This window comes from Nitratiruptor sp. YY09-18 (assembly GCF_016593235.1).
Taxonomy (GTDB): domain Bacteria; phylum Campylobacterota; class Campylobacteria; order Campylobacterales; family Nitratiruptoraceae; genus Nitratiruptor.
Genome location: NZ_AP023065.1, coordinates 1,380,398 through 1,437,303 on the forward strand (window position 1 = coordinate 1,380,398; position 56,906 = coordinate 1,437,303).

Here is a 56,906-nt window from a genome sequence, read left to right on the forward strand (position 1 = left end):
AAAATCAGGTAAGCAAAGGCGGCTATATCCTCTTTACAGGGATTTTGGAGATAACTCCTGAGGGGTATGGATTTTTGCGTGCCATCAATGAAAACTTCTCAAACAGCGCCAACGATGCATATGTAAGTGCTACGCAGATTCGCCGCTTTGCTCTGAGAACAGGTGATATTGTCACAGGACAAGTGCGTCCTCCAAAGGACCAAGAGCGCTACTACGCACTTCTTAAAATCGAAGCTATTAACTACCTCCCACCAGAAGAGTCCAAAAAGCGCCCTCTCTTTGATAACCTTACCCCGCTCTATCCCACAGAAAAGCTCAAACTCGAATATGATCCTATGCACCTCACAGGTCGTGTGCTTGATCTTTTCACACCTATTGGGAAAGGACAGCGTGCACTTATCGTCGCACCTCCACGAAGCGGAAAAACTGAGCTGATGAAAGAGCTTGCACATGGCATCGCTCACAACCATCCAGAAGTAGAACTTATAGTACTTCTTGTCGATGAGCGACCCGAAGAGGTTACAGATATGGAAAGAAGTGTTAAAGGTGAAGTTTACAGCTCTACTTTTGATATGCCAGCAAAAAATCATGTCCGTGTCGCAGAACTTGTCATAGAAAAAGCAAAAAGACGTGTAGAGATGGGCAAAGATGTAGTCATTTTACTTGACTCCATTACTCGTCTTGCCCGTGCTTACAACACTGTCACCCCTTCTAGTGGGAAGGTTCTCAGTGGTGGTGTAGATGCAAATGCTCTTCATAAACCAAAACGTTTCTTTGGTGCAGCGCGTAATATCGAAGAGGGAGGCAGCCTCACAATCATAGCTACTGCACTTATTGATACCGGTTCACGCATGGATGAAGTAATTTTTGAGGAGTTCAAAGGAACAGGAAACAGTGAGATAGTCCTCGATCGCCGCATAGCAGACCGCCGTATCTACCCGGCAATCGATATTCTCAAATCTGGTACAAGAAAAGAGGAGCTCCTTGTCGATCCAAATACACTCCAAAAAGTATGGGCTCTGCGCAATGCGATGCAGTCTATGGATGAAGTGGAGGCATTAAAATTCTTATACTCCAAAATGCTCAAAACCAAAAACAATGAAGAGTTTCTCTCCATTATGAATGAAGGTGCCTAATATTTGCGTGCAGCGGTATTTGATAGTGGTATAGGTGGTCTCACAGTTGTTAAGAGCCTTGTAGAGCATAAGCTCTTTGATGAGATCATCTATTATGGCGATACTGCCCGCGTCCCCTATGGACCCAAGGATAAAAATACAATTATCCGCTACTCTCTTGAAGCACTGGAATTTTTCAAAAACTTCGATGTAGATATGTTGATAACCGCGTGCAACTCTGTCAGTGCTCACGCCATTGAAGAGCTAAGAGAAGTTGCTCCTTTTCCTGTTGTTGGAGTCATAGAGCCAGGTGTTTTGGCACTTGAGAAAAAGCTACTCGATAAAAAGAGCAATATCCTCATCATAGGTACAAAAGCAACAATTGAGAGCCAAAAATATCAAACACTCTTGCATCAGCGGGGATACACAAACCTCATTGCCAAAGCCACACCCCTTTTTGTACCAATAGTTGAAGAAGAAATCTTTGATGGTGAAATATTAGAAGCCACAATGCACCACTATTTTAGAGATCTTAGCCCTCATGCAGTTATATTAGGATGCACTCACTTTCCTCTCATCGCCAATCAGATCAGTAACTATTTTAACAGCAAGGCTCTTTTGATTCACTCTGGAGAAGCAATTGTTGATCATTTAGAAAATAACTATCAAATCAAAAGTTCTCAAAAAGAGCCAATCCTCAAACTCTTTGCTTCAGAAAATCCAGAAAAACTCAAAAGAGTAGCTGCCAAATGGCTCTCAGTTTAATTGTAAAATAATCCTTTTTCCGTTTGAGAGAACTAGTTTCACCCTCTGCCCCGGTTTTCCCTCGATACGTATTGCAATAGTGTTGATACCTTTCATATATCCTTTGATATTGACATTTTTTGGACAATAGTAGCGATAGGTTGTGATTTTATCGGTAGGGCTACAGGGCTGCCAATAAAGTTCATACCACCTATTTGGCTTGATTTTTATAACTTTCTTCTTTAATACGATGAAATTTTTAGTAGGCTTTTTGGTTGAAAAACTCCATGTGAGGCTACGTATTTGACCTCTATAGCTATAGATTAGCGAAGCTCTATACATCTTGCCCCATTCCAAAGCTTCTGGTATATAGGCAAAATCGTAACTTGAAAAGATATGCATCCTATCATTTGTCCTGTCAATTTGCTGCAAAAGTCGGATTTTTTTGCCATTGTGATCTTTTAATTGAAAAACGATAATCTTTGGTCGCTGCGAAAAATAAAATGGATTAAAGCGAATAGTTATCGGATAGCCCTCAAGCAAATAGCGATAAGGATTTGGTGACTCTGGATAAGCATAGGGAACTACTGATATTTGCTTCGTAGGCCAGTAGATAATTGGTGGATTTAATTTTTGATTCATTGCTATAGCTCTTTGGTAGCGAGAAACTGCTAGAGGTTTTTTACAAATATTCGTATAGACTTTCCCTATTCGCGCATATGCACTCTCACACGCCTGCCTGACTAAGCTCCTTCCCATGTCTACTACTGTTATCCCTTTGCTATCATATCCGATTCCAACCTCATCAATACTCCAATCCATAAAGCCCAATCTATGATACAGAGTTGCAAAAAGCATATCGATTGATGTAGAGACATCTTTGCCATAAGCGATATTTTCTATCACATCATATGTGCTATAGCCAAATCGCACTGCCCTATCACCAGCGTGCAATCCACTAAAACCACTTTTGCTTCGAGATTCAGTATGACCTGTAGTGTGGTGAAATGCCAAATAGTGTGCATGAGCGGTAGCTGCTTTTTCTAAAGTTAAGTTTTTGTGCAAAGGAATCATTCCTAAAGCTTGGCGATAGTGATTGAGGTAGTTATACCCGTGCTCTAGCCTCAAATCTCTTTGGATATACTCTTTTTGCGCACAGCCAAAAAAGAGCAAGAGGATAATAAATGTAATAAGCAAGGATATTCTCATATATTTTTGCCTATAAGTCCTTCAGTTATAATAAGTTTGATATCCCATTTGGGCTTTATGATTTTTGGTATTTTCACTTGGCTCCAATCTGGCTCTTTGCAGCTCTTTATTGCATTAGCCATCATGCTATCAAGTGGATACAAAAGAGTTAGATCGTTTTTAGATTTATAAAAAACGGCGACATAAAAGTCTCCCTCATATATTACCACTCCACTCTTTTCCCAATACTCTTTGACATGCATCCTAAAAATATTTTCTATCAACTCATTGTAAGGCATTTTGATCGCGTGCTGTTGGTTTGTGAGATTGATGCGCTCTACAACTATCTCTTGCTTGTTTGGAAGCTCAAGATACTCTCTATCAATCATCAATTCATCTATTAGATCACTCTCGTATTTGAGAGATTTGACCCGAATTTGTAGATTGCAGCTTTTATCATAAATCTTTAGCTTACCATCTTGCAGTGAAATTTTTCTCGCATCACTTTTATAAAAGAAAAAGAGCAAGAGAAGTAAAAGAACAAAAATCAATCCTACTTTCATAACAAACCTTTAAAGATGATAAAGTATAATTATACTATTACTACAAAGGATCGGTTTTGGCTCTGGCTCTTAAGTATCGCCCGAAACGTTTTGAGGATCTTATCGGACAAGAGGCGATTTCACAGACACTGCAGCGTGCACTCGATACCAGGCAACTAGGTCATGCTTATCTTTTCAGTGGCCTTCGAGGTAGTGGAAAGACAAGTACTGCACGTATCTTTAGTAAAGCCCTCATCTGTGATGAAGGCCCTACAAGCACACCATGCGAGAAGTGTGAAAACTGCCTTGCTGCCAATGAAAACCGTCACATCGACATTATCGAGATGGATGCAGCAAGCAATCGTAAAATCGATGATATTCGCGAGCTCATAGAACATACCAAATATAAACCTGCACAAGCTAGATACAAAATCTTCATTATCGATGAAGTACATATGCTTACCAAAGAGGCCTTCAATGCACTACTTAAAACCTTGGAAGAGCCGCCAGAATTTGTGAAATTTATCTTAGCAACCACAGATCCACTTAAACTCCCAGCTACAATCCTCAGCCGAACACAACATTTTCGCTTCAAAAAGATTGCACAAAGTGATATTTTAAAACATTTGGAGTTCATTCTCAATAATGAAGGTGTTGATTTTGAGTATGAAGCACTTAAAATTTTAGCAAGAAGTGGAAGTGGAAGTTTACGAGACACTCTCACTCTTCTTGATCAAGCAATAACATACAGCCAAGACAAAATAACTGTAGAGAGTGTTACAAGAATGCTTGGGCTTGTCGATCCACAAATTATAGCCTCAATCTTTGATACTATTTTGCAAGGGAACAGAGAAAAACTTATACAAATTGCAAAAGAAATTGGTGACTATCAGGCTGAAATGCTTCTTGATGAGATGATAATATATCTCAAAGAGCAGCTCTTTGCCAAAAATCCGAAATTTTCTACAATGCTTTACGAGCGCTTTTTTAAAATTCTCAGTGATGCAAAGAGCCTCCTCTTTTATGGGAGTGATGATGAGTTCGTCATAACGTTGACTTTTCTAAAACTTGCTGAAGCAACCAAAATAAAAGAAATAGAAGAACTGATAAACGAACTCGAAAACAATACCCAAACAACACCATCTGCGCAACACACTAACATGCAAGATACTCTGCAAATCTCTCCAGCTACAGCCAAAGAGACAAAGAAGAACCAGTTTGAACAACTTATAGAAAAACTTTATGAGAGAAATTATGAACTTGGTGAATGTTTTGAAAAGAGTATAAAATTTGTTAGTTTTAATGACGGAGTACTCACCTGGCAAAGCAATCCGCCACAAGAGTGTAAAGAGAAGCTCAAGAACTCCTACCCTACTATCCGTCACTTTGTCCAAGAGATCTTTGGTGTGAACACAAAGATCAAAAAGGTTGATCCGCCAAAGGAGGAGCGTGAAGCCTGCTCTTCGATGATCGAGCAGGCAGAATTTGGAGGAAGCTGCATCCAAAAAGAGGCAGGTCTTGCAGCTAAAGAACTTGAAGCGGAGGATCTACTCAATACCCCGGTCGTGCAAAAAGCAAAAGAGCTCTTTAAAGCCAAACGAGTAACAATCAAACCAAAGGTCTAAAATTCACCCAACAAAGCCTTCACTCTTTGCTCTTGCTCTTTTCCTTTGCAATACTCTTTGCAAAACTCTACAATTTTGCCATGGAATCTTGCATAAATTTGTGAGAGTGGCAATTCCTTCCCGTAAAGATCATAGATTTTGCCCAAATTTTGGATGATAGCATCACTTAAAAACTCCTGCAACACATCATAACTTTCAAACTCATACCCAAAAAAGCGTAAAAGTTTGGCTGTATAAGCATCCACTACCAAGAAATCTTTGTAGCAAGCGTAGTTGAGGATGCTATCTGCAGTCTCAAGACCTATACCTTTTTGATGTAACAACCAGCTTCGCGATGGTTTTATTTTAAAGGCAGTAAAACTCCCAAACTCATCAAGCATGTTTTGTGTCAGTTTTTGGATACGAAAGGATTTTGTATTATAAAAACCTGCCGGTTTGATGAGTGATGCGAGCTCTTTTTGAGGAAGCTTGAGAATCTTTTCTTCTTCTATTGTGCCAAGGGCACTTCTGAGATTATTGAGCGCTTTTTCTACATTTTCCCATTTTGTATTCTGCGTTAAAATAGCTCCAACGACAACTTCAAAACTTCCACTATTTGGCCACCAATATGGGTCGCGACTCCCTGCATCGATGCCAAGCTCTTTGAGCCTTTTGAGGAGCTCATAGCCAAGCATTACTCTACCCTTGCCTTATGAACTATTTGCCACCCTTCATCGTCATAGGCCTTTATCTTCGATGCATCCACACATCTTCCCTCTCTATCAAACTCAAAGACAATCATTTGCAAAATCGCCTTGCACTTATCTGGCACATCAAAGTGTCCAGGAAGTCCTGTAAGAAATCTTTTGATAGGTACATCTTCTTTCATACCGATCACATTGTCCCTGCAGCCTGTCAGTCCTACATCTGTTACATACCCAGCTCCCCCATCAATACATAAATCATCAGTACCTATATGTGTATGTGTCCCAGCAAGTGCGCTTATACGATCTTTGAGCATCAAAAACATTGCTCTCTTTTCGCTTGTAGCCTCTGCATGGAAATCGATGAAGATATTTTTTATACCCTCCCCACGCAGCACTTCTACAATCTTATTGGCTGCGATGAAGGGATTTTCTACCATAGGCATAGTAAAATATCCCATGATATTGATAACTGCAAGATTGAGTTCATCGATTATTTTAAAACCTCTTCCTGGAACTCCCTCAGGATAATTGATGGGTCGAAGAAGTGGCAACTCTTCCAAAAGCGGGATGATCTCCTTTTTATCCCAGGTGTGATTGCCACCGGTCATGAGATCGATTCTTGCATCAAAGAGCTCCTTGGCATTTTTGGCAGTGAGGCCAAAACCGTGACTAGCATTTTCATAGTTTGCTACAATGAAATCGAGCTCAAGCTCTTTTTTGATTTGTGGCAAATAACGCTTGATCATCTTTCTTCCAGGTTTCCCTACCACATCACCAATAAATCCTAGCTTCATCTAGTTCCTTTTAGCTTTTTACATAGCGCAAAACTGTGCGCAAAATATCCTCATCATCTTTGCTTGGAGCTTTGAGCTGCTCTTTTTTATCGCCATAATCGATAGTAATATTTTGATTATAGTTACTAATACGTTTGATACCTCGCTCTTTTGCACGCAATTTTATCTCAATGAGATCGAGAAAATTTCTTGTCACCTCATCTATTTTGCCATAGCGATCTTTGATCTCCTCCTCAATATCGCTAATCTCTTCAACATTTGTGACATGAGAGAGTCTGCGATAGAGCTCGAGCTTGAGCCTGTCCTCAGCCACTACATCACTGCTTATATATGCATTGACACTGAGTTTGAGCTCCACTTCACTCTCTTCTTCTAGTTCGCCTTTTGTAAGTTTTGTGATAGCATCTTCAAGCATCTTCAGATAGAGGCTATAGCCGATGTTTTTGATATGCCCGCTTTGCTGCGCTCCTATGATATTGCCACCACCACGAATTTCAAGATCATAGTAAGCCAAAGCTGCACCACTACCAAGATAGGAATTGGACTCAAGCGCAATGAGTCTTATCTTCGCATCATCAGTGAGTGCCTCTTTATCCTCTACAATATAGTAGCAGTACCCCTCTTTGGTTGATCTTCCCACGCGTCCTCGCAACTGATGCAGATCTGCAATACCAAAGCGATCGGCACCCTCTACAATAATAGTATTGACATTTGGCATGTGGATACCACTCTCAACAATAGAGGTAGAGAGCAAAATATCATATTCCCCTTTTGCAAATTTGATGAGTTCTTTTTCTGTAGTAGTACTTGATATTTTAGAATGAAGCACTAATATCTTCTTACCAGGTAAAAAACTCTCAAGCTCTTTACGTTTCTCTTCTATACCTGCTATAGAGTTATAAATGTAAAAAACTTGCCCCCCACGGCGCAGTTCTCGCAATATTATCTCTTTGATAAGCTTCTGGTCATACTCTTTTACATAAGTACGTACAGGTTTTCTCTCTTCTGGTGGAGTGCGAATTTCTGCTAAATCTTTGATTTGACTAAGTGCCATATTGAGACTGCGGGGTATTGGTGTAGCACTCATGGAAAGAATATGCACATCTTTGCTAAACTCTTTAAGTTTCTCTTTTTGCTTCACTCCAAACTTATGCTCTTCATCGATTACTACAAGCCCCAAATTTTTGAAATTTGTACCAAAGAGAGCATGTGTTCCGACAACAACATCAATTTTGCCCTCAGTAATGGCCGCCAAACGCTCTTTTTTCTCTTTTGCACTTACAAAACGGTCAATTTTTGTCACACTTATACCATATTTTTCCAAACGCTCTTTGAGGGTTTGATAGTGCTGGTTTGATAGGAGCGTAGTTGGTACAACTACAGCAGCCTGATAACCATTTTTGACCACTGCATAAATCGCATTCATAGCTACTTCAGTCTTACCAAACCCTACATCTCCACTAAGAAGCATATCCATTACTTTGCCACTACTAAGCCTCTGTAAAATTGCATCAATAGATTTTTCCTGATCCTCAGTATAAACAAATCCAGCCTCTCTTTGAAAAAGCTTTAAGTCCGGAGGAATAACTATCTTTTTGCCAGGGCTAAGTGCTCTTTTTGCAGAAAGCTTCACTATATCTGCAGCTATCTCAAAAAGGCGCTCTTTGACTTTTGCTTTGAGACGACTAAAAGATTGACTTCCTAGCTTGTCAACGATAGCCATACTCCCACTATCAGCTACATAACGACTCAAAATTTCGAGGTTTTCTACAGGTACCAAAAGCTTATCTTCACCAGCATAGGCAATCTCAACAAAATCTCGCTTAGCACCTAATATCTCAATTTGGCGCAGTCCTTGAAAGATTCCGATACCGTGTTGTTCATGAACCACATATTCACCGATCTTAAGTTCGTCCAAAACAACGCCGGCTCGCTTTGTGCGGCGTTTTTTTGGTTTATTAAGAGAGATTATTATCTCCTTGGGACCTTCGATATTGAGATATGCATCTTTATAGATAAATTTCACTCTATCAATTTGCTTGATGGAACTGCGCCGTGCGATTTCAGGAGATTTGACTACGACTTTAATGTGCTTCTCTTTGTGGGTTATGAGAGCATCAATGTCAATTACTTCAATATCTCTATACTCTTTTGCCATAGGAATTTCACTGCTGCGTACCACACCCTCTTCTTGAAAGATGTCGTTACGTTTGGCTACCCACAAACCCACACTTCTTAAATCCTTTTCAAATACATCAAAATCACTTGCTTCAATTGCACTCTCAAGCTCTTCATCCATGATAAGATGAGCCGGATATAGAGTTACCTCCTCAAGTTCATCTTGGCTACTACGCTGCGTAGATGGATCAAAGTAGCGGATAGATTCTATCTCATCATCAAAGAGGCTGATACGTATAGGTTTCTCTAAATTTGGAGGGAATATATCGATAACATCCCCACGAAAACTTGCCTCCCCTTTTGCTTCAATAATATCGACAAAACTATATCCCCATGAGAGAAGTTTATCTTTTAGATTCTCTAGATTGATACTTTGACCAAACTCAAGCTGCATACGATCAAAATATTTGCGCTCAGGAACTTTGAGTGCTGCGGTGGCTTGCGGAACAATGAGCATCTTTGGATTATGATAAAAATCATTGAGCGCCGTAAGATATATATCCAACTCTTCTTTAAATACGCGTAAGTCATCACCTTCTTGCGCTCTTATATCAGGAAGCACGATATGATCTATATCTAAAATTTTAGCCACACTGCTTATGTATTGCGCCTCTTTTTCATTCTCTGTAATAATAATTTGGGGTTTGGAAGATTTTAGATATTCATAATATTTTGCCCACATCGCTTCATAAACTCCTCAACCACGCTAAATGATCCATACACTAGATATTTTTTGTCCCTCTTTATACCATCAAAATAGCTATATTGCAAGCCAAGTCTTTGTAAAGTTTTAATAAGTGTATTCTCATCTACAATGCGTTCATTTGCTACCGGTAAAATCTCTACTTTTGCAATTTTGGGCGCTAAAGTTTGCAAAATTTTCTCATACTCTTTATCAGCATATGTATTGTAGACCAAGATAGTCCCGGGCTCAATGAGATTACTTATAGCTTTTGCAGAGAGGAGATTGTGCCCTACATCGAGAGTAACATTGCCAATTTTTTGCATACGACCTGGCAAGCGGTAATTGATAACTTTGCTAGGATGAGCCACTATACCCAACGCTTTTGCTCCCTCGAGGGCTAGAGCTAAATTTGAAGTAAAAAATGGAGCCAAACCTTGTGTCTCAACAATCCTTTCTAGCTCTTTAGAAGGAGTTGCAACCTTATAAGAGATTTGCAGTTTTTGAGCAACTTCATACACCTCAACATGGAGCTGAGGAGCCATGATAGCCCCTTTTTGTACAGCTTTGAGTTTTGTGCGTGCAATCTCTTCGATATTCTCACCCAAAAAGTCGCTATGATCATAATCAATGGGAGTAACAAGAGTCAAAATATTTGGAAAGACTGATGTAGCATCATACTCTCCACCAAGTCCCGCCTCCATCACCACATAATCACACTGCTCAAATGCCAATATTGCGAGAAAAGTAGTATACTCAAAGTAGCTGAGTTCATCTGCTTGATCGTCTAAGAGCTTTTGTGCTTTACTATGCACCTCATCCAACCTCTCATCACTTATCTCTTTGCCATCTATCCAGATACGCTCATTGAAGCGAAAAATATGTGGCGAGGTGTAATGCCCAACCTTGTAACCAGCCTCTTTGATGGCTCCTGCCAAAAAGCGTCCGGTAGATCCCTTGCCATTGGTACCAACAATGTGAATGATTGGTGGGATACGCAGCTTTGGTGCTATCTCGCTATAGGCTCGCTGCATCCTTGCTGGATCAAACTTTTTGTAATAGAGGGGCTTGGTATCGAGATACTCTTTTACTCGCAACTATCTGCTCTTTGCCATTTGTGCTATGAATTTATCGATAGCCTTCTGGGAGGCTCTGCGTATAGCATCAAAGCGCATAGTATCGGTGATGATGGAGTTTGGCTCAATTGCAAAATCGTAATACCCGTCAGTTGTTATGCGCCGTTTGCCTTTTTGATCTCGCACATCAAAATCGAGTACAATTTTTGCCCGGTACTGATCTACATAGCCATAGGTATTACGCTCAAGTGGAGCAAAGGAGAGGGAGCGAACACGTACATTAATCTTGGTTTGGGCCTGATCATATGAAACAAGATGGTTGCCAAACCGGTATAGTAGAGCTCTATTAACTGCATCTTTGATAATCAACGCATCTTCCGGATCGTTGAGTAGGACATTAACATGAATGTAAATTTTTTCTTTGATATTTTCTTGCAGGTAGCGGCTTGATGGTTTATACCCACAACCAGTCAAAGCAAAAACCAACAAAGCCACTACCAAAAACCGCATTCCTACCCTTTTACGACAATATTGACGAGTCGTCCTGGAACTACAATCTCTTTGATAATCTCTTTGCCTTCGATCCACTTAGCTCCAGCCTCTTTTGCCATAGCCAAGACCTCCTCTTTGGATGCACTCTTTGGCACCTCGATCTCAGCCCTTCTTTTGCCATTAACGGTCACTGCTATCTTGATAGTATCCTCTTCTAAAGCAGTTTCATCAACTCTAATAGCACCAAAGTTCTTCCGTTCAAAGAGTCGCTGTGCTATCTCCCAACTTATATGCGGAATAATAGGCTCGAGAATATTTGTAAGTATCCAGTATCCTTCACTCCATATGAGTGCATTATCTTGGGCACTTAATGCATTGAGCGCTTCCATTGCTGCTGCTATGAGTGTATTAAAATTGAAATTTTTCTCATAAACATCATGCGATTTTTGCAAAGCCTCATAGACCTTTTTGCGTGCGGTTTTTTGCTCTTTTGTAAGAGATTTTGGATCAAACTGCGGTAGCTCTGCAATCGGCTTGGCATTGAAACTTCTCTCATAAAAACGCTTGATAAATCTATAAGCTCCTTCCACTCCAGCATCACTCCACTCCAGCTCTTTTGCTGGAGGAGCTGCAAAAAGAATGAAGAGTCTCGCTGTATCAGCTCCATATTTTTCTACAATTTCATCTGGATCAACTGTATTGCCTTTGGATTTACTCATTTTAGCACCGTCTTTGAGTACCATTCCTTGTGTGAGGAGTCTCTTAAATGGCTCATCTAGATTCACATAGCCAAGATCTCGCAACACTTTTGTGAAAAATCTCGCATAAAGAAGGTGCAAAATAGCATGCTCGATCCCACCGATATACTGATCTACCGGCATCCAGTAGTCTGTATCAGTTTTGCGAAAAGGCACCTCTTCCCAAAATCTTCGAGGAGTAGTGTAGCGCAAAAAATACCAACTAGACTCTACAAATGTATCGAGAGTATCGGTCTCTCTCTGGGCATCTGCACCACACTGCGGACATTTGGTATGCTTCCATGTAGGATGAAGCTCTAGTGGATTCCCTTCACCTGTTATTGTTACATCTTCTGGCAAAGTCACAGGGAGATTCTCTTTTTTTTCTGGTACTATGCCACACTTTGGACACTTTATGAGTGGGATCGGCGTACCCCAGTAGCGCTGACGCGATACAAGCCAATCTTTGAGACGGTAGTTGATTGTACGTTTACCTAATCCCTTCTCTTCAAAATATACGATTATTTTTTCTTTTGCCTCTTCACTCGGAAGTCCACTAAACTCTCCACTATCAAAAAGTATACCTGGCTCAGTATATGGCTTAGTAGTATCAAGTTCCCCATCTTTTGGTTTGATAACATATTTGATAGGGAGATTATACTTTTTGGCAAACTCAAAATCTCTCTCGTCATGGGCAGGAACTGCCATCACTGCACCACTCCCATACTCTGTAAGCACAAAGTTTGCTACCCAGACAGGGATCTTTTGTCCAGTTAACGGATGGATGGCATAGATATCTAAAAAGACTCCCTCTTTCTCAGCCTGCTGGCGTGTCCTTGCATTTTGGTTTTGCATAACGCAGATCTTTTGCTCACTCTGGCTATCAAGGAGTCCCTTATTGATCAATTCTTTGACGATCGGGTGTTCAGGTGCGAGAGCTGCATACGTAACACCATATATTGTATCTGGACGGGTTGTAAAGACCTCAAAACCTTCAAAGCCACTTTTTTGTTGGCTCTCTTCATCAAGCTTCATAGTAAAACCCAAGCCCTGGCTTTTGCCTATCCAGTTACGCTGCATTGCAATAACCTGGCTCGGCCAATTGCCTTCAAGTTTTTGCAGGTCTTGCAAAAGCTCTTCAGCATAATCGGTAATTTTGAGAAAATACTGCTCAATATCTTTTTGGACTACCTCTGTATCACAACGCCAACAGCGCCCTTCAATTACCTGTTCATTTGCCAAAACTGTCTTATCGTGTGGACACCAGTTGACAGCAGCTTTCTTGCGATACATCAATCCTTTGTTCCACATATCGATAATGAAGCTTTGCTCCCATTTGCTATAGAGTTCATCACATGTGGCAAACTCACGCTCATATGAAAAGCTCAGCCCCAGACTATCGAGCTCTTTGCGCATATATGCTATATTTTCATATGTCCATTTTTTCGGATGGACTCCATGCTTGATAGCGGCATTTTCGGCCGGCATACCAAAGGCATCCCAACCGATTGGATGCAACACATTCCGTCCCGCTTTTCTGTGATAGCGCGCTAGTGCATCACCGATGGTGTAGTTGCGCACATGACCCATATGAATGCGGCCACTTGGATAAGGAAACATAGAGAGCACATACATTTTTGGCTTATTATACTCTTCGCTTGGCTCAAAACTCCCCTGGTCTTTCCAAAAATCTTGCCATTTTTTCTCTATACTTTTTGGATCATATTTGCTCATTAAACCATTCCTTGTTCATACATTGCTCGCATCTTCTCTTTTTCTTGCTGCCGTTTGCGTTTCTCTGCCAATTTTTTGCGATATTTTTCAAGATCAAATCCCAAAATAGTTAGCAGTGGAGAAGCGATGAAGATAGAACTGTATGTACCAACAATAATACCAATTAATAGCGTAAAACTAAAGCCTCGAATTATCTCTCCTCCAAAGAGGTAGAGTGTGAGAACCACAAAAAATGTCGTCAATGAGGTAAGTACCGTACGTGAGAGGGTCTTTGTCACTGCTTCGTTGATAACTTCATTGAGGCTGCGCAGTTTTGTCGACTCGATTATTCCTTCACGAATACGGTCAAATACAATAATGGTATCGTTAAGAGAATATCCTAGGAGTGTAAGAATAGCGGCAAGGATATCGAGATTGACCGGAATTGAAAAGAGACTTATAGCTCCCATTGCGATACTCACATCATGTACAAGAGCCAAGACACTCGCGAGGGCAAATCTCCACTCAAAGCGTATGGAGACATAGATCAAGATGGCTAAAATCGCAATCACAGTAGCCATTAACCCTTTTTCTCTGAGCTCTCCACCAACCTTTGGTCCAACCATATCTACGCGGCGTATCTCATAGTTTCCTGTCCCAGCAAGTGCTTTGCGTGCTAAATCTCCGATATCTTGCTTGAGATTTTTGGTAGAGGTTTTGAGGCGTATAACGATCTCGTTGTCACTTCCAAAATATGTAACACTTGCATCTTTGAATATTGCACTCTTTTTGAGAACCTGGCGAATCTTGGAGATCTCTACCGGTTTATCATAGCGCACCTGTACTATTGTCCCCCCGGCAAAGTCGATACCAAAATTGAGCCCCTTTATAAATAGAAGTGCCCAAGAGCCTATTACCAAAAGGGCAGAAACTGCCATGAAATATTTAGCTTTGCCCATAAAGTCATAAATTTTATCTGCTTTAAAAAACTCCATATCAGACCTTTATCCCAAACCAAAGGTTATAGTTTTTGCTACGCTCAATCTTATCCATGAGTGCTTCATAGATCCCGTGTGTACCAACAATGGCTGTAAGCATAGATGCCAAAATACCTATACTCATTGTGATTGCAAACCCTTTGATTGGTCCCGTTCCATAAGCATAGAGTACAATTGCAGCGATGAGAGTAGTGATATTTGCATCCAAAATTGCGCTCATCGCATTTTTGTAGCCTTGTTCTATCGCTTTGCGCACCGAAACGCCAGAGCGCAGAAGCTCACGGATCCGCTCGTTGATAATAACGTTTGCATCCACAGCCATACCTACTGTCAGCACGATACCAGCCATCCCAGGAAGTGTGAGTGTAGCACCAAAGAGTGCCATGATTCCAATGATCAAAAAGAGGTTTGCAATGAGTGCGATATCTGCTATAACTCCAGCGATACCGTAGTAGAGAATCATAAAGAGTACTACAAGCACAAAACCACTCATGAGAGCGATCATACTTGCACGCACGCTATCAGCTCCAAGGCTTGGTCCGATGCTGCGCTTCTCTTCCATATAAACTGGAGCCAAAAGTGCCCCACTTCGCAGAGCGATCGCTACATCGTGCGCTTCTTGGACACTAAATCCACCACTTATCTGCCCGCTTCCTCCACCAATACGCTCACGAATTACAGGAGCTGAATAGACAACATTATCAAGCACAATCGCCAGGCGTTTACCGACATTTTTGGCAGTGAAGTCTGCGAAAATTTTGGCTCCTTGGGAGTTGAGTGTGAAGTCTATAACTGGTTGGTTGTTTTGGTCAAATGCAACTCTTGCATCCGTAATCATGCTTCCATCGAGGATGGGAATCTCTTTGACGAGATATTTGCGACCATTACGGTCTTTGAGGATGATATCTCCATACTCAGCTGCCTCCTCGGGGCTCATCTGATCAGCTCTTGCCTGTCTTGCTTCATCCACAGCCATAAGTTGGAGGTGAGCTGCTTTTGCTATGAGCTTGCGCACGCGCTGCTCTTGCTCAGGCGTTTTGATACCAGGAAGCTCGACTAAAATTTTATCTTTTCCCTGCTTCGCAACTGTAGGTTCTGCTAGACCAAACTGATCGAGTCGATTGCGGATGGTATCGACTGCTTGCTTGATAGCATACTCTTTTATCGATTTTACCTCTTGCGGTGTGAGAGCAATTGTATATTTGAGACCATCTTTTTTGACCACGAGTCCCTTTTGCTGCTGCAAAAACTCTTCAATCTTAGGGGCATCGTCACTATCTAAGAGCTTAAAAGAGATGCCATTGTCGTTGACGCGCAATTCATCCATGAGAATATCGTTGTCTTCTGCGTAGTATTTGATCGCTGCCGCAATCGATTTGATCTTAGAAGCAACTGCCTTTTTTGTATCGACTCCCAGAAGCATATGCAAACCGCCCTGGAGATCTAACCCTAAGGTAATCTTAGGACCAAAGGAGAGATTGAGGAGTGATGGCACACTGAGTGCAACACCAGCGATAAAAACCAGAACAAAAATTACGAATCTATAGTTGAGCCATTTCATCTCTTAACTTTCAAGTTTTTTTGCGATGTAGCTCTTTTCGATTTTTACTTCAGTGTTATCTGCAATTTTTGCTTTGATAAAATTCTCCTCATTTTTGACAACTTCTGCTATGATACCACCAGTAGTGACGATTTTATCGCCTTTTTTGAGATTTTCTACCATCTCTTTATGTTTTTTTGCCTGTTGCTGTTGCGGTCTAATTATGAGAAAATAGAAGATCGCAAAAATGATAATAAGCGGAAGGAGTGATCCAAGAATGCCTGCGCTTTGTCCCTGCATGAATATTCCTTTGTTTCAAAATTTTAGTGGATATTCTACCATTAAATTACTAATAAAATCCTTTCTCATAGCTCTGCTTTTAAGTGCCTTTTTATTTCTCGAATATTTTGGGATAAAGAGTAGATTGTTACTCTCTCTCTTTGGAATTTTTGGGTTTTATCTCCTCATCAACTGCAAGCGACTCTTTTGGGTTGGATTTTTTATAGGGCTTTTTTGGTTTTGGTGGATAGGTATGAGCTTTCGCTACTATGATCTCAAAGTCTTCGTACCAATTGCTATCATTTTCATAGCTCTTTTTTATGGAGTTCTTTTCAAGATTATTGAAAGCATTGCAAGAATTGCTGCAAAAATAGCACCTTTTCTCTATCACGTTATACTTGCTCTTGCGCTGTTAGTTCTAAGCTATATCCACCCTTTTGGATTTAACTGGTTCATCCCAGAGATCGTCTTTGTAGATAGCTATTTTGGCTATGATAAGCTTCACTTTGCATTCATTCTTACAGGATTGGTGCTGCTCTCAATGAAAAAAATCTTACCAGCACTCCTTGGTATCACTCTTTTACTCTTTGCGCTCCACTCCTATCCAGCCTCGCCGCTAGCACCACTGCGCATCAAACTTGTCACTACCCATATTCCCCAAGATAAGAAATGGAAAATTGAATATTTACCTACTATCATCAAGCAAAACTTTGCCGCGATCGATGAGGCAATTAATGAACACTACGATGTCGTAGTCTTGCCTGAGAGTGCATATCCCACATTTTTGCAGCGCAATACTGCACTGCTACTTGAGCTTTTAGAGAGAAGCAAAAAAATTACAATCATCACCGGTGCTTTACATCTGCAAAACTCCCGCGTCTACAATGCTACATACCTCTTTGCAAAAGGCAACTACACTATCATGCACAAAGTAGTACTCGTTCCATTTGGGGAGTATGTGCCGTTGCCAAAACCACTAGGAAAATTCGTCAACCACTACTTTTTCAATGATGCTACAGATTTTACTCCTGCAAAAAATCTACAAATCTATTCTGTCGATGGCGTAGAGTTTACCAATGCGATCTGCTATGAAGCCACAGCTGATGTTATCTATACAACACCTACACAATACATCATAGCCATCAGTAATAACGCCTGGTTTTTGCCATCATATGAACCACAACTGCAAAATCGTATAATTAAATATTATGCTACAATACACCATAAAACAGTCTACCATGCAACAAATATCGCCCAGACAAAGGTTATTCGATGATCGCACACAAAGTTACTGATCTTATTGGCAAAACACCACTTTTGCAGCTTGAAGAAAATATCTATGCAAAATGTGAATTTAAAAACCCCGGCGGTAGTGTGAAAGACCGTATCGCCTACAATATGATTAAAGAGGCCCTCGATCAAGGAGTCATCGATAAATCGACTCCCCTAGTAGAACCAACAAGCGGCAATACCGGTATAGCGATGGCTATGATCGCAGCAGCTCTTGGAATGCAAGCAATTATCATCATGCCTGAATCGATGAGTATTGAGCGCAGACGCATCTTAGAGTTTCTTGGAGCCAAACTCATCCTTACACCAGCAAGTGAAGGGATGAAGGGAGCTATCCAAAAAGCGCTAGAACTTACCGAGGAGGGAGCATATATGCTCAACCAATTTGAAAACCCTGCAAACCCAGCTATGCATGAAAAAACCACTGCGCAAGAGATTTTGGAAGATCTGCCTGATATTGATATCTTTGTTGCTGGTGTAGGGACAGGTGGAACCATCACGGGAGTTGGAAGAGTTCTAGCTCCTAAGGGAGTAAAAATAGTAGCAGTAGAGCCCAAAAAATCTCCAGTGCTCAGTGGGGGCAAACCAGGACCTCACAAGATTCAAGGAATTGGTGCAGGATTTATTCCTCGCATTGTTGATACCTCTTTGTTTGCTGAGATTATTACTATCGAAGATGAAGAGGCAATTGCAACAAGCAAAGAGCTAGCACGCACAAAAGGGGTAATGGTAGGTATAAGTAGTGGCGCAAATGTGGCTGCAGCAAAAAAATTAGCAAGCAGATACCCAGATAAAAAAATTGTCACGGTTTTATGTGATACAGCTGAACGCTATCTCTCTACCGATCTTTTTGCATGAAAAAACTCTTCTTTGAAACTATTCGCATAGAAAATGGAGAGATTAAAAACATCTCCTACCACAACAGGCGCTGTAACGAAACGCGCCATCAACACTTTCAAACTTCTCATGAAATAGATTTAGAAGAGTTTATCAATCCTCCAAAAAAGGGGCTTTTTCGCTGTAAAATAATCTATGCCAAAAATATCGAGAGTACCAACTACTATCCCTATACTCCAAAAATTCCCCACTCCTTTTCTCTGCAGTATGCAAATATCGAGTATAGCTACAAGTATCTAGATAGAAGCAAAATTGATGCTCTCAAGCAGCAATCCCCAACTGATGATATAATCATCGTCAAAGAAGGGCTCCTCACAGATACCTCTATCGCCAATATCGCCTTTTGGTACAAAGGAGAGTGGCTTACACCCGCAAGTCCTCTCCTCCCAGGCACAACAAGAGCAAGACTCTTGGAGCAAAGAAGAATCAAAGAGGCACCTCTCACACCAAAAGAGTGCAAAAAATTTGATAAAATGGCTATTATGAATGCAATGATCGATTTTTGTATACTTGATAGTTTCATTATAAAAGGACTATGATGCTCTACGATCTTTTACAAGATGAAGAGTTTGCCATACTTCTCAAAAACCATGCAACAGATGTGATGCTCTACCTTTTTGAAAAAAATGAGGAGTTTGGCGTACTTGTCAATACCCAAATGGTCTCATTTGATCCCATGCTTCCAGATGAGCTCTATCAAAAACTTCCAGAGTTTACCCTCTTTTTGCTTGCTAATTACACTTATGAGAGTGCTCACATAGAAAATGGAAACCTCATCTTTGAAGCAGGCTTTGGACCGGAGAATTTTGGTTCGGTAGTAACTGTACCAATAGAAGCAATCTTGCAAATTATAGTAGACGAGACACCGATATTTGTCAATCTCAGTGCTTCACTCAAAAAGAAAGCGCAGCCAAAGAACTCTATGGAAGCGCTTCTTTCTAATCCAGAAAATAGAAAGTTTTTGAAAAAAGAGGAGTAATTACTTTTTGAATTTGAGCAAGAGATCCACGATTTTCATCAAAAATGGATCATTTTTACGCTCTTTGAGATAGCAGATATAAAATTTCCTCTTGATCTTTTCGCCCTTGATCTTTGCTTCAAAGAGTCTTCCACTCTCTAACTCATCCTCTATTGCGTAGCGTGAGATGATTGATACTGTTGGATGCTCCTTGTCTACAGGAGCACGCAAAACAGAATTGACCACAGCAGTTGAAGAGCTTACTTCACTGATTACATTAAATTTTTTACAGCTGACTCCAAGATTTTCGAAAGTTTCTGCTACAAGTTTACGCGTGTGACTTCCCTCTTCCCTGCATATCCAGTTAAATCTATAGAGATCTTCTGTACGTACATAGCGTGGCAGCTTGGTATTACTAAAGAGCACAAGCTCATCCTCCATCCACTCACGATAAATGAGTCCATCTTTAAATATCGGAGACTCAATGAGCCCTAGATCATATTTTTTGTCTAAAACATTATCGACGATCTTCTCACTTACATCCACTTTGATGAGAATATCATTTTCTATAACTTTTCTAATCTCTCCAATGATTTGTGGCAGGATATAGTTACCAATTGTAAAAGAGGCTCCAAGAATAAATGTCATCTCCTTATTAATTACTTTGAGAAGTTCCTGTTCAGCATTTTGGATACATTTGGCAATCTTTTGCGCAATTTTATAAACCTCTTCACCCTCTTTTGTAAGTCTCACGCCATTCTTTTTACGCTCAATCAGTTTTGCATCAAGTTGTTCTTCTAAAAATTTTATCTGTTGTGTCACGGCTGGCTGCGAGATGCCAAGTTTAGCACTTGCTTTTGAAAAACTCTTCTCTTTTATAACTACCAAAAATGTCTCTAATTTTGTAAAATCTTTAATCATTCATCATCCTTTTAGCTCTTTGTTATGAAAATTATAACTCAATTTAATAAAAATTTACAAATTATAACTTTATCAAATAAACCTTTGAAAAGATCTTCATAATTGTTTTGATATAATATTTAATAAAACTATTAAGAAGATGTTGATGGAGAAGATTTTACAAGAGCTTAATGAAGAACAGCGCAAAGCAGCAACGACTATAGATGGACCTATTTTAGTCCTTGCAGGGGCCGGAAGTGGCAAAACGAAGACTATAACTACAAGATTAGCTTATCTTATTAGTATTGGTATAGATCCAGCCTCAATTTTGACTCTCACATTTACCAATAAAGCTGCCAAGGAGATGCGAGAACGTGCACTCTCAATGCTTGATAGCACTATCTATCCTCCCCTTTTGTGCACCTTTCACAAGTTTGGCCTGCTCTTTTTGAAATTTCACATACAAAGACTAGGTAGAGATAACAACTTCGTCATTATTGACACAGATGATAAAAAGCGTATTCTCAAATCGTTCAAACCAGATATTGCAATCCCCCTTATTGCTAGTGAGATATCCAAATACAAAAATACGCTTATCGATCCAGAAACAGCCATAGCAAATGCGAAACTTCCCAATTACAAAAAAATAGCAAACTATTACCAAAAGTATCAGGAGTATTTGGAAAAGAATAATCTTGTAGATTTTGATGATCTTTTGGTTCTTACATACAAAATTCTTGACCAAGATGAGGCACTTTGTCAAGAAATTAGTCAAAAGTATCAGTTTATTATGATTGATGAGTATCAAGACACCAATGAGTTGCAAAATCTATTGGTTAAGAAGCTTTGCACTGCACACAACAATATCTGCGTAGTGGGCGATGATGATCAAAGTATCTATGGATGGCGTGGTGCAAATGTGAAAAATATTTTGGAATTTCCCAATGAGTTTGCCAATACAAAAGTGATCAAGCTAGAAAAGAATTACCGCTCTACCCAAAAGATACTTGAAGCTGCCAATAATCTCATAGCCCATAATCGCAATCGTCTTGGCAAAACTCTTGTAGCTACGCTTGGAGAGGGTGATGATATCGATATTAAAAGCTATACAGATGAGCAGCAAGAGGCCTCAGAAATTGGCAAAAAGATTCTCTCCCTTATAGATAAAGGAGTCTCACCCAAAGAGATTGCCGTGCTCTTTCGCATCAATGCACTCAGCCGCTCTATTGAAGAGGCTTTTAATAAGCTCTCATTGCCCTTTAAACTTGTAGGAGCAATTCGCTTTTACGAAAGAGCCGAAATCAAAGATATCATCAGCTATCTTCGTATCATTACCAATCCACTCGATGACTTTTCACTCAAGCGTATCATCAATAAACCAAAAAGAGGTATTGGAAAAGCTACTGTTGAAAAGCTTGAGAGAGAAGCAAAAAAGAGTAGAGTATCAATTTTGGAATACCTCAACAATACTGATGCAGATACTCTCGCAGCTTTGGTTGGTAAGAAAAACGCAAAAACATTAAATGCATTTATAACTACAATCAAACAACTCCAAGAGTTTGCTCAAAATCAGGGTCTTTACAACTTCATAGAAGAGTTTGAAAACAAAATTGGCCTCAAAAAATACTACGCATCGATGCCAGACGGATTTGAGCGTATCGCAAATATTGATGAATTTTATGGGCTTTTTCGTGATTATGTCAAACAAAACCCAGAAAATTCACTAGAAGATTTTATCAATGACCTCTCCCTCCAAAGCGACCAGGATCAAATTGGAGGAGACGCAATCTCTATCATGAGTGTACATGCAAGTAAGGGGTTGGAGTTTGGCCATGTGTTTATTATAGGGCTTGAAGAGGGATTTTTCCCACTCACAGGAGATGGATGTGATATAGAAGAAGAGAGACGCTTAGGATATGTAGCAATGACAAGAGCCAAGGAGCGTCTCTACCTCAGCCATGTCCAAAGCCGCTTCTATAAAGGACGCAGAGCTACGCTTGATAAGAGTCGCTTCATTGGTGAAGCGGGACTTTGCAAAGCAAGTGTCAAGATTGAAAAACGTGCAGGATTTAAAAAGGGTGATCTTGTCAGACATAAAATCTTTGGTATTGGTCGCGTCATTGGAGTGAGTCGTGCGGGACGTGAATATAAACTCACTATCAATTTCGGAGGGCAGCAGCGCGATATTCTCTCTAGTTTTGTGGAGAGGGTATGAATCGACTCTTTGTGGGATACAAACCGCAATTTCTCTCCTCCAATGCCTATCTTAGCCAGATTAAGCGCAAATACCACGTCAAAAAAGCTGGGTTTTCCGGTACACTCGACCCTTTTGCTTGTGGAACACTCATCATTGCTTTTGGAGCCTATACGAAACTCTTTCGCTTTTTGAAAAAATACCCCAAAGAGTATATCGCTACCCTTTGGCTAGGAGCCCATAGCCCAAGTCTTGATATAGAAAAGATTGATCGTATTGATGAGGTCAAAAAGCGCTCAGTCCAAGAGATTGAAGCTGTTTTAGACTCATTTGTAGGCCAATTTACCTATACTCCTCCAAAGTATAGCGCCAAGAAAGTTGGCGGCACAAGAGCATATAAAATGATCGACAAAGATATAGCCCTCCCGCAGGTCGCATCTACAATCTATGAAATTGAACTTTTAAACTACTCCCACCCTTTTATCACTTTTAGAAGTGTGGTAAGCGAGGGGACATATATCCGTAGTCTTGGAGAGCACATCGCGCAAAAACTTAGGACAACTGGAGCTTTGAGTTATCTTGAGCGTACACGTGAAGGTGCATTTGTCTATGAAGATGAAAAGCCCCTTGATCCTCTCCAATTTCTTATCACTAAGCCAAACAGTACTACTCTTAGTGCCCAGCAGATTCTCCATGGCAAAAAGCTTAAATGCAGAGATCTTGCAGTTTGTGAAAATGGGATCTACCATCTTGTCTTTGATACATTTTTTACTATCATAGAGATTGAAAATTACAAAATCAAATATCTTCTCAACAATCTCCCAAGGAGCTAGGAATGGAGCGCAAAGCCTATGCCAAACTCAACATTTTTCTCAAAATAGTAGGCTTGCGGGATAACTACCATGAACTAGTATCGCGCTTTATTCTTTATAAAGAGATCTATGACATCATAACATTTGAGGAGGGAGAGTTTGAGAGGTTTGAGATTGTAGGCACGCCTGAAATTAGGCGGGAAGAAAATATCATCTACAAGGCCTTCTGCGCGCTCAATTCCTATACTCACAATCCCAAAATTATAGATTTTTTTTTCTCTCACCGTGTTAAAATCACAAAAAATATCCCATCAGGTGCAGGGCTTGGAGGTGGCAGCAGCGATGCTGCAATATTTATGCATATGGTCAATGATGCGCTTGGACTTGGACTATCAAAAGATGAGCTTGCAAAAATAGGTGCGAACATCGGAGCTGATGTACCTTTTTTTGTCTATGGATATGAGGCTGCAAATGTGAGAGGTATCGGAGAAAAAATTGAGCCTTTTGAAGACACTATTCCAAAACTTACTCTTAAAATCAGCAATAGCCATTGTAATACAGCTAAAGTCTACCAAACATATCGCAGTGAGTGTATGGAGAGTTTCGCGATAGGTCTTGCAAACCGCCTCGCCTCCATGACAGCTGAAAAGATTTTAGATACAATAGAGCCTATTAAAGCCAATGATCTTTATTGTGCAGCGATGAGGCTCTGCCCTGAGCTTGCACAATACAGCGATACGTGGTATCTTAGCGGAAGTGGGAGTACCCTTTTTAGGAGAGCAGATGAGAGTTGTAGCAACAAATAAGAAAGCTTATCACGATTTTGAGATTTTAGAAAAGTATGAAGCTGGCCTGGCACTGCAGGGAAGTGAAGTCAAAGCGATTCGTGCAGGGCGAGTTAATCTCAAAGATAGTTTTGTCAAATTTGTCAAGGGTGAGCCCTATGTATTTGGCATGCATATTAGCCACCTAGATAGCGCAAATCCCCACTTCAAACCGGATGAGAAGCGCCCAAGAAAACTGCTCCTGCACAAAAAAGAGATCAACAAACTCCTTGGTAAAACATCTGAGAAAGGTTACACGGTAGTGCCTTTACGCCTCTATTTTAATAACAAAAATCTTGCGAAGCTCGAAATTGCACTAGCAAAAGGGAAAACTTTGCACGATAAACGTGAGAGCTTAAAGAAAAAGATCATGGATCGCGAAGCCAAGATAGCTATGAAAAATTATAGCTAAAGCCCGATAATAGCAACAACCTCGAAAAGGATGAAGCACGTGGAAGAGATCTACTGCAAACTGAAGCAAAAACTAGAATCAAAAGAGAAGCTCACACAAGATGATGTTAAAAAGATCATGCAAATAGTGCGCAAACAGATGAATTTCATGATCAAAAATAGCATCATCATAACTCCCAAAAATTACGAACGGTGGTTTTATGTCTTCTGTAATATTGTAGAGAACAATAAAGAGCTCAATGATCTAGAGATCTTGGGTCTTTTTAAAGAGATGTTCAATGAACCCTATGATGAGATCAAAGATAAAAGTGATGAAGCGCTACAGGGCAAGCAAAAGGGAATGGTCAAAAAGCTTGTGCGCATCGCTGATACTATTGAACAAAAGCTTGTTGAAGTAATTAACACTATCGACTCTCACAATGAATCCCTCCAAAATCATCAAGAGGAGATTAAAAACGAAGAGCTCGAACTCCAAGATGAAAATATCAAACCTGTTCTCAAAAAGATTCTCGATGAAGTGGAGATGCTTCGAAGAGAAAATGAGCTGTTGACATATGAGCTGCGCAAATATCATGCAGATGTGGTTAAACTCCAAGGAGAGCTCCTCACTGCACGCACTGAGGCAGAGATTGACTTCCTCACAGGTTTAGTAAATAGGCGCAGATTTGAGCGAGCACTTCTTGAGATGATCAACGACTACCAAACACGAGACTACCCTTTTGCTCTCATTCTTCTAGATATCGATAACTTCAAGCAGATCAATGATAAATATGGCCACCCTGCAGGTGACCAGGTGCTCAAAGAGATCGCACTCATTCTCAAGACATTTTTGCGTGCAAACAATATCGCTGCAAGAGTGGGAGGTGAGGAGTTTGCTATCCTCGTACCTGGAGCAACTGCAAAAGAGGGAGCTGCTGTAGCAAACAGGCTCCGCGCTACTATTGAAAACCGTACTTTCAATACTACAGAAGAGGATATCAAGGTAACAGCAAGCTTTGGTGTCTCAGGTGTGCGTAAAGATGATACTCTCGATACTATCTTTGCTCGCGTAGACAAAGCACTCTATGAAGCCAAAAATAGTGGAAAAAATCGCGTGGTGGTTATAGAATGAAAAAGCTCCATATTGTCTCGCTTGGCTGTACCAAAAATCTTGTAGATACGGAAGTGATGCTAGGGCGTCTCCAGCACCAATACAGCCTCACTAACTCACCAGAAGAGGCTGATGTCATCATTGTCAATACATGTGGTTTTATTGGTCCAGCAAAAGAGGAGAGCCTCCAGACGATCTTTGATCTGCACTCTAGACGCAAGGAAGATTCTCTTCTTGTAATGGCAGGATGTCTGAGTGAGCGTTACAAAGAGGAACTCCAAAAGGAGCTGCGTGAAGTTGATATCTTTACAGGTGTAGGAGATTATGCAAAAATTGATGAGCTCATAGCCAAAAAGAGGAGCGCATTTAATGAGCAGGTCTACTTGATCAAAAATGAGGAGAGACTCATTACAGGTTCGTCCTTTCATGCATATATAAAACTAAGCGAAGGATGCAACCAGCGCTGTAGCTTTTGTGCTATTCCCTCATTCAAGGGCAAGCTCCAATCGCGCCCTTTGGAAAATATCGTTGAAGAGATCAAGAGACTTTCTGACCAGGGTTTTAAAGACTTTACTTTTGTCTCTCAAGATAACAGCTCCTATTTAAGAGACTTCAATATCAAAGATGGCTTGATACGTCTCATCGAAGAGATAGAAAAAATTGACGGAGTCAAGAGCGCACGGATACTCTACCTCTATCCATCTACAACCTCTCATGCTCTCATCGATACAATTGCTGCAAGCAAAAAGTTTGTCAACTACTTTGAAATGCCAATTCAGCATACAAGCGATAGCATGCTCAAAATTATGAAAAGAGGCATAGGAGCCGGCCCAACTATCGAGCTGTTAGAGCATATGCGCTCAATTCCTGAGAGTTTTTTGCGCACGACACTCATCGTAGGACATCCTGGTGAGAGTGGGGAGGATTTTGAAGAGCTTGCTTCTTTTGTACATGATTTTGACTTTGATAGGGTCAATCTCTTTGCTTATAGCGATGAAGAGGGTACGAGTGCCTATGGGCTTCCAGATAAAATCCCACAAGAAATTGTTGAAGCAAGACTTGAAAAACTTGATGCAATAGTGCAAGAAAAGGTACAAAAGAGCTTGCAAAAAGATCTTGGCAAAGAGGTAGAGGCATACCTTGAAGGAAGTAACGAAGAGAGTGAACTGCTGCTGAGTGCTCGCAAAAAGATCTGGGCGCCAGAGGTTGATGGAGAGATTCTCATCATTGATAGCGACATTGAAGGACTGAAGGTAGGAGAGCTCTACCGAATTGAAATTAACGAGATTGTAGGTGACAAACTCCTTGGAACTATTAGAGCTTGAGAGGCTACAAAAAGGTAAGAATCTTCTAGCATTCTCTGGCGGAGTAGACTCTACTGCTCTCTTTTTTTTGCTTATAGAGAAAAATATCTCTTTTGATATTGCAATTGTCAACTACAAACTACGTCCCCAAAGTGATGAAGAGGTAGCATATGCCAAAGAGCTAGCAACCAGATACAATAAACGTATCTTTATCAAAGAGGTACCACTCTCTCCTCCATCTATCGAAGAGAAAGCCCGTAAAATCCGCTATAGATTTTTTGAAGAGATCATACAAAAGTATGGCTATGAGAATCTCCTCACCGCCCACCAGCTCAATGACCAACTAGAGTGGTTTTTAATGCAACTAGCAAAGGGAGCAGGTGTTGTTGAAGCGATTGGGCTTGAACCTGCTAGCCAAAGAGAGGGATATGTAGTTGTGCGTCCACTTCTGCATACTTCTAAAGAGGAGATCTTGCGATTCCTTGAGAAAAAAGATATTCTCTACTATATCGATAACTCCAACTATGATACATCCTTTGTGCGTAACTTCATTCGCAAAAACTTCAGCGACCCCCTCATGCAAAAGTTTGCTCCAGGAATAAAGCGCTCAATGGACTATCTTCTCCATGACAAAAAGCTCTTGGAGCCAAAGATTGCTAGCATTAAAAAGCTCTTTATCGCCAAAAATCCCCACGAAAAGATGCAGACACAAAGAGCATTTTTGATGATGGCCAAGAGAGCCGGCTATTTGCCAAGTACAAAACAGCTTGCAATAATGAGCGAGCAAAAGAGCGGTGTAATTGGTGGGAAGATAGCCTTTGGCCAGAATGAACGAAATCTCTTTGTAGCGCCATTTATGAAGCAAAGCATCCCCAAAAAAATGCGTGAGGCAATGCGTCGCAAGAAAATCCCTCCTACAATTAGAGGGTATATTTATAGCGAAAATCTCATTGATACTCTTGATAGAGTTCTAGAAAAAAACTTGTCTTGATTTGATTGCCTATACGCTCAAATTTGAGTGGAAAATCAAGAGCAATAGGATAGCCCTTTTTGTGGATAGTATCAAGAAGTTTATAGAATTTAACAGGTGTATCAATATAGCCTTCGGCATAGAAGCGATGAATTGCAAATTTTCCATCTTTTTTCTTGCCTATATCTTTGATACTTACATTTTGCATAAAATTGGCTAAAAGAGAAAAGAGTATCTCTTTGTTCATATATTTTAGTTGCGAACTTTTACTATTTTTCGCATCGGCCTCGAGACTCTGTTTTGTTTTTTGGATATATGATGTTATACTCTTTTGGAATGCAAGTTTGCTTGATACTGCAACATTTTCATTTACATCTTTATCCACTATAAATAAATAGAGGATAAAGACTATGAGTACAAAAAAGAGCATCAGCGCCATAGAAAGAAGTCTCTTTTTATCAATTTTTCCTATCATTGGGTTGCCTCTTCAAATACTGCTTCAAAAACATACCCCTCTTTTGTTTTGCGGATATCGATATGTTTTTTTGTAAAAATTTTTGCTAAATTTATCTGTAACAGTTTCTGTACCGATTTTTTACTAATTCCAACACCTTTTATGATTATTGCACCCTTATTAAATTCTGCAAATGTGAGATAGACATCTTCGGGAACAAGATTAAAAATATATTTGATTTTTTCAGTTATAAGACTATTTTTTTCATCAATGCTTTGGAGTATCGGATCGATCTTTTGTTGCTTGAGTTTTGTTGCTGTATAGGCGTTGTTCTGATTTGCAAGGGTAATCTGCCTATTGCGAAGCTGTGCTATCTGCTCTTTTTTCATTTTTGTATCATATTTGATATAAAAGTCATAGCCTATAAGCACGATGATAGCTGCAGTACCAACAACCAAAGAGAGTATATTGCGCTTCCAAAAACTCTCCTCTTCATGCATAAGTGGCTGAATAAGATATTTTGTAAACTCCTCTTCATGACAAAAATCTCTCTCATGATCTATATCGACAATGCGCAGTACCACACCTAAATTTTGCTCCAACTCCTCTTCAAATATCACCAAAAGATTGTAAAAGCGATAGTAAATAACCTCTTCTATGAAGTAGCTATTCTCTTGTGCATAAAACTCCTTGAGAAACTGCTCTACAATGTGAAAGAACTCTTTATTCTCTTTTATAGAGAGGATTTTATAGTAAGCAGGCCTATCCTCATAAAACGTTGTAAGATAAATATACTCTTCAGTAGCGAGGCTATAGAGGCGGTTTGGCCTTGGATCCTTTTGATACTGCAAAAATAAAAAAGAAAATGGAGAAATAAAGTCTTTTGTAGCACCTGCTGCAACTGCTTTATTAATCTCTTTGTATGGAATTGCGATATACCATCCACTATGATCTATATAATAATACTCTTGAGGATTCTCTTTGGAGTCTGTTACATACTGCAAAGAGGTATCAAGAAAAAGACACTCCCTCTTAGCCACTCAAATCCTTTTAAAATTGTAACATTTTCTCTTGTATGAAAGCTTTAGCTTTATTATCGTCAAAAGAGTTGATTTTGAAAGGCTTTTTGACAAAAAAGGTAATTTTGCTAAAAGGTTTTGGAATAATGAATCTATCCCAGCTTTTAAGTTGCCAGCACTTTGAAGCCTCATAGTGAAAGATTACTATGGGAGCGTTGCTCTTTTTTGCTAGAGCCACGATACCTGGAGCCACTGAGTGTCTAGGACCTCTTGGTCCGTCAGGAGTTATAGCGATGTCATACCCCTCTTTGATTTTGCGAAAAGCTGCAATGAGTGCTTTTGCCCCACCCTTTCGTGAGGAGCCTCGAATAGCATCAAAGCCAAAATATGCAATTGTACGCGCTATGAGCTCTCCATCAAAGTGCTCACTAATCATTGCAGCTATTTTATGATTTGGTCGCAACTTTTGATATAAAAATGGATGCATGAGCAGTTCACCATGCCAAAAGGCAATGATACATGGCTCTTGGGGAATTCCACCTTCTATTTTGAACTCTTTTTTGCAGGTAGCATACAATAGGCGCATCAAGAATGCACCTATTGGCGGAAGGATTGCGAGAAGGACTCGCCGCTTAAAGCTCATTAGCCTACTACTTCACCCTCTAAAGCAAGGCGCCCAGGTTTTGTGATCTTCACATCTACAAACTTTCCCAATAACTCTTCACTTCCTTTGACTTTGACGATCCAGTTGTTATCTGTTCGCCCAGACACATAACCATTTGGCTTGAGCTCTTCAAAGTAGACTTCATAGACCTTGCCCTGCTCTTTTTGGCTTATAGCATCTAGCATTTGTAAATGGAGGTTTTGCAGATACTGCAATCTTTTACTTGCTATTTCATCTGGTACTTGATCAGGATACTCTTTTGCTGGGGTGTGCGGTCTAGGAGAGTATTTGAAGCTAAAGATCTGCTCAAATTTCACCTTCTCTACTACATCGATAGTATCTGCAAAATCCTCATCACTTTCCCCTGGAAATCCCACGATTACGTCAGTAGAGATATGTACATCAGGCACCATTTGGCGTAGTTTCATAGCTCTATCCAAAAACCACTCTTTGCTATAGCCCCTCTTCATTGCACGAAGAATCTTCGTGCTTCCGCTTTGCAGAGGCATATGCATAGATTTACAGATTTTTGGATTGCTTGCAAACTCTTGCAAAAATTTATCATCCATATGGAGTGGATGGGGCGAAGTGAATCTGATGCGCTTGACCTCTTCTATCTCACTTACCATCTTCAACAGATCGGTAAAGTCGATCTTGCGATCTTTATCGCTAAAGCGTCTGCCATAATTGTTGACATTTTGCCCGAGTAAAAATATCTCTTTGGCTCCGTTTTGTGCTGCACGTCTTGCCTCTTGGACAATGAGTTCTGGAGGGATGGATATCTCCTCACCCCTTGTGGCTGGAACGATACAGAATGTACACTTTTTATCACATCCTATAGAGATATTTATCAATGCTTTATATGGCGATGAGCGAAAATCACTAAATGCATAGGTACTCTCATCATGATTGATATCTACTTCGACCGCCTTATTTTTTTTGAGCACATCGCGAATCTTTGAGACATTTCTTGCTCCTAGTACGAAGTTTACATAAGGAGCTTTTTTGATAATCTCTTCACCAAGATGGCTAGCGGTACAACCGCATACACCAATTTTTGCACCCTCTTTTTTGACTTTATTAAAATACCCTATCTCACTAAATAACTTATGTACCGGTTTTTCACGCACTGAGCAGGTATTGATAAGGATTAGATCAGCTTCATCAATTTTCTGAGTTACTTCAAAATCCTCTTTTTGCGTAAGTTCAGCGATAATGTGCTCACTATCTCGCACATTCATCGCGCAACCGAGCGTCTCTATATAAAGTTTTTTCATGCTAGTATATGCACCTCATAGATATAATCATTCTCATCAAGTCCATATTTTACTTCACGAAAATAGACACTATACCCCTTCTCTTCAAAATACTCTACCATTTCCATAAGATCTTTGTGCGAATTTTCTCTATCAAAATAAAATATCTTATTTCCCTCTTTTTCTACAGCCTCTTCGATTTTTTTGATATCAATGCTTTTTGGTTTTGCACTCAGTGATTCGCGCGCTAATTTTAGTTCCATTCACAACACCCTTTATACTTTCTTTTGTAATGTGTAATTATAGCAAAACTCCCTCTTTGTTATAAGATAAGATTAAACTTAATTGAAGAGTTTTTTGTATATAATTGCTCAACTGCAAATCTTCTGCACCAAAAAATCATAAGAATTTAAAGGATGTTAAAACTATGGAAAAAATTGTAGATATTATTGACTCTATTGCACACGAAAAAGGGCTTGATGTCGCAGCAGTTACTGAAGCAATCAAACGCGCCTTTATCAATACTGCTAAAAAAGTTATAGGTGAAGATCTAGAATTTGAAGCTGAAATCGATCCAAAAAGCAAAAAGATGCAGCTTTTTCAAAAGATCATGGTAGTTGCAGATGATGATGAAAGGGCCAAAGAGGATCCAGAGCGCTACGTGACAATCAGTGAGGCAAAAGAGATCGATCCTGATGTGGAAATTGGTGATGAGCTGCGCTTTCCGATTGAACTTGAAAAATATGGCCGCACAGCTGCAATGCGTCTGCACAATGAGATAGAGTATCATATCCAAAGACTTCTTGAAGATCAACTCTTCCAAAAATATAAAAATCGCGTAGGTACAATCATAAGTGGTCCTGTCACACGGGTCGATGAAGAGGAGAATACCTGGGTAGAGATCGATGAAGTCAAAGGCGTGCTTCCAAGACGCTACCGCATCAAGGGTGAAGTTTTCAAACCAGGTGATACTTTGCGTGCAATTTTGCGCCGCGTTGTGGTAGACAAAGTGTATGGCATTTACCTTGAGCTCTCCCGCACCACTCCAAAATTTCTCGAAGAGCTTCTCAAACTTGAAGTCCCTGAGATCAAAGATGGGCTTATAACTATCGAAAAGGTTGCAAGGATTCCTGGTGAGAGAGCAAAAGTAGCAGTCACTTCCCACAGTCCAAAAATTGATCCAGTAGGAGCATGTGTAGGTGTCAAGGGTGTGCGTATCAATGCAGTAAGTAAAGAGCTCAATGGCGAAAATATCGACTGCATTGAATATTCACCAATCCCAGAGATTTTTGTAGCAAGGAGTCTCAGTCCTGCTATCATTACCAGTGTGAAGATCGAAGGGGAGAAAGCGATAGTCACTCTCCCACCAGATCAAAAATCAAAAGCTATCGGCAAAAGTGGCATTAACATCCGCCTGGCTAGCATGCTCACTGGATACGAGATAGAACTCGTAGAAAAAGGAGCTGCAGTTGAGGAGCAAAAAGAGGAGGAAGAGCCAAAAATCACACTCCAGGACCTCTTCAAAGATTAACTATTTGCTGCAAACGGATTGAGGCGCATGAGGACAATGTCTGCAAGAACATTGCCTAGTAGCGTCAAAAAAGCTGTGATTATCAAAATACCAAGTATGACGGGATAGTCTCTTGCCATCGCTGCTTGATAGAAGAGTAGTCCCATACCATTAATTGAAAAGATCGATTCAAGTATAACACTTCCTCCAATAATTCCTGGCAATGAGAGTCCTAACATCGTCACAATTGGTGGCTTTAGATTTGGGATGATGTAGTACTGTACAAGTCTTCTTCCCTCAATGCCTCGTGCTTTTGCAAAAAATATATAGTCACTTTTTAAAATTTCTAACGTTAAAGATCGAATATACTGCACAAGTGATCCAAATCCCACAAAGACAACAACAAAAAGTGGCAAAGCCAAATGCCATAAAAGATCAAGGTAATACCAGATACCATGCTTTGGCTCAAGTGAATGAAGTCCACTAATGGGAAAGAGACCAAGATCAACACTCAAAAATATTATGAGCAGCAGCGCCAGATAGAACGAAGGCATTGAAAAAGAGACTAAAGAGAGGCTTTTAATAGCTCTATCAAAGAGTGAGCCTTCATCGATTGCAGATTTGATACCAAGATAGAAGGAGAGGAGAAATATTATAACCATAGCACTAAGATTAATACCCAGCGTTATACCAATGCGGCTTGCAATCTCATCTATGACAGGTTTTCCACTAGCAAAGGATATACCAAAATCGAGATGCAACAGAGCCTGCAGCCATGCAAGATACTGCTGCCATAGCGGTTTATCTAATCCATAGATGGCTTTGAGATGCTCAAGAGTATCTGGAGTAATGTTTGGATTGAGTTCACCTGCAGCCAAGAACGAATTGGGAGCTAGGTGAATAGCAAAAAAGCTAATAAGAGATATCAAAAAAAGCATCCCTACAATATAGAGAAACTTTTTTATGATTATTGTCTTCATTTGACTCTATGGAGAGTATAGACTTTACCGTTATACATATCAGTAATATCTTCGATAGTATTATTATCTACTACTCTTATTTTTCTCAGTTCTCCTCCGAAAGTAATAAATCCAAGTTTTGCACCCTGTGCGATATCAAGACTTATAATCTTTTTCTTTGGATCTACATTATCAACCATCCATTTACCAGTGAGGGTACGTATATGGTGACCATCTTTTTGTTTGAAAGTTACTTTGTCAATTGTAAATGTATAAGAGATTTCATCCCCTTGCCATTTACCTAGGAGAGTTTTAACTAAAGGCGAATCTTTATATTTCTTATCTACTGCAGTCACTAACTTATTGGCAGCTTCTACTTTAGTAGCCTCTACCTTCTCCCATGTACCATCTGGCTTGATTGCAAGAGTTTCATTACCTTTTTTGACTACTTTTACCTCTTGCCAAGTTCCATCAGGTTTGAGCTCAATAACTTTGCCATTATCAAGAGTGATGTAATTGCCTGCAAAAAGAAGTGCACCTAAAATTGAAGAGATAATAACTTTTCTCATTACGTTACCTTTGTAGTTTTGAAAAATTGTAACGCAAAGGAGATTAAAGAAGAGTTAATATGTTTCGGGCAAGAGCCCGAAAGCAAAATTAGAAGTTGTAAGTGAGGTAAACTTGAATAGTGTTGTAGCTATCTGCATTGTTTTGATCATCTGCATCTGTATAGATGTATGCAAGAGTAGCATCAAGGTTACCGAAAGATTTGCTAGCAGTAAGAGCAAATTCTGTCATATCAGTATCTGTTTTGTCTTGGCTTGAAGAGGTATATTGTGCCATAAAGTCAGCAACATCTTCCATGTTGTAAGCAGCACGAAGCATGAATGCATCAGTATCTGGGTCACCTACATATCCATAGTTCCACCATGCTTCAGTATAGAGTTTTGTTTGAGAACCTTTTTTTGCACCTGTAGCAGTGTTGGCAATTGTCACAATTCCATCTTCATCAGTTGAAGAGTAAGCTGCACAAAGTTTGAGGTTGTCCATAGCATAACCAAGTTTTATAGCCCATGCACTTGATTCATCAAGACTATCAATTTGTCCTTGCGGATCAAGATATGCATACTGTGCACCAAACTTAAGTCCAGGTACAACTTCATTGAGATCTACATCTGCTTGCAACCACCAAGCGTTTGCAATATCAGTTACATTGTAGAACCATACTTGTGCAGTAGTCATAGGAATAAGTTTTGTAACAGCAGCGACAGCATATGCACCGCCATCAACTTTAGCAGGATTCAATCCGTATGCTTGTACAATAGCAGTTCCGTAAGTTTCAAAAGGATCAGTTCCGTTTACAACGCCTCTTACAACACCACCATTAACACCGTTTCCTCTACCAACCCATGCAGCAACAAGTGTAGTTTGAGGAAGGTCATTGTTAAGAAGTACTGCAGCATCGAAGCTGTTTGCAACAATGTTCCACTTTTCACTAAATGCTAGTGGAGTATCAAGTTCTTGGCGACCAATTTTTACAGTTGTATTTCCAAAAGTCTTAGCAAGCCACGCTTCATTTACCCACCATTGTGCATCAACGCCACCAGCGTATCCTGCCCATGTTGCGCTTACGAGGTTATTTTCTAGACCAAGTGTAGAAAGACCAACAGCGCTAAGCTTTCCTGCGACACCATTTGCAAGATCTGCAGTTACAGCTACAGTAGCTGCTGCTTGACCATAAGAATTTTTCTGATCAAAAAGATCATTTGGATCCATATCATTAGTGCCATAATAAAGTTTTGCATTTCCACTGAATTTTACATTTTGTACATCAGCAAATGCGCTAACACCTAGAGCTACTATTGCAGCAAGGCTAAGTTTTGCCAGTTTCATTCTTACTCCTTTGTTGTGATTAAGTTAATTCACCCTCTCATTATAGGTGATTTTTCCTTAAATTTTAGTTACTTTAGTAGCACAATTTAGTTTAGTCTTTAATCCTGTCCCAAACTAACACAGTCTTGCCATCTACCTCTTCTACCTCGGCAAGTCCCATAATGTGGTAACCAGCATCTACATAGTGCACCTCGCCTGTCACACCTGATGCTAAATCACTCAAAAGATACATCGCACTGTTGCCAACCTCATCGATTGTTACATTTCTGCGCAAAGGTGAGTTTGCTTCGTTCCACTTAAGAATCGTACGAAAATCTCCAATACCACTAGCTGCAAGAGTCTTAATAGGACCTGCACTAATTGCATTAACGCGAATTCCTTGGGGACCAAGGTCTGCAGCAAGATAGCGCACACTTGCTTCAAGGGCTGCTTTTGCAACACCCATGACATTATAGTGAGGAATGTAACGCACAGATCCTAAGTAGCTTAGTGTCAAAATACTTCCACCTTCATTCATCAAAGGCAATATTGTACGTGTAAGCTCAAGCAGAGAATAAACCGAGATATTCATAGCTATCTCAAATGCATCTTTGGAAGTGTTGACAAATCTTCCATCAAGAGCCTCTCTTGGAGCAAATGCAACTGAGTGTACCAAGAAATCTATCTTGCCAAAATCTTGCTCAAGATTTTGGCGCAGAGCTTCGAAGTGTTCAGGTTTGCTTACATCAAGTTCATAGATCTTGTCACTCCCCATTTCTGCTGCAATTGGCTCTACTCTTTTTTTGATTGCATCATTGAGGTATGTAAAGGCAAGCTCTGCTCCTTGCTCTTTGCACGCCTTTGCGATGCCATATGCAATAGATTTATTGTTTGCTACTCCTACGATAAGCCCCTTTTTGCCTTCCATAAGTCCCATTATATCTCCTTTGCTAAATCGATCATCTCTTGCATTGTTGTAATATCCCAGCTAGCTGTACCGATAAGTGCTCCATCACACTGTTCAATATGCAAGATCTCTTGGATATTTGCCGGCTTTACACTCCCACCATAAAGAAGTGGCGCGCTTGTTTTACTGCGCAAAAACGCCAAGACTTCAGTTATATCTTCGGGTGTTGCACTCTTGCCTGTCCCTATCGCCCATACCGGCTCATAAGCAACGATGAGCTTTTCATACTCTAAATCAACTCCTACAAGTTGTGCTTCAATGGCTCTGTGTATCGCTTCGCTCCCTTTATCTCTCTCTTTGCTCGTCTCTCCTACACAGTAAAAGATCCTAAAGCCTTGCTCTTTATAAAAGGCAAACTTCTTGGCTATGAGCTCTTGGCTCTCACCAAAGATATGGCGTCTCTCACTATGGCCTAGGATAAGAGTATTGATCCCAAACTCTTGGAGCTGCTGCAAGCCAATCTCTCCTGTGAAGGACCCATGTACAGCAGCGTAAGCGTTTTGGGCTCCAACTCTGACCTTCCCACTGTGGGCTTGCAAAGCAGTTGCAGGTGGAAAGACATAGAGCTCTACTCCTCCACTCTCATGCTCTTCTAACTTTTCAAGATACTCTCTTGTGGAAGCTCTGGTGTGATTCATTTTAAAATTGGCAGCAAGTATCATCTAGTCCTCCACCATAAGTGCTTTAATACCTGGAAGCTCTTTTCCCTCAAGGAGTTCCAGGCTAGCTCCACCACCAGTGGAGATAAATGTCATCTCATCATCTACCCCAGCCTTACTGATGAGACTTGCAGTATCACCACCGCCGATGATTTTGGTTGCATAGCTCTCTGCTACGTAGTTCGCGAGCTTGATAGAGCCTCTTGCAAATTTATCTATTTCAAAGACACCCATAGGTCCATTCCACAAAATTGTCTGCACATCGTTGAGAGCTTCGCGGAAGAGTCTTGTAGATGCTAGACCAATATCCAAACCCATCCAATCTTTTGGAATCTCTTTGAAAGTGACAAACTTCACAGGGGCATCCTCTTTGAGCTCTGGCGCAACCACAAAATCCACAGGAAGATAGAGCTTTACTCCAAGTCTCTTGGCCTCTTCCATGATCTTCTTCGCTTCTGGTACGAGATCATCCTCTACCAAACTCTTCCCTACCTCTTCTCCAAGTGCTTTGAGGAATGTAAAAGACATTCCACCACCAATAATGAGCTTATCTACTTTTGGCAAAAGATTGATGAGGGCTCCCAGTTTGCTCGATACCTTACTTCCTCCAACTATTGCAAGGAATGGACGGGTTGGATTTTGTAAAAGTTTATAGAGGTATTTGATCTCTTTGAGAAGCAAAAAGCCAGCAGCTTTGTGATCTTTGTCATAAAAGTGGGTGATCGCTTCTACTGAAGCGTGGGCTCTGTGACTCACACCAAAAGCGTCATTGATATAAAACTCTCCAAATTGACTGAGCTGCTTTGCAAACTCAGGATCGTTTTTTGTCTCCCCTGGCTCAAAGCGAAGATTTTCTAGCAAAAGAATCTGCCCTGGCTCTAGGCTGGCTGCTTTTTGTTTCGCATCCTCACCTACTACATCCTCAGCCATGATGATATCTTGTTTGAGGAGAGTATGGAGTCTTTTTGCAACCGGTTTGAGAGAGTATTTTGCATCTCTTCCTTTTGGCCTTCCCAAATGGCTACCTAGGACAATTCTACATTCATGATCAAGACAGTAGCGAATAGTTGGAAGCGCAGCGCGAATTCTTCTATCATCAGTAATATTGTCATACTCATCTAGCGGTACATTAAAGTCGCATCGAATAAAAACTGTGGCACCTGGATATAAATCAAGCTCTTTTATAGATTTTATATGCATACTACTCCTTTGTTATAAATTTTGCCATATCTAATAGTCTATTTGCATAGCCCCACTCATTGTCATACCAGCTCATGATCTTGACCATATTATCGATTGTCTGTATGAGATCGAGAGCCACGATTGAGCTCTCTTTTGCACCTACAAAATCTTGTGAGACACCATACTCTTCATCTACTCCCAAAATGCCTGCAAGCTCACCCTTGGCATAGGTGCGAAAAAGCTCTTGTAGCTCAGATTTCGTGACATTTTTGGCTAATACGAGATCGAGATCCATAAGGGATACATCTGCTACAGGCACCCTCACACTGCGACCATCAAGCTTGCCTTGCAGATTTGGTAAGACTTTAAAAATGGCACGCGCCGCACCAGTTGTAGTAGGAACGAGATTGATAGCAGCTGCGCGGGAGCGGCGGATTTCTCGCTTGTGATCGCTATCGAGGAGGTTTTGATCAATTGTATAGCTGTGCACTGTCGTCATGAGACCCTTTTGAATGCCATAGTGCTCATCAAGGATTTTGACGATGGGAGCGAGGCAGTTTGTTGTACAACTAGCATTTGAGATGATGTGCTCTCTATCATAGTTTTGGTGATTGATTCCATAGACAAATGTTGGCGTATCATCTACTGCTGGAGCAGAGATGATCACCTTCTTTGCATAGCGCAAGTGTCCCTTTGCGAGATCTTGTGAGAGAAATTTGCCAGTCGATTCTATAACAACATCCACTTCATCAAAATCGATTTGCTCTGGAGAAGTTGCATGAGCTGTTGCAATTTTTTTGCCCTCTATGTAGAGATTCTTCTCATCAGCTTCGATTGCATAATCACAGCGGCCATGGACTGAATCGTGCTTGAGAAGATAGGCCATCATGGAAGTTTGCATGAGGTCATTGATAGCTACGAGCTCAAATTCCTTACGTTCAAGTAAATTTCTCGCAACCGCCCTTCCTATACGGCCAAAACCGTTAATCGCTACCTTTAGCTTCATCAACTTCCCTCAAAAATTTTGATAAATTTTATCTAAATCAATCTATAATTTTGGTTAAAAAGGGTACAGATGCATATAGCAATTTTTGGGGGAAGTTTTGATCCCCCACACACAGGACATGTAGCGATAGTCAAAAAGGCTTTGGAGGATCTTGATATCGATCTACTCGTAATCGTACCCACCTATCTCAACCCATTTAAGCAAAGCTTCAAAGCCCCACCAAAGAAGCGACTGCAGTGGCTCAAGAAGATTTTTATGTATCAAAGTAGAGTCAAAATCTGTGATTTTGAGATACGTAACAATCGTCCAACATACGCAATAGAGACAGTTGCGTATCTGCGCAAACGCTACAAACCTCAAAAAATCTACTACATTATTGGAAGTGATAATGTGAGCTCACTGCATAAGTGGCATCAATATAGAAAACTTTCCCACTTAGTGGAGTTTGTGATTGCAACAAGAAGAGGCTATGAGGCGCCTTACAAATTTAAAAGATTAGAAGTTGATGTGCCTGTAAGCTCGACAATGCTGCGAAAACACCCGCAAAAGCGCTATCTCCCCAAGCAGGTAGCCTGGGAGATTATACGTTTTTATCGCGCATGAGCTCTGCTAAAAACTCTTCTATCTGGTATTTATTGCGGTAGGCTTCAGTCATGAGATGTACGAGGATATCTCCAAGATCGATCACAATCCATTCATCACCCTCTTGCACTTTGATAAACTCTTCTCCTTGGGGCTTTAGCTTCTCTTTGAGATAGTCTAGAAGAGCAGTGGTGTGCTTGTCACTAAGAGTTGTTGCAATAATTACTCTATCTACAAAATAGTCACTCTTGGATGTATCGATGATGTCGACATTTTCACCCTTTTTCTCTTCAAGCAGATCTTTAATACGTTGGGCTCTTTTTTGAATCATCTACATCCTTTCTTTTGCTTCAATTCCTAGCAATCTCAAACCAACACGCAAAGAGAGTGCCACAGTGAGCAAGAGTTTGAGATAGCGATCCTCATACTCTGTACCTATGACTTTGTGTTTATTGTAGAAGCTATGCAGGTGAGCTGCAAGGGCTTTAAGATAATCGGTCATGCGCTGCACTTCTCTTTTTACAAAAGCATCTTCAATGATCTCTGGCAAGATGAGCGCTTGGAAGAGTAGATCTTTTGCATCTTCATTAAGGCCTACTAGTTTCACATGTACAACATCTTCAAAGCTCTTCCCAGCTTTCTCCAAAACTGAATGGATACGTGCATGGGCGTAGTTGATATAGTAAACAGGGTTTGAGCTATCCTCTTTTTTGAGCATATCCACATCAAATTCAAGATGTGTATCGCTCTTTTTGCTCAAAAACATAAATTTCAAAGCATCTGCCCCAATCTCTTCCACAACGTCACTCATCAAGATAAAGTTGCCCGCACGTTTGCTCATCTTATACGGCTCTCCACCTTTGAGCAAAGAGACCATCTGTGCTAAGATGATCTCTAATCTTTCTGAATCAAATCCTAAAAATTTGATAGCAGCCTTGACACGCGCTATGTAGCCGTGATGGTCAGCTCCCCATATATTGATATAGCGATCAAACCCGCGCAAAAATTTATCGTAATGATAGATGATATCACCAGCAAGATAGGTAGGGCGGCCATCTTCACGCACGACTACCCTATCTTTTTCATCTCCATATTCTGTTGAGCGAAGCCACACTTTGCCATCTTTTTCATAGATGGCTCCATTTTTGCGCAAAATTTCAAGCACCTCATCCCAGCGCTCATAGAGACTCTTTTCACTGACGAAATTGTCAAACTCAATCCCCACACTCGCAAGATTTGCGCGAATGAGCTCCATCATCTTATCTTTTCCCCACTCGCTGAGGCGCTCGATATTTGCCTCATCTTCAAAAAACTGCTCTCCAAACTCTTCGATCGCCTCTTGTGCCAAATCTTTAATATACTCGCCTCTATAATATTCGTCCGGCCATTGGATATCTTTGCCAAGAGCCTCTCGTGCAGCCAAAAAGATCGAAAGCCCCAAAAGATATATCTGATTTCCAGCGTCATTGATGTAGTACTCTTTGAGTATATCGTTGCCAAGGTACCTTCCCATACGTGCAAGAGCCTCGCCTATGACTGCACCTCTTGCATGACCTATATGGAGGGGTCCAGTTGGATTGGCGCTCACAAATTCTAGATGAATTTTTTGGCCTTGGCTATCTGCTCCAAACTGCTCCTCGTTTTGCAGTGCCCATGTTGCATAAGAGTCCATGAAATCTTCGCTGAGCTTAAAATTGAGATAGCCTCGAATTGGCTCGACTTTTTCAAAAATCGGGTTCTCTTCGAAACTTTTTGCCAACTCATCGGCTATTTGCATGGGGCTTTTACGCAACTCTTTTGCTAACGCAAAAGCGATGGGAGTAGCATAATGACCAAACTTTTTCTCTTTTGGTTTTTCTAGGACAACATCTTTTTGGATAACTTCTTGGAGTAACGATTTGACACGTTTTTTCAAACAGTATCCTTTGACAAAGAGGAGAACTCCTCTTTATGCATTTGTAGTTTCAGAAGATTTTGTTGTAGAAGCTGTAGACTCTTTTTGTTCTATCTCTTTTTTCTCTCCGTTTGCAGCGATCTCTTCTTCGTCTTCTCTCATCGCTTTTTTGAAGTTTTTAATACCGCTTCCAAGCCCTTTTGCAAGCTCTGGAATCTTCTTAGCACCAAAGAGCAATACAACAATTGCTAATATTATTAAAAGTTCTGGCATACTTGGCATTCCCATAGAGACTCCTTCGGTTTTATTAAGTAAAATAATACTCTTTAGTTTCTTAATGTGTGTTTAGGATTAGCTCTTGCACCAGTTCTTAATGAATGATTCGATCTCATCTTGCGCATGTTTAAGCCGTGCAACAGTCGCTAGTGCACGCATCTGCTGCTTTGAAATCTCAAGATCGCTGTTTATGATGATATAGTCATACTCTCCCATGTGTACTATCTCTTTTTGTGCATTCTCTAAGCGCTTTTGAATTACTTCCCTAGAATCTGTACCTCTTTGCTCTAATCGCTCTTTAAGTTCGCTCATAGAAGGAGTTGTGACAAAAACTGAAGTCATGAGTGGGGCAAGATCACTTGTTTTGATAGAGAAAAATCCCTGCACATCGATATCAAAAAGTACCAATTTGCCCTCATTAAGCGCTTGCAAAACTGGACGGAGTGAGGTGCCGTAGTAGTTGCCATGGACATTGGCCCACTCCAAAAACATACCCTCTTCTATATCTTTTTCAAACTCCTCTTTTGTTACAAAATAGTAATCTTTTCCGTCTACTTCACCAGGGCGCATAGGACGGGTTGTTGTGGAGATACTAAAATAGATATCTTTTTGCTCTTGTAAAATAGTCTTGATGAGGGTGCTTTTGCCAGCACCGCTGGGACCTGAAACGACAAGCAGTGCACCTTTGTCAAACATCTCCACTGTCCGGATAGCTAATTTTTATGGAGATATCTATTTGCATACCATCAAGCACTTTGCGCAAAGCACGTATATCAACTTTTTCGTAGATATCCTTGAGGCTTTGGATTGGCTCTTGTGGTTGAGATGGAGTATTAGGAGGAGTCTCTTCCACTATTGGAGCTTGTGGCTCCTCAATTGGCTGCGGTTGGCTCTCTTGAATTGGCTCTTGCGAAATCGCCTCCTCCTTGCTCTCTTTGGGCGCAGAGAGGCTATGTGGCTGTGGAGCAATATCCTCTTCTTTTACTAAAGAGATCTTCTCATCTATCGGCTCTTCTTCATACTGTAAGATATCTTCGACACTTGCGTGCTCTTCATCATTCAAAAGTTTTGTAACCTCTGCAAGTTCACTTTGATCGAGAATATTGCCTTGCTCTTTGATCTCATCTTTGACAAACGGAGACTCTTCAAAACTCTCTTCTACCTCTACAATACTCTCAATCTGTGCGCTATTCATTGGTGATCTGTCTCGATCCAAGAGGCTATCAAATGGTTCTGCTTCACTTCTTTCCTGTTGTGGCTGCGGAGTTTCACTCTCACCTGGTGCTACAGAAGCCTGTTCTTTTATCTCTTCCACTGAACTTTTGACTTTGCGCAAAACTTCGATGAGATCCGTTGGCAAAAATGGTTTAGTAAGTACAAAATCAAACTCATCACTTTGAGTATTTTTGCTGCCACTGATAAGCCCTAACTGCTTATAGTTAATATGCTGTTTAATATCGTGCAAAAAGTTCTCATCATACATCTCATCATCTATGACAACCACTTCATAATTGCCTGTAGGAAGATCATACACATTGTCACACTCTTCTATATCAAATCCCGCTTTTGGTACACTCATATGCATCATACGCGAAACTACGGGGTTTTTATTAATAAGCAGCAGTCTCATTACTAAACTCCAATCAATTTTTTTTATTGTATTATTTTTTACTTAAAACTTATCTATAATTTAAAGGATTGGTATGAAAAAGTTTTTTCTATTATCGTTTTTGGTGCTGCATTTATTAAGTGCCCAGCTCTACTTCCTCCCATTTGAGTCTCGTGATGCCATGCACCAACTTCTTCGCTGGATAGATCAAGCCCACTACAAAATCGATATAGCGATGTATAGTTTTACAAACAAAAAGATTGCAAAAAGATTGGTCAACGCAGCCAAGAGAGGTGTCAAGATTCGCCTCATTTTAGATGAAGAGCAAAATCTCAAGGATCGCTACTCCCAAATTGGTTATCTTGCAAAGTATCCTAATATTGCAGTTTTTACAATCAAAGGAAAATATGCAAAGCGGGGAGAATATTATGGCAAGATGCATATGAAGCTAGCGATAATTGATAACAAGAGACTTATATTTGGCTCAGCTAATTGGTCCAATTCAGCTTTTAAGCGAAACTATGAACTGCTCTACTTTTTAGATGATTTGCAAAAAGCTAAAAAGAGTGAGAGGTTTTTTGAAAGAATTTTAAGGAAGGCAAAGGAGTATTAGAAAGCTTATTTTTTAAGCTCTCTAATTCTCGCAGCTTTACCTTTTCTATCACGGAGATAGTAGAGTTTTGCTCTTCTTACACGACCTTTACGGAGCACTTTGATATCTTTGATACTGTCACTATAGAGTGGAAATATTCTCTCTACACCTATATTGTTTGCACCGATTTTTCTTACAGTGAAAGTTTTCCCTGTGCCTTCACCTCTAATAGCGATACAAACACCCTCGAAATTCTGGATTCTTGTTTTGTCACCCTCTTTGATCTCTACAGCCACTCTCACTGTATCTCCAGCCTTGAACTCTGGAACCTGCTTTGCTTCTACCTGCGCTTTTTCGAAGTGCTCAATATATTTATTTCTCATCTGTAATCCTTTTATCAGGTCTATAATATTGTGTCCTCATTACAGCCATATCATATTTTAAGGCGCTAATTTTACTATGATTACCCTTTAAAAACTCTAAAACTATTTTCTTACCTGCAAACTCATCTGGCTTCGTAAATGCTGGAGCCTCCAGCAGATCATTCTCAAAGCTCTCCTCTTCAAGGGATGCTTCATTGCCGAGAACTCCGGGAATATTGCGCACTATTGCATCACTCATCACAAGACTTGCTAACTCTCCCCCAGTGAGAATAAAGTCACCGATACTAAGCACCTCATCGGCATAGATCTCTATGAGACGCTCATCAAACCCCTCATAGCGACCATTTACAAAAATGAGATGCTCTTTTTGTGCTAGTCGCTTCGCATCTTTTTGATTAAATCTCTTTGCTACCGGGGTAACAAAGATCACCCAAGAATTTTTAGTTTTAATCGCTTCAAGAGCCCTAGCAATGGGAGAGGGTTCTAGGAGCATCCCGGCTCCCCCGCCAACTTTTGGTCTATCTACTTTTTTGTGTTTATCTTCGCTAAATTTTCTAAAATCGATAAACTCTATAGCAAAAAGCTCTTTTTCGATAGCCCTTTTTAAAATCGAATCACTAAAATAGCACTCCATAAGATGGGGGAAAAGTGTAAGGTATGATATTTTCATGATGCTTGGAGTATATCTTTGGCTCCACTCGCCTCAATTTTTTTGCTCTTTATATCTACATCTTTGATATATTCATCAATAAAAGGCACCATGAAACTTTTTGGCAAGCCCTCTTCTATCAAGGCTTTATCTGTGTCGATGATGAGATAGTCAGCTGCTGGGAGACGTTGAATATCTTTGATACTTCCTAGCAACTCTCCATTTTCATAAAGATTGCATCCAAGAATATCAAACCAGAAATACTCATCATCTGCTAGATCGATACTCGCTTTTGTAGACTCTTCGTCGCTATATAGATATGCATTTGTATAACGTTTTGCCTCTTCTGGAGTATTGACTCCCACAAGCTTCACAGTTCCTCGCTGTGGGTTAATCTTCTCAATTGTTACAGTCCCCCTGTCACTCTCAAAGCTGCTACCCTCTTGAAACTGCTCAGGAAAGTCAGAGAGATCGAAAAAACGCATCTCTCCCTTGAGACCCACGCTACGTCCAATTCTTGCGATAGCAAGCTTCTTCATGTGCTACTCCACAGGCTGGACATTGACTTTGTAACTCACTCCATCTTTTGCTTTGCAGCCAGAGATTACTGTCTTGATAGCTCCTATCATTTTGCCCTCTTTTCCGATGATTTTACCTGCATCGGCTCTATTGGCATAGATAGTGATCTCGCTATAGCTCTCATTGACCTGGTTGAGTTCGACACGCACATCTTCTGGGTAGTTTGCAAGAAGTTTTGCAAACTTCTCCACAAAATCTCTTACCATTACTTATCTTCCGCCCACTCGCTGATTTTTTTCACACGATCGCTCATCTTCGCACCAACACCTAGCCAGTAGTTGAGTCTTTCACGATCTATTTTTGCAGTTGAAGGATCTGTAAGAGGATTGTAGTATCCGATCACTTCTATCCAACCACTATCTCTTCTTTTTCTACTATCTGTAACTACAATTCTATAGAAAGGTTTCTTCTTTCTACCAAATCTTGCAAGTCTGATAACTGTCATTGTGTTTTTCTCCTTTGTTGATTAATAATATTTTAACCACTTTGCACCATTATGCAAAGTAGTCAAAATATCTCAGCGAATCGGTGGCATTCCTCCACCACCCATCTGCTTCATGAGATTTTGCATATCCTGCATTCCCTTTTTACCAGCAAATTTTTTGGCAAATTTGGCTGCATTGTTAAACTGCTTAAGGATTTTGTTGACCTCCTGCTGGCTCAGACCTGCACCTTGTGCTATACGGCGCTTGCGAGAATTGTTTTTGAGAATGAGATCTGGATCTTTGCGCTCTTTTGGAGTCATGGAATTGATCATAGCTTTGATTTTTTTGATCTCTTGTGAGTTTTCAAGATCGAGATCTTTTATGGCCTTTGCCATATTTCCCATACCTGGGATCATAGAGATGAGGCTTTTGAGACTCCCCATTTTCTTAATTGACTCAAGCTGATCGAGAAAGTCTTCGAAATTAAACTTCCCTTTTGCGATCTTTTTGCTAATCTGCTTCGCTTTCTTCTCATCAATGACTGCTGCAGTCTTTTCAGCTAAAGACTCGATGTCACCCGCACCCATCAAGCGGTTTGTGATTCTTTCAGGTATAAAGACTTCCAAATCTGGCATCTTCTCGCCAGTCCCTATGAAGCGAAGAGGCACGCCGATTTGATGTGCGAGGGAAATTGCTACACCACCTTTGCTATCCCCATCATATTTTGTAAGGATAACACCAGTGATACCTACATCTTCATTGAATTTTGCTGCACTTCTGACTGCATCTTGACCTGTAAGTGAGTCAGCTACATAAAACACCTCATCAGGATTTGCTGTCTCTTTGACACGACGCAGTTCATCCATCAAGGCTTTATCAATTGCCAAACGCCCTGCAGTATCTATAATCACCACATCATAGAGCTTCTCTTTGGCAGTTGCAAGAGCGTCTTTGACCACTTTAACTGGGTCTTGCTCACCCTCTTCGCCAAAAAAGTCTACATCTATTTGCTGTGCAATCTGGCGTAGCTGCTCCACTGCTGCAAGTCTTTGGAGGTCGGCAGCCACAAGGAGCACTTTTTTACCTCTGAGCTTGAGATAGTTTGCAAGTTTTCCAGAGGTTGTCGTCTTCCCACTTCCTTGCAAACCTGTCATCAAGACTACAGTTGGAGGTTTGCTTGCATATACAAATCCCTGTTTGCCAGGAGCTGTGAGGATATCAGTGAGATTTTTTTGAAGCGCTTGCAAAAATGTATCACGCCCAATCCCTGCTGCTTTTGTATCAAGCTCCACACGTTGCAAAAGCTCTTTGACAACTTTATGGTGCACATCAGCCTTAAGCAGGCTCTTTTTGAGCTCAGTAAGCGCCTTCTTTAGAGCTTTCTCATCATCTTTGAATCTGATCTTTTTTATGGCATTGCTAAATGAGCTCGAAAGCGTTTCAAACAAATCTCATCCCTTCCTCTTTTTGAGTTTGCAATTTTACTTAAAAAAAGATTAATTTTAGCTAAATTTAATCTTATCGAATTATAAAATCTTGTGGTTCTGGTGCTTCGAAGCTGTAATCTAACAGCTCTATTTTTTTTGCATGGAGCATTATTCTACTCCAAGGTTTTCCTCCATAGAACACATCACCCAAAATAGGATGACCACTGCGAGCCAGATGGACTCTGATCTGGTGCGTCCTGCCTGTTTTGATTATGGCTTTGATCTTGGTCTTTTTGCCATGGATCTCCAAAGGCTCAACAATTGTAAGAGCGGGTTGTCCTTTGGAGCGAGAGATGCGACTCTTGGCTTTTCCGTTTTTCTTAATCGTCAAAATTGGCAGATCTATCTCAAAAGGCTCTGCAATAATTCCCTCTACCCAAGCAACATACTCTTTATAGACACGCTGATTTCTAAACTCCTCTATCGCTTTTTTGCGAAACTCTTTATCTTTTGCTAGCAGCAACACACCGCTTGTCTCTTTATCGAGTCTATGGAGCAGTTCATATCCGCTATCTTGCTTTATCTCTTCGCTAGTGATATGTGCAGGCTTATTGATAGCCAATACCTTCTCATCTTCATAAATTACTTGTGGTTTTTCTACCTTTTTGACGCGAAATTTGGTCTTTACATCTATCTCGCCTCTTGCAATCTGTACTTTGCGATCACCCACATAGACCAAACCTCTATCGATCAACTCTTTTGCTTTTTTGTTTGAAATATCTAGCTGCTTTGCCAATACTTTATAGGCTTTATCCTTCATTCATACTCTCCAAAAACTCTTCTATTTTCTCATTCATCGGTAACTTGATAGCTTTTCTCTTGCTTGTCTCCCCACTCACAAATGCTATCTGGCTCTTTGGAACTTTAAAGCTTTTACTCAAAAATTTTATAAGCTCTTTGTTTGCTGCACCCTCAACTGCTGGTGCTTTTATATTTATTTTCAAAGCATCTCCGTACACTCCCGCAATTTTGCTGCGACTAGAGTTTGGCTGCGCTTTGATATAAAGAATAATGCTATCACCTCTTTTTTCATACCACATCTTCTAACACTTTCCATACTGGATCAAGGGAAACATCCGCTACTATTTTACTCTTTTTCCAGTTATAATGCTGCAATACCGAACCTAAATCATTTGCAGGTACAACTTCGATACCCTCAACATACGCATAGCTCTCTTTTTGGTTGAAATAATAAGGACCACTTACAATTGGAGCTCCAAAATATGCAGGTTCAAGAGGGTTATGCCCTCCACTTTCTACAAAGCTTCCACCAAGAATCACAAGATCTGCAACTGCATAGAGGTTATTGAGTTCGCCAAGTTTATCTATAAGTATTATATCAGCTTCAAGATTTTCTGTTTGGCTAAGAAGCGAAAATGTGAGATCTTCTCTGGCAGCAATATGCTCCAAAAGTTCCGCTACTTCATCAAATCGCTCAGGATGCCTTGGTGCAACTACGAGAGTGCTTTTGCCCTTTTGGTGCACTACCCATTCAGTTGCTATGATCTCCTCTTCAGGATCGTGCGTGCTTGCAGCCACTATAATGGGTCTACTCTTTTCATACTTTTTTGTCACTTGTGGAATGCTTAGCAACTTGATATTGCCAATAACCTCAATATTTTTGGCTCCAAGCTGCTCTAGCCTCTTTGCATCCTCCTTCGTTTGCGCAAAAACATAGTCGATATGGGCAAAGACTCTTTTGTAAAACCAAATAAAGCGCATATAGCGATGAAGACTTCTATCACTTATACGGGCATTGAGAAGTATCGTTTTTGCTCCACGTTTTTTAGAGATATAAAAAAGCAAATACCATAGCTCAGCCTCCATCACTACCAACGCCTTTTGGGGCTTGAGCCATACCCACAAAAGTGGTTCAAAAGGAAGATAGCGCACCTGGGCATTTGGATAACTTGAAGCTGCTGCAAAACCGGTCTGCGTGATGACGCTGATATTGCATTTTTCAAGCTTTTGCACTAAAGGTGCGAGAGCCTTTGTCTCACCGAGGCTACATGCGTGAAAATGTATGAGTTTTTGAGAAAAGGGAGGGTTGTTGATGAGGAAAAATCGAGCTGGAATTGCTTGGCGATACTTCTTTTTAAGAGCAAGAAGCAATAATATAGGAATAGCAAGAATGTAAGCTATAAGAGTGATGAGCGTATAGAGATAAGTAAACATCTGTTGCCTCGGAGGAGTGCCCCGAGTTAGGCTTCCTCTTCTTCGATATAGAGTATACGGCCGCAGTGTGGGCAGGTTGTGATCTCTTCACCTTTGATAACACTCGCATATGCTTTGTCATTGATTTTCATAAAGCATCCCATACAAGCTTGCTTTTTGACTGGAACCACTGCACTGTTTCCAGCCCATCTGCGAATCTTTTCATAAAATACTTGAATTTGTGGAGGAATTTTGGCTATGAGCTCACTCTTTTTGGCAAAAAGCTCTTCTCTTGCTTTTTCTAAATTTGCAAGCTCCTCTTCTACGCCCTTTTTCGTCTCTTCATACTTCTCATCTATCTCTTTGAGACGCTCTTTGAATGATTCGATCTCCTCTTTTTTTGTCTCACACAAATTATCGAGGCGCTCAATCTCCTCGTTTGCGAAGTTAATCTGCTCTTTTGCGATATCCTCTTCTAGCTGGATGGCTTTGAGCTCTTTTTCTGTTTTTACCTGCGCGCTCTTTTTCTCTAGCTCTTGTAGCTTTTGGGCAAGCTCTTTGAGGTGGAGTTCGTTTTTTGCCTTTTTGACTTCACACTCTTTGATCTCATTTTCAAGTTGCTCAAGAGTATCGACAATTGTCTGTCTCTCTTCTTCTACGCGCTTGAGTTTTGCTTGTACTTGCTCAATTTTGGGGCCAAAGTCATCAATGGCTTTATCGATTTTTGCAAGCTCTACAAGCTGCCTAATATATTCTTTCATCCTTGACCTTTAAGGGATTTTTTATTGTCGCAATTATAGCTTGTATTGGCTCTTTTTTCAATTGCTCAGCAAGAGCCTGGGCAAAATAGCGCTCACTCTCATAATGACCAATATCTATGATACTCAGCCCCATCTCTTGCGCCTTCATAGCCTCATGATACTTCAAATCACCAGTCAAAAAAAGATCAGCCTCTACTTCATCGATGAGACTGCCGCCACTGCCAGTAGTGAGGGCAATACGCTTGATTGTATCTTTTGCTTTTACATAGCGCGGACAAGCAAGACCAAAAGCTTTGCTCACCCACTCTAGCGCTTCATCAAAGTACATCTCTTTTTCAAAGTAGCAGATAAACTCTTCACACTCAACATCCACTCCTAGCACATTGCGTGCTACATAATTATTGAGATGGGTCTTATCAAAATTTGTATGCATAGCGATGTGGGCTATATCTTTTTTGATCATTTTGACTAAGAGTTTGGCTGGATAGTGGTTATACTCAAGTGATGTGAGCTTGCCAAAGATGAGAGGATGGTGTGTAATGATGAGTGAGTGAGGAGGCAGTGAGTCAATAAGCTCTGCATCGATATCGATACACAGATAGATATTTTTGATTTCAGCCTCCAAATCTCCCAATTGTAGTCCACTATTATCCCACTTCTCTTGTAGCATAAAAGGACTGATGGTATCGAGGATCTGATAGATTTTCTTAAGCTTCAACTGCCAGTCCTAAACTCTTGCGATACTTTTGGGCACACCCTTTTGCAAGTTCGCGCACTTTGAGGATGAAGTTCTGCCGCTCAGTAACACTGATAGCTTTGCGTGCATCGAGGGTGTTGAAGATATGGCTAGCAAGGAGGCAGTAGTCGTATGCTGGAAGTGGAAGATCTGCATCTAAGCAGCGCATGCACTCAGCACGCGCCTCTTCAAACCACTCAAAGAGCATCTGCGTATTGGCAACTTCGAAGTTGTACTTGCTATACTCATACTCTCCGCGCTTATGTACATCTGCATAGGTCACACCCTTGCTCCAGACAATATCAAAGACACTCTCGACTCCTTGCAAATACATCGCAAGACGCTCAGTTCCATATGTGATCTCCACAGCCACTGGATCGCACTCAAATCCGCCAACTTGCTGAAAATATGTAAACTGTGTCACCTCCATACCATCAAGCCATACCTCCCAGCCAAGACCCCATGCGCCAAGGGTTGGGCTCTCCCAGTTGTCTTCTACGAATCGTATATCGTGCTTGCGCCACTCTAGCCCTAGAGCCTCAAGGCTTCCTAGATAGAGCTCTTGGATATTTGCTGGACTTGGCTTAATAAGTACTTGGAATTGATAGTAGGATCCAAGGCGGTTGGGGTTTTCACCATAGCGTCCGTCAGTAGGACGGCGGCTTGGAGCCACATAAGCAGTAGCCCAAGGCTTTGGATCAAGGGATCGCAAAAATGTGGCTGGATGGAATGTCCCAGCACCACTTGGTATATCATATGGCTGCATGATCACACAGCCCTGCTTTGCCCAGTACTCTTGGAGTTTGAGAAGTAGTTCGCTAAAAGTTATCATAATCTACAATCCTAGCTCTTTTTCAATTTTTGCTTGATCAAATCCACAGATCCAGCGGCTTCCCACAAGCACCACCGGAACTCCTCTACATCCATGGCGTACACAATCTTGTGCTGCTTTTTGGTCCTTACTAATATCAATCTCTTTGAAGCGGATATTATTTTTGCGAAAAAACTGCTTGGCTCTAGTACACCATACACATCCTGGACTTGTAAAGAGTACGACTCTCTTTTGACTCATATATCCTCCTTTGTAGCGCATATAAGATCTCCGATGTTTTTGCTTATACGGTTTGCCACGACACTACATTTTACTTTAAATAAAAAAAAGATTCTGCTATCTTCGTAGCTCTCCATACACTCAAAATTCCCCATCCCTTTAGCTAGAATAAGATCGGCTTCATCATAGATAGCTTTAGCCTTCGCATTGGCTTTCTCATAGATAAATCCAGGCGTATACACACTGCTATCTACTACTTCACACACCTCATCAAGTCCGATAGCCAAAGCATCTTCATATGTCACATCATTGATGATTGGTTTACCTCGCACAAAGTAATAAAGAGGAATATCATAAAACTCTTTTATCGTCTCAAGCAAAACTTTGTCAAAGAGGTGCTCACCTACATTATCACCAATGAGGAGGAGATTCTTTGCAGTTGCAAGCTTTTGTATAAAATCGCTTTTTCTATCTATTGCAAAAGGGGTGTCAAAAATCTTTGCAATCTCCTCTTTTATATCAAACATCACCTGTGTCGCAAAATCTATCACATTTCCAGCTACTGCAGCACGCAAAGCTGCATCGAGTCTATTTGGAGAAGATGCGATTTTTTCTCTCACATAAGGAATAAGCTCTTGCGCTTTTTGGATTGATTCTTTCTTTTTATCAGCATACAGATCCTCTTTCCCCACAAGCTCACTGATTGCTGGATAGAGTGCAGCTGCAGCTTCTGGAGGTGTCTGGTGTACACTGATCTGCGCTAATACACTCGCACTTCTTTGCATGATAGCATCAGCGCACTCCTCATCGCACTCTAGCACCTTGCTTACGCGCAGTGCCTGGTTATAAAGACATGCAAAGCAATCAGGCTTGAGTTGCATCGATGATTACTTCTACTTCACTTGAATCTGTCTCTACTTTTTTGGCTTTGCTAAGGCGATCCTCTTCAAGTTTTGCACGGAGCTCCTCATCATCAATTGCTAAAATTTGCATCGCAAGATATGCAGCATTGACTGCGCCTGCTTTACCCACAGCCACAGTGGCAACTGGCATACCTGCTGGCATCTGTACAGTAGAGAGGAGTGCATCCAGCCCATCCATAAATCCACCTTTCATCGGCACACCAATAACTGGTTTGACTGTCAAAGATGCTACCACACCAGCAAGATGTGCCGCCATACCTGCTGCACAGATGAAGACCTTCGCACCCTTCTTCTCCGCCTCTGTTACATAGCTTTTGGTTCTATGAGGACTTCTGTGGGCACTAGAGATAATCAGTTCATACTGTACGCCAAACTTATCGAGCACATTGGCGCACTCTTTCATCACATCATAATCGCTCTTACTTCCCATTATAATTGAGATAAATCGCATTTTTGCTCCTTATTTGATAGCGGCTTTACGATAGCTATCGAGATCTTTTGGTACATAGAGTCGATATTTTTGTATCACATACGCAAAAAAATAGATACTTGCGTAGAGCGAAATAGCAAAAGATAAAATTGTTGTAATTATAGAAAAAGTATGTTGAGAGATTCCTAATAGCGACCTAGCCACACCTAAAATCAACCCAAAAGTAAAATTGGCTAGTATAACACTCACCACTACGCGCCACTGCCATGACCACCAAATACCAAGAATATCTCTAATCCGCAATTCTTTTCCTTAAAAACGAGTAGGCTGGAAGTTTGCAAGGAAGTTTGACAGGATTTACATTTCCACTATGAATACACTCAAACTCTTTGTTAGCTTCAATTTTATCGAGTCTGAGCCACCATTTGCCATCTTTTGCAAATACTTCACCGATCTCATTTTTACATGGTGCAATATCTGCGTCTGCTGGCAAAACGATCTCAAGTATATCACCCTTGCATATCTTATCTTTTGTCAAAAAGTGTATCCCATCTTCGATCACTTCCGCTTTTACCTGGTGTGTTCCCTCGCTGATAGAGCTATCGAGCTTTTGCGTATCACCCCGCTCAAATGGTCTATGCACTAGATATGCATCAGTAAATCCACGATGCTTTGTTGTATGGAGCTCCTCTTGATATTTTTGGGGATGAAACTCTCCTTTATAATAATCATCTATCGCCATACGATAGGCTTTAGTCGTAGCTGCCACATAGTAGTTGCTCTTGGTACGCCCCTCAATCTTGAGACTATCCACAGCACCAGAATCGAGAAGCTCTTTGACATGGCTTGCAAGATTGAGATCTTTTGCATTCATGATGTAGGTGCCCTCACCTTCAACCTCTTCGAGCTTGAAGAGTGTTCCTGTCTCAGGATTTTCAGCATAGAGGGTATACTCAAAGCGGCAGTCATTTGCGCAACTTCCCCGATTTGGCACACGCCCACTTTGTACACTACTAATGAGACAACGCCCACTATATGCAAAACACATACTCCCATGTACAAATACTTCAAGTTCAAGGTCTGGGAGTTTTTCTTTTATCTGTTTTAAATCTTTGAGACTGATCTCTCTTGCTGCAATGATGCGACTCACTCCCATTTCATAGTAAACAGCTGCATCAAGATAGTTCATCACATTGGCTTGTGTTGAAAGATGGAGAGGAATATGGGGTGCAATATCTTTGCAGAGCTTTATCACTCCTGGAGTGCTTACGATAAAAGCATCTGGCTCCATTGCTGCCATCTTCTCAATATGGGTAGCATAGAGTTTAATCTGGGAGTTAAAAGGAAATCCATTAATTGTTGCATATACTTTTTTGCCTATGCTGTGTGCATACTCAATCCCCTCTTTGAAACTCTCATAACTAAACTCTTTGCCACTACGAATACGCAGGCTAAAGTGGCTTACTCCACCATAGACTGCATCTGCCCCATAAGCAAAGGCAATTTTGAGTTTTTTGAGATTACCAGCGGGACTGAGAAGTTCTACTTTTTTCAATCTATTTTCCTCTTTTATCTAAAATATCTATTAAGTGTTTATAGCCTGTCATCTTCGCATAATCTCTTGCACTCTTTTCAAAAGTATCGAGCACTTCAGTATCTACACCACACTCTTCAACTAAATAGCGGGTAATTGCTTCATCCCCATACGCCATTGCTGCCATGAGAGGTGTAAAACCAGATTTGCGCTTTGTGGTATTTGGATCGATGCCAGACTCTACTAAAAACTTCACAATATCGAGTCTTGCTTTTTTAATTGCTTCATCAATGAGTCCTACTCCCTCTTCATCTACTTCATAGATATCTGCACCTCTTTCAACTAAAAATACAAAAATCTCTAAACTTGCTCTGTTTTTGATGGCACTACGCAAAACTGAATCGCCACTTTCGCTCTTTATAGCATTTATATCATCAAATTCTTGACAAGCTTTCTTCACTCCTACCAAGGAATCCCTTTTGATCTGTTCAAAAATATCCACCACTTCCCCCTGTGATATAATTATTTTATTATAGCAAAAGGAGCAGTATGCGCGCAGATCTGCACAATCATACCAAGCGGTGTAACCACGCAATAGGTGAGATGGAAGAGTATGTGCAAAGAGCAATTGCGGAAGGCATTGATATATATGGTTTTAGCGATCACGCCCCTATGAACTTTGATCAAAAGTATCGCATGGGCTTGGAAGAAGCAGATGCGTATGAAGAGGAAGTAAAAGAGCTTAAAGAAAAGTATAAAGATAGCTTAGAGATACTTTTAGCATATGAAGTAGACTTTTTGCCAGGACTTATGGAAGATCGTATTTTGCAAGCCGATGTAGATTACTTGATAGGTTCAGTCCACTTCTTGCCCAAAAGCTGCAAGCATGGTGAGATCCTCATCCATCAAGATCTTTGGGGATTTGATAATCCAGAATTTATTGGAGAGTATAAAAATAGAGACATAGATACCATTTGGGAAGACTACTTCAGTGCAATAGAAGCACTGGCAAAGAGTGGACTTTTTCAAATTGTCGGTCACTTAGACCTTATCAAAGTATTCAACTTCAAACCCAAAAAAGATGTGCGTCTCATTGCCAAAAATGCATTGAAAACTATCAAAAAGAACGATTTAGTACTTGAAATTAGCAGCGCAGGTCTAAGAAAACCAGTTGGTGAGCCCTATCCAAGCAAAGAGCTTTTAGAAGAAGCTTACGTACTTGATATTCCTATCACTTTTGCTTCTGATGCCCAT

Annotated in this window: 65 protein-coding genes (2 of these 65 running past the window's edge); 18 read left to right on the forward strand and 47 right to left on the reverse strand. The window is 40.6% G+C overall.

Going from position 1 to position 56,906, the window contains the following annotated elements:
- Both rho and murI read left to right on the forward strand, forming a co-directional pair.
- Positions 1–1,136 carry the 3' portion of a transcription termination factor Rho gene (gene rho / locus JG734_RS07345; protein WP_201332640.1) on the forward strand. It extends 217 nt beyond the left edge of the window, so the window shows 1,136 of its 1,353 coding nt (coding positions 218–1,353); its start codon lies off the left edge, out of view; its stop codon occupies positions 1,134–1,136.
- 3 nt (positions 1,137–1,139) lie between these two features.
- The gene (gene murI, locus JG734_RS07350; protein ID WP_201332641.1) at positions 1,140–1,880 is read left to right on the forward strand and encodes a glutamate racemase; all 741 of its coding nucleotides are present in this window, start codon (positions 1,140–1,142) and stop codon (positions 1,878–1,880) included.
- Here murI and JG734_RS07355 read toward each other — a convergent pair.
- Together JG734_RS07355 and JG734_RS07360 are read right to left on the reverse strand one after the other, a co-directional pair.
- Positions 1,872–3,068: a CAP domain-containing protein gene (locus tag JG734_RS07355; RefSeq protein ID WP_201332642.1), complete on the reverse strand. Its 1,197-nt coding sequence runs from the start codon at positions 3,066–3,068 to the stop codon at positions 1,872–1,874. The two genes, murI and JG734_RS07355, sit on opposite strands and share 9 nt — an antisense overlap.
- Complete coding sequence (locus JG734_RS07360; protein WP_201332643.1) at positions 3,065–3,610, reverse strand: hypothetical protein; 546 nt, start codon at positions 3,608–3,610, stop codon at positions 3,065–3,067. Before JG734_RS07360 ends, JG734_RS07355 begins: the two co-directional genes overlap by 4 nt.
- Positions 3,611–3,666: 56 nt before the next feature.
- On the opposite strand from JG734_RS07360, the gene JG734_RS07365 reads away from it, so the two are divergent.
- Positions 3,667–5,214: a DNA polymerase III subunit gamma/tau gene (locus tag JG734_RS07365; protein WP_201332644.1), complete on the forward strand. Its 1,548-nt coding sequence runs from the start codon at positions 3,667–3,669 to the stop codon at positions 5,212–5,214.
- On the opposite strand, the gene JG734_RS07370 is transcribed toward JG734_RS07365, so the two are convergent.
- The 9 genes from JG734_RS07370 to yajC are packed head-to-tail and all read right to left on the reverse strand — an operon-like array spanning position 5,211 to position 16,410.
- Positions 5,211–5,888, reverse strand: a complete 678-nt coding sequence (locus JG734_RS07370) for a 3-methyladenine DNA glycosylase (protein WP_201332645.1) — start codon at positions 5,886–5,888, stop codon at positions 5,211–5,213. The two genes, JG734_RS07365 and JG734_RS07370, sit on opposite strands and share 4 nt — an antisense overlap.
- Positions 5,888–6,694, reverse strand: coding sequence for a TIGR00282 family metallophosphoesterase (locus JG734_RS07375; protein ID WP_201332646.1), 807 nt, complete (start codon positions 6,692–6,694; stop codon positions 5,888–5,890). The genes JG734_RS07370 and JG734_RS07375 overlap by 1 nt, the downstream gene beginning before the upstream one ends.
- Before the next feature lie 10 nt (positions 6,695–6,704).
- Positions 6,705–9,554: a transcription-repair coupling factor gene (gene mfd / locus JG734_RS07380; protein ID WP_201332647.1), complete on the reverse strand. Its 2,850-nt coding sequence runs from the start codon at positions 9,552–9,554 to the stop codon at positions 6,705–6,707.
- The gene (locus tag JG734_RS07385; RefSeq protein WP_201332648.1) at positions 9,527–10,651 is read right to left on the reverse strand and encodes a folylpolyglutamate synthase/dihydrofolate synthase family protein; all 1,125 of its coding nucleotides are present in this window, start codon (positions 10,649–10,651) and stop codon (positions 9,527–9,529) included. Before JG734_RS07385 ends, mfd begins: the two co-directional genes overlap by 28 nt.
- Positions 10,652–11,140, reverse strand: a complete 489-nt coding sequence (lptE, locus tag JG734_RS07390; protein WP_201332649.1) for an LPS assembly lipoprotein LptE — start codon at positions 11,138–11,140, stop codon at positions 10,652–10,654.
- Between the two features lie 2 nt (positions 11,141–11,142).
- Positions 11,143–13,593 (reverse strand): leucine--tRNA ligase, encoded by a 2,451-nt coding sequence (leuS, locus tag JG734_RS07395; RefSeq protein ID WP_201332650.1) that lies wholly within the window; start codon positions 13,591–13,593, stop codon positions 11,143–11,145.
- The gene (secF, locus tag JG734_RS07400; protein ID WP_201332651.1) at positions 13,593–14,567 is read right to left on the reverse strand and encodes a protein translocase subunit SecF; all 975 of its coding nucleotides are present in this window, start codon (positions 14,565–14,567) and stop codon (positions 13,593–13,595) included. Before secF ends, leuS begins: the two co-directional genes overlap by 1 nt.
- A gap of 1 nt (position 14,568) precedes the next feature.
- A complete protein-coding gene (secD, locus tag JG734_RS07405; RefSeq protein WP_201332652.1) occupies positions 14,569–16,131 on the reverse strand; it encodes a protein translocase subunit SecD in 1,563 nt (520 codons plus the stop codon).
- A 3-nt stretch (positions 16,132–16,134) separates the two neighbouring features.
- Positions 16,135–16,410: a preprotein translocase subunit YajC gene (yajC, locus tag JG734_RS07410; RefSeq protein ID WP_201332653.1), complete on the reverse strand. Its 276-nt coding sequence runs from the start codon at positions 16,408–16,410 to the stop codon at positions 16,135–16,137.
- Between yajC and JG734_RS07415 the strand changes: the two genes are divergently transcribed.
- From JG734_RS07415 to JG734_RS07430, 4 genes are read left to right on the forward strand one after another with little or no spacing between them, the layout of a single operon-like run.
- Positions 16,409–17,665 (forward strand): apolipoprotein N-acyltransferase, encoded by a 1,257-nt coding sequence (locus JG734_RS07415; RefSeq protein WP_236587034.1) that lies wholly within the window; start codon positions 16,409–16,411, stop codon positions 17,663–17,665. The genes yajC and JG734_RS07415 overlap by 2 nt on opposite strands.
- The gene (gene cysK / locus JG734_RS07420; RefSeq protein WP_201332655.1) at positions 17,662–18,537 is read left to right on the forward strand and encodes a cysteine synthase A; all 876 of its coding nucleotides are present in this window, start codon (positions 17,662–17,664) and stop codon (positions 18,535–18,537) included. Before JG734_RS07415 ends, cysK begins: the two co-directional genes overlap by 4 nt.
- The gene (locus tag JG734_RS07425) at positions 18,534–19,115 is read left to right on the forward strand and encodes an aminotransferase class IV family protein (protein WP_201332656.1); all 582 of its coding nucleotides are present in this window, start codon (positions 18,534–18,536) and stop codon (positions 19,113–19,115) included. The genes cysK and JG734_RS07425 overlap by 4 nt, the downstream gene beginning before the upstream one ends.
- Positions 19,115–19,555 (forward strand): hypothetical protein, encoded by a 441-nt coding sequence (locus JG734_RS07430; RefSeq protein ID WP_201332657.1) that lies wholly within the window; start codon positions 19,115–19,117, stop codon positions 19,553–19,555. The genes JG734_RS07425 and JG734_RS07430 overlap by 1 nt, the downstream gene beginning before the upstream one ends.
- Here the strand turns inward: JG734_RS07430 and JG734_RS07435 are convergent, their stop codons facing one another.
- Positions 19,556–20,455, reverse strand: coding sequence for a LysR family transcriptional regulator (locus JG734_RS07435; RefSeq protein WP_201332658.1), 900 nt, complete (start codon positions 20,453–20,455; stop codon positions 19,556–19,558).
- 145 nt (positions 20,456–20,600) lie between these two features.
- On the opposite strand from JG734_RS07435, the gene JG734_RS07440 reads away from it, so the two are divergent.
- Genes JG734_RS07440 through tilS form a run of 7 tightly spaced genes read left to right on the forward strand, consistent with a single transcriptional unit; the run spans position 20,601 to position 28,060 of the window.
- Positions 20,601–22,649, forward strand: coding sequence for an ATP-dependent helicase (locus JG734_RS07440; protein WP_201332659.1), 2,049 nt, complete (start codon positions 20,601–20,603; stop codon positions 22,647–22,649).
- Positions 22,646–23,461 carry a tRNA pseudouridine(55) synthase TruB gene (gene truB / locus JG734_RS07445; RefSeq protein ID WP_201332660.1) on the forward strand — a complete coding sequence of 272 codons (816 nt, stop codon included), beginning with the start codon at positions 22,646–22,648 and terminating at the stop codon, positions 23,459–23,461. Before JG734_RS07440 ends, truB begins: the two co-directional genes overlap by 4 nt.
- Before the next feature lie 2 nt (positions 23,462–23,463).
- Positions 23,464–24,246 (forward strand): 4-(cytidine 5'-diphospho)-2-C-methyl-D-erythritol kinase, encoded by a 783-nt coding sequence (locus tag JG734_RS07450; RefSeq protein ID WP_201332661.1) that lies wholly within the window; start codon positions 23,464–23,466, stop codon positions 24,244–24,246.
- Complete coding sequence (smpB, locus tag JG734_RS07455) at positions 24,224–24,676, forward strand: SsrA-binding protein SmpB (protein WP_201332662.1); 453 nt, start codon at positions 24,224–24,226, stop codon at positions 24,674–24,676. Before JG734_RS07450 ends, smpB begins: the two co-directional genes overlap by 23 nt.
- Before the next feature lie 39 nt (positions 24,677–24,715).
- Positions 24,716–25,786 carry a GGDEF domain-containing protein gene (locus JG734_RS07460; RefSeq protein WP_201332663.1) on the forward strand — a complete coding sequence of 357 codons (1,071 nt, stop codon included), beginning with the start codon at positions 24,716–24,718 and terminating at the stop codon, positions 25,784–25,786.
- Entirely contained in the window at positions 25,783–27,090 is a 1,308-nt protein-coding gene (gene rimO, locus JG734_RS07465) for a 30S ribosomal protein S12 methylthiotransferase RimO (RefSeq protein WP_201332664.1), read from the forward strand. Before JG734_RS07460 ends, rimO begins: the two co-directional genes overlap by 4 nt.
- Positions 27,059–28,060, forward strand: a complete 1,002-nt coding sequence (gene tilS / locus JG734_RS07470) for a tRNA lysidine(34) synthetase TilS (protein ID WP_236586839.1) — start codon at positions 27,059–27,061, stop codon at positions 28,058–28,060. The genes rimO and tilS overlap by 32 nt, the downstream gene beginning before the upstream one ends.
- Here tilS and JG734_RS07475 read toward each other — a convergent pair.
- From JG734_RS07475 to JG734_RS07495, 5 genes are read right to left on the reverse strand one after another with little or no spacing between them, the layout of a single operon-like run.
- Positions 28,017–28,514 carry a hypothetical protein gene (locus JG734_RS07475; protein ID WP_201332665.1) on the reverse strand — a complete coding sequence of 166 codons (498 nt, stop codon included), beginning with the start codon at positions 28,512–28,514 and terminating at the stop codon, positions 28,017–28,019. The two genes, tilS and JG734_RS07475, sit on opposite strands and share 44 nt — an antisense overlap.
- Entirely contained in the window at positions 28,511–29,533 is a 1,023-nt protein-coding gene (locus JG734_RS07480) for a hypothetical protein (protein WP_201332666.1), read from the reverse strand. Before JG734_RS07480 ends, JG734_RS07475 begins: the two co-directional genes overlap by 4 nt.
- A 10-nt stretch (positions 29,534–29,543) precedes the next feature.
- Positions 29,544–30,155: a lysophospholipid acyltransferase family protein gene (locus tag JG734_RS07485; RefSeq protein WP_201332667.1), complete on the reverse strand. Its 612-nt coding sequence runs from the start codon at positions 30,153–30,155 to the stop codon at positions 29,544–29,546.
- Complete coding sequence (gene miaB / locus JG734_RS07490; protein ID WP_201332668.1) at positions 30,155–31,453, reverse strand: tRNA (N6-isopentenyl adenosine(37)-C2)-methylthiotransferase MiaB; 1,299 nt, start codon at positions 31,451–31,453, stop codon at positions 30,155–30,157. The genes JG734_RS07485 and miaB overlap by 1 nt, the downstream gene beginning before the upstream one ends.
- On the reverse strand, positions 31,450–31,695 hold the full coding sequence (locus tag JG734_RS07495) for an HP0268 family nuclease (RefSeq protein ID WP_201332669.1): 246 nt from the start codon (positions 31,693–31,695) through the stop codon (positions 31,450–31,452). The genes miaB and JG734_RS07495 overlap by 4 nt, the downstream gene beginning before the upstream one ends.
- A 164-nt stretch (positions 31,696–31,859) precedes the next feature.
- Between JG734_RS07495 and nusA the strand changes: the two genes are divergently transcribed.
- Positions 31,860–32,963 (forward strand): transcription termination factor NusA, encoded by a 1,104-nt coding sequence (nusA, locus tag JG734_RS07500; RefSeq protein ID WP_201332670.1) that lies wholly within the window; start codon positions 31,860–31,862, stop codon positions 32,961–32,963.
- Here nusA and JG734_RS07505 read toward each other — a convergent pair.
- The 7 genes from JG734_RS07505 to gap form a co-directional block, all read right to left on the reverse strand.
- Positions 32,960–33,922 (reverse strand): ABC transporter permease, encoded by a 963-nt coding sequence (locus JG734_RS07505; protein ID WP_201332671.1) that lies wholly within the window; start codon positions 33,920–33,922, stop codon positions 32,960–32,962. The two genes, nusA and JG734_RS07505, sit on opposite strands and share 4 nt — an antisense overlap.
- Complete coding sequence (locus JG734_RS07510) at positions 33,919–34,470, reverse strand: hypothetical protein (RefSeq protein WP_201332672.1); 552 nt, start codon at positions 34,468–34,470, stop codon at positions 33,919–33,921. The genes JG734_RS07505 and JG734_RS07510 overlap by 4 nt, the downstream gene beginning before the upstream one ends.
- 88 nt (positions 34,471–34,558) lie before the next feature.
- Positions 34,559–35,794 (reverse strand): porin, encoded by a 1,236-nt coding sequence (locus JG734_RS07515; RefSeq protein ID WP_201332673.1) that lies wholly within the window; start codon positions 35,792–35,794, stop codon positions 34,559–34,561.
- Positions 35,795–35,885: 91 nt separating this feature from the next.
- Positions 35,886–36,710, reverse strand: a complete 825-nt coding sequence (gene fabI / locus JG734_RS07520; protein WP_201332674.1) for an enoyl-ACP reductase FabI — start codon at positions 36,708–36,710, stop codon at positions 35,886–35,888.
- Positions 36,710–37,402 (reverse strand): triose-phosphate isomerase, encoded by a 693-nt coding sequence (locus JG734_RS07525; protein ID WP_201332675.1) that lies wholly within the window; start codon positions 37,400–37,402, stop codon positions 36,710–36,712. Before JG734_RS07525 ends, fabI begins: the two co-directional genes overlap by 1 nt.
- A complete protein-coding gene (pgk, locus tag JG734_RS07530; RefSeq protein ID WP_201332676.1) occupies positions 37,403–38,599 on the reverse strand; it encodes a phosphoglycerate kinase in 1,197 nt (398 codons plus the stop codon).
- Between the two features lies 1 nt (position 38,600).
- On the reverse strand, positions 38,601–39,587 hold the full coding sequence (gap, locus tag JG734_RS07535; RefSeq protein ID WP_201332677.1) for a type I glyceraldehyde-3-phosphate dehydrogenase: 987 nt from the start codon (positions 39,585–39,587) through the stop codon (positions 38,601–38,603).
- Between the two features lie 69 nt (positions 39,588–39,656).
- Here gap and nadD point away from each other — a divergent pair, with 69 nt between their 5' ends.
- Entirely contained in the window at positions 39,657–40,190 is a 534-nt protein-coding gene (gene nadD, locus JG734_RS07540) for a nicotinate (nicotinamide) nucleotide adenylyltransferase (RefSeq protein ID WP_201332678.1), read from the forward strand.
- Here the strand turns inward: nadD and rsfS are convergent.
- The 5 genes from rsfS to JG734_RS07565 form a co-directional block, all read right to left on the reverse strand.
- Entirely contained in the window at positions 40,168–40,497 is a 330-nt protein-coding gene (gene rsfS, locus JG734_RS07545) for a ribosome silencing factor (RefSeq protein ID WP_370583640.1), read from the reverse strand. The genes nadD and rsfS overlap by 23 nt on opposite strands.
- 3 nt (positions 40,498–40,500) lie before the next feature.
- Positions 40,501–42,084 (reverse strand): arginine--tRNA ligase, encoded by a 1,584-nt coding sequence (argS, locus tag JG734_RS07550; protein WP_201332680.1) that lies wholly within the window; start codon positions 42,082–42,084, stop codon positions 40,501–40,503.
- 33 nt (positions 42,085–42,117) lie between these two features.
- On the reverse strand, positions 42,118–42,351 hold the full coding sequence (locus tag JG734_RS07555; RefSeq protein ID WP_201332681.1) for a twin-arginine translocase TatA/TatE family subunit: 234 nt from the start codon (positions 42,349–42,351) through the stop codon (positions 42,118–42,120).
- 63 nt (positions 42,352–42,414) lie between these two features.
- Positions 42,415–43,035, reverse strand: a complete 621-nt coding sequence (gene gmk / locus JG734_RS07560) for a guanylate kinase (RefSeq protein ID WP_201332682.1) — start codon at positions 43,033–43,035, stop codon at positions 42,415–42,417.
- A complete protein-coding gene (locus tag JG734_RS07565; RefSeq protein WP_201332683.1) occupies positions 43,028–43,969 on the reverse strand; it encodes a hypothetical protein in 942 nt (313 codons plus the stop codon). Before JG734_RS07565 ends, gmk begins: the two co-directional genes overlap by 8 nt.
- A 73-nt stretch (positions 43,970–44,042) precedes the next feature.
- On the opposite strand from JG734_RS07565, the gene JG734_RS07570 reads away from it, so the two are divergent.
- Positions 44,043–44,561 (forward strand): phospholipase D-like domain-containing protein, encoded by a 519-nt coding sequence (locus JG734_RS07570; protein WP_201332684.1) that lies wholly within the window; start codon positions 44,043–44,045, stop codon positions 44,559–44,561.
- 5 nt (positions 44,562–44,566) lie between these two features.
- Here the strand turns inward: JG734_RS07570 and rplS are convergent, their stop codons facing one another.
- The 18 genes from rplS to JG734_RS07660 form a co-directional block, all read right to left on the reverse strand.
- Positions 44,567–44,923: a 50S ribosomal protein L19 gene (gene rplS, locus JG734_RS07575; protein ID WP_201332685.1), complete on the reverse strand. Its 357-nt coding sequence runs from the start codon at positions 44,921–44,923 to the stop codon at positions 44,567–44,569.
- Complete coding sequence (gene trmD, locus JG734_RS07580; RefSeq protein WP_201332686.1) at positions 44,913–45,593, reverse strand: tRNA (guanosine(37)-N1)-methyltransferase TrmD; 681 nt, start codon at positions 45,591–45,593, stop codon at positions 44,913–44,915. Before trmD ends, rplS begins: the two co-directional genes overlap by 11 nt.
- Positions 45,590–46,111 carry a ribosome maturation factor RimM gene (rimM, locus tag JG734_RS07585; protein ID WP_201332687.1) on the reverse strand — a complete coding sequence of 174 codons (522 nt, stop codon included), beginning with the start codon at positions 46,109–46,111 and terminating at the stop codon, positions 45,590–45,592. Before rimM ends, trmD begins: the two co-directional genes overlap by 4 nt.
- 3 nt (positions 46,112–46,114) lie before the next feature.
- On the reverse strand, positions 46,115–46,357 hold the full coding sequence (locus tag JG734_RS07590; protein ID WP_201332688.1) for a KH domain-containing protein: 243 nt from the start codon (positions 46,355–46,357) through the stop codon (positions 46,115–46,117).
- Positions 46,357–46,596, reverse strand: coding sequence for a 30S ribosomal protein S16 (rpsP, locus tag JG734_RS07595; RefSeq protein ID WP_201332689.1), 240 nt, complete (start codon positions 46,594–46,596; stop codon positions 46,357–46,359). Before rpsP ends, JG734_RS07590 begins: the two co-directional genes overlap by 1 nt.
- Before the next feature lie 72 nt (positions 46,597–46,668).
- Positions 46,669–48,024, reverse strand: a complete 1,356-nt coding sequence (gene ffh / locus JG734_RS07600; RefSeq protein WP_201332690.1) for a signal recognition particle protein — start codon at positions 48,022–48,024, stop codon at positions 46,669–46,671.
- 70 nt (positions 48,025–48,094) lie between these two features.
- Positions 48,095–48,823 (reverse strand): RluA family pseudouridine synthase, encoded by a 729-nt coding sequence (locus tag JG734_RS07605; RefSeq protein WP_201332691.1) that lies wholly within the window; start codon positions 48,821–48,823, stop codon positions 48,095–48,097.
- Positions 48,813–49,103 (reverse strand): DUF167 family protein, encoded by a 291-nt coding sequence (locus JG734_RS07610; RefSeq protein ID WP_201332692.1) that lies wholly within the window; start codon positions 49,101–49,103, stop codon positions 48,813–48,815. The genes JG734_RS07605 and JG734_RS07610 overlap by 11 nt, the downstream gene beginning before the upstream one ends.
- A complete protein-coding gene (waaA, locus tag JG734_RS07615) occupies positions 49,093–50,238 on the reverse strand; it encodes a lipid IV(A) 3-deoxy-D-manno-octulosonic acid transferase (RefSeq protein ID WP_201332693.1) in 1,146 nt (381 codons plus the stop codon). Before waaA ends, JG734_RS07610 begins: the two co-directional genes overlap by 11 nt.
- Positions 50,239–50,264: 26 nt before the next feature.
- The gene (locus JG734_RS07620; protein WP_201332694.1) at positions 50,265–50,978 is read right to left on the reverse strand and encodes a zinc ribbon domain-containing protein; all 714 of its coding nucleotides are present in this window, start codon (positions 50,976–50,978) and stop codon (positions 50,265–50,267) included.
- Complete coding sequence (locus JG734_RS07625) at positions 50,962–51,696, reverse strand: Nif3-like dinuclear metal center hexameric protein (RefSeq protein ID WP_201332695.1); 735 nt, start codon at positions 51,694–51,696, stop codon at positions 50,962–50,964. Before JG734_RS07625 ends, JG734_RS07620 begins: the two co-directional genes overlap by 17 nt.
- Positions 51,686–52,546 carry a glycine--tRNA ligase subunit alpha gene (gene glyQ / locus JG734_RS07630; protein ID WP_201332696.1) on the reverse strand — a complete coding sequence of 287 codons (861 nt, stop codon included), beginning with the start codon at positions 52,544–52,546 and terminating at the stop codon, positions 51,686–51,688. The genes JG734_RS07625 and glyQ overlap by 11 nt, the downstream gene beginning before the upstream one ends.
- Positions 52,547–52,549: 3 nt before the next feature.
- Positions 52,550–52,786, reverse strand: coding sequence for a glutaredoxin domain-containing protein (locus JG734_RS07635; protein ID WP_201332697.1), 237 nt, complete (start codon positions 52,784–52,786; stop codon positions 52,550–52,552).
- Complete coding sequence (locus tag JG734_RS07640) at positions 52,783–53,646, reverse strand: DUF89 domain-containing protein (protein WP_201332698.1); 864 nt, start codon at positions 53,644–53,646, stop codon at positions 52,783–52,785. Before JG734_RS07640 ends, JG734_RS07635 begins: the two co-directional genes overlap by 4 nt.
- On the reverse strand, positions 53,630–54,139 hold the full coding sequence (gene purE / locus JG734_RS07645) for a 5-(carboxyamino)imidazole ribonucleotide mutase (protein ID WP_201332699.1): 510 nt from the start codon (positions 54,137–54,139) through the stop codon (positions 53,630–53,632). Before purE ends, JG734_RS07640 begins: the two co-directional genes overlap by 17 nt.
- 9 nt (positions 54,140–54,148) lie before the next feature.
- Positions 54,149–54,421, reverse strand: a complete 273-nt coding sequence (locus JG734_RS07650) for a hypothetical protein (protein ID WP_201332700.1) — start codon at positions 54,419–54,421, stop codon at positions 54,149–54,151.
- On the reverse strand, positions 54,411–55,673 hold the full coding sequence (locus tag JG734_RS07655) for a peptidase U32 family protein (RefSeq protein WP_201332701.1): 1,263 nt from the start codon (positions 55,671–55,673) through the stop codon (positions 54,411–54,413). Before JG734_RS07655 ends, JG734_RS07650 begins: the two co-directional genes overlap by 11 nt.
- A 1-nt stretch (position 55,674) precedes the next feature.
- The gene (locus JG734_RS07660; protein ID WP_201332702.1) at positions 55,675–56,154 is read right to left on the reverse strand and encodes an ankyrin repeat domain-containing protein; all 480 of its coding nucleotides are present in this window, start codon (positions 56,152–56,154) and stop codon (positions 55,675–55,677) included.
- A 47-nt stretch (positions 56,155–56,201) separates the two neighbouring features.
- On the opposite strand from JG734_RS07660, the gene JG734_RS07665 reads away from it, so the two are divergent.
- Positions 56,202–56,906, forward strand: partial view of a histidinol-phosphatase HisJ family protein gene (locus tag JG734_RS07665; RefSeq protein WP_201332703.1) — the 5' portion only. It continues 120 nt past the right edge of the window; 705 of the gene's 825 nt are visible here — the first part of the coding sequence; its start codon is at positions 56,202–56,204; its stop codon lies off the right edge, out of view.

Bases quoted from the DNA above. Each gene is read 5' to 3' on its own strand.
- JG734_RS07430 (WP_201332657.1), top strand. From the start codon at position 19,115: ATGCTCTACGATCTTTTACAAGATGAAGAGTTTGCCATACTTCTCAAA.
- secD (WP_201332652.1), bottom strand. From the start codon at position 16,131: ATGAAATGGCTCAACTATAGATTCGTAATTTTTGTTCTGGTTTTTATC.
- lptE (WP_201332649.1), bottom strand. From the start codon at position 11,140: ATGCGGTTTTTGGTAGTGGCTTTGTTGGTTTTTGCTTTGACTGGTTGT.
- yajC (WP_201332653.1), bottom strand. From the start codon at position 16,410: ATGCAGGGACAAAGCGCAGGCATTCTTGGATCACTCCTTCCGCTTATT.
- purE (WP_201332699.1), bottom strand. From the start codon at position 54,139: ATGCGATTTATCTCAATTATAATGGGAAGTAAGAGCGATTATGATGTG.
- trmD (WP_201332686.1), bottom strand. From the start codon at position 45,593: ATGAAAATATCATACCTTACACTTTTCCCCCATCTTATGGAGTGCTAT.
- JG734_RS07475 (WP_201332665.1), bottom strand. From the start codon at position 28,514: ATGATAGGAAAAATTGATAAAAAGAGACTTCTTTCTATGGCGCTGATG.
- nusA (WP_201332670.1), top strand. From the start codon at position 31,860: ATGGAAAAAATTGTAGATATTATTGACTCTATTGCACACGAAAAAGGG.
- rimM (WP_201332687.1), bottom strand. From the start codon at position 46,111: ATGAAGAAGCTTGCTATCGCAAGAATTGGACGTAGCGTGGGTCTCAAG.
- JG734_RS07450 (WP_201332661.1), top strand. From the start codon at position 23,464: ATGGAGCGCAAAGCCTATGCCAAACTCAACATTTTTCTCAAAATAGTA.
- mfd (WP_201332647.1), bottom strand. From the start codon at position 9,554: ATGTGGGCAAAATATTATGAATATCTAAAATCTTCCAAACCCCAAATT.
- truB (WP_201332660.1), top strand. From the start codon at position 22,646: ATGAATCGACTCTTTGTGGGATACAAACCGCAATTTCTCTCCTCCAAT.
- JG734_RS07495 (WP_201332669.1), bottom strand. From the start codon at position 31,695: ATGGAACTAAAATTAGCGCGCGAATCACTGAGTGCAAAACCAAAAAGC.
- JG734_RS07570 (WP_201332684.1), top strand. From the start codon at position 44,043: ATGAAAAAGTTTTTTCTATTATCGTTTTTGGTGCTGCATTTATTAAGT.
- JG734_RS07425 (WP_201332656.1), top strand. From the start codon at position 18,534: ATGAAAAAACTCTTCTTTGAAACTATTCGCATAGAAAATGGAGAGATT.
- fabI (WP_201332674.1), bottom strand. From the start codon at position 36,710: ATGGGACTTATGGAAGGCAAAAAGGGGCTTATCGTAGGAGTAGCAAAC.
- secF (WP_201332651.1), bottom strand. From the start codon at position 14,567: ATGGAGTTTTTTAAAGCAGATAAAATTTATGACTTTATGGGCAAAGCT.
- JG734_RS07435 (WP_201332658.1), bottom strand. From the start codon at position 20,455: ATGATTAAAGATTTTACAAAATTAGAGACATTTTTGGTAGTTATAAAA.
- rplS (WP_201332685.1), bottom strand. From the start codon at position 44,923: ATGAGAAATAAATATATTGAGCACTTCGAAAAAGCGCAGGTAGAAGCA.
- miaB (WP_201332668.1), bottom strand. From the start codon at position 31,453: ATGAAAAAACTTTATATAGAGACGCTCGGTTGCGCGATGAATGTGCGA.
- JG734_RS07505 (WP_201332671.1), bottom strand. From the start codon at position 33,922: ATGAAGACAATAATCATAAAAAAGTTTCTCTATATTGTAGGGATGCTT.
- JG734_RS07610 (WP_201332692.1), bottom strand. From the start codon at position 49,103: ATGTGGTATGAAAAAAGAGGTGATAGCATTATTCTTTATATCAAAGCG.
- JG734_RS07525 (WP_201332675.1), bottom strand. From the start codon at position 37,402: ATGATACTTGCTGCCAATTTTAAAATGAATCACACCAGAGCTTCCACA.
- nadD (WP_201332678.1), top strand. From the start codon at position 39,657: ATGCATATAGCAATTTTTGGGGGAAGTTTTGATCCCCCACACACAGGA.
- JG734_RS07565 (WP_201332683.1), bottom strand. From the start codon at position 43,969: ATGAGACTGCTGCTTATTAATAAAAACCCCGTAGTTTCGCGTATGATG.
- JG734_RS07590 (WP_201332688.1), bottom strand. From the start codon at position 46,357: ATGGTAAGAGATTTTGTGGAGAAGTTTGCAAAACTTCTTGCAAACTAC.
- JG734_RS07515 (WP_201332673.1), bottom strand. From the start codon at position 35,794: ATGAAACTGGCAAAACTTAGCCTTGCTGCAATAGTAGCTCTAGGTGTT.
- JG734_RS07620 (WP_201332694.1), bottom strand. From the start codon at position 50,978: ATGAAAGAATATATTAGGCAGCTTGTAGAGCTTGCAAAAATCGATAAA.
- rimO (WP_201332664.1), top strand. From the start codon at position 25,783: ATGAAAAAGCTCCATATTGTCTCGCTTGGCTGTACCAAAAATCTTGTA.
- JG734_RS07360 (WP_201332643.1), bottom strand. From the start codon at position 3,610: ATGAAAGTAGGATTGATTTTTGTTCTTTTACTTCTCTTGCTCTTTTTC.
- gap (WP_201332677.1), bottom strand. From the start codon at position 39,587: ATGAAGCTAAAGGTAGCGATTAACGGTTTTGGCCGTATAGGAAGGGCG.
- JG734_RS07370 (WP_201332645.1), bottom strand. From the start codon at position 5,888: ATGCTTGGCTATGAGCTCCTCAAAAGGCTCAAAGAGCTTGGCATCGAT.
- gmk (WP_201332682.1), bottom strand. From the start codon at position 43,035: ATGTTTGACAAAGGTGCACTGCTTGTCGTTTCAGGTCCCAGCGGTGCT.
- JG734_RS07635 (WP_201332697.1), bottom strand. From the start codon at position 52,786: ATGAGTCAAAAGAGAGTCGTACTCTTTACAAGTCCAGGATGTGTATGG.
- JG734_RS07415 (WP_236587034.1), top strand. From the start codon at position 16,409: ATGAATATTCCTTTGTTTCAAAATTTTAGTGGATATTCTACCATTAAA.
- JG734_RS07375 (WP_201332646.1), bottom strand. From the start codon at position 6,694: ATGAAGCTAGGATTTATTGGTGATGTGGTAGGGAAACCTGGAAGAAAG.
- JG734_RS07440 (WP_201332659.1), top strand. From the start codon at position 20,601: ATGGAGAAGATTTTACAAGAGCTTAATGAAGAACAGCGCAAAGCAGCA.
- JG734_RS07355 (WP_201332642.1), bottom strand. From the start codon at position 3,068: ATGAGAATATCCTTGCTTATTACATTTATTATCCTCTTGCTCTTTTTT.
- waaA (WP_201332693.1), bottom strand. From the start codon at position 50,238: ATGTTTACTTATCTCTATACGCTCATCACTCTTATAGCTTACATTCTT.
- rpsP (WP_201332689.1), bottom strand. From the start codon at position 46,596: ATGACAGTTATCAGACTTGCAAGATTTGGTAGAAAGAAGAAACCTTTC.
- pgk (WP_201332676.1), bottom strand. From the start codon at position 38,599: ATGCATATAAAATCTATAAAAGAGCTTGATTTATATCCAGGTGCCACA.
- JG734_RS07555 (WP_201332681.1), bottom strand. From the start codon at position 42,351: ATGGGAATGCCAAGTATGCCAGAACTTTTAATAATATTAGCAATTGTT.
- glyQ (WP_201332696.1), bottom strand. From the start codon at position 52,546: ATGATAACTTTTAGCGAACTACTTCTCAAACTCCAAGAGTACTGGGCA.
- JG734_RS07485 (WP_201332667.1), bottom strand. From the start codon at position 30,155: ATGAGCTTTAAGCGGCGAGTCCTTCTCGCAATCCTTCCGCCAATAGGT.
- JG734_RS07605 (WP_201332691.1), bottom strand. From the start codon at position 48,823: ATGAAGGATAAAGCCTATAAAGTATTGGCAAAGCAGCTAGATATTTCA.
- JG734_RS07510 (WP_201332672.1), bottom strand. From the start codon at position 34,470: ATGAGAAAAGTTATTATCTCTTCAATTTTAGGTGCACTTCTTTTTGCA.
- smpB (WP_201332662.1), top strand. From the start codon at position 24,224: ATGAGAGTTGTAGCAACAAATAAGAAAGCTTATCACGATTTTGAGATT.
- JG734_RS07640 (WP_201332698.1), bottom strand. From the start codon at position 53,646: ATGCAACTCAAGCCTGATTGCTTTGCATGTCTTTATAACCAGGCACTG.
- leuS (WP_201332650.1), bottom strand. From the start codon at position 13,593: ATGAGCAAATATGATCCAAAAAGTATAGAGAAAAAATGGCAAGATTTT.
- cysK (WP_201332655.1), top strand. From the start codon at position 17,662: ATGATCGCACACAAAGTTACTGATCTTATTGGCAAAACACCACTTTTG.